General features: G+C 60.9%; 44 protein-coding genes and 1 pseudogene (2 of these 45 cut by a window edge). 17 read left to right on the top strand and 28 right to left on the bottom strand.

Features of this window, described 5'->3' with window-relative positions; all coding sequences use genetic code 11:
* The 3 genes from LRS56_14935 to LRS56_14925 form a co-directional block, all read left to right on the top strand.
* On the top strand, positions 1–465 hold the end of the coding sequence (locus LRS56_14935; GenBank protein ID WDU65622.1) for a citrate transporter. 507 nt of this gene lie to the left of the window's left edge; only the last 465 of its 972 coding nucleotides appear in the window; the start codon falls outside the window, past its left edge; its stop codon occupies positions 463–465.
* 179 nt (positions 466–644) lie between these two features.
* Positions 645–2,471 carry a DUF1302 domain-containing protein gene (locus LRS56_14930; GenBank protein WDU65621.1) on the top strand — a complete coding sequence of 609 codons (1,827 nt, stop codon included), beginning with the start codon at positions 645–647 and terminating at the stop codon, positions 2,469–2,471.
* A 12-nt stretch (positions 2,472–2,483) separates the two neighbouring features.
* Positions 2,484–3,839 carry a DUF1329 domain-containing protein gene (locus tag LRS56_14925; GenBank protein WDU65620.1) on the top strand — a complete coding sequence of 452 codons (1,356 nt, stop codon included), beginning with the start codon at positions 2,484–2,486 and terminating at the stop codon, positions 3,837–3,839.
* A gap of 43 nt (positions 3,840–3,882) precedes the next feature.
* Here the strand turns inward: LRS56_14925 and LRS56_14920 are convergent, their stop codons facing one another.
* From LRS56_14920 to LRS56_14875, 10 genes are all read right to left on the bottom strand, one after another.
* Entirely contained in the window at positions 3,883–4,863 is a 981-nt protein-coding gene (locus LRS56_14920; GenBank protein ID WDU65619.1) for a helix-turn-helix domain-containing protein, read from the bottom strand.
* 56 nt (positions 4,864–4,919) lie between these two features.
* Positions 4,920–6,398 (bottom strand): aldehyde dehydrogenase family protein, encoded by a 1,479-nt coding sequence (locus tag LRS56_14915; protein ID WDU65618.1) that lies wholly within the window; start codon positions 6,396–6,398, stop codon positions 4,920–4,922.
* 61 nt (positions 6,399–6,459) lie between these two features.
* Entirely contained in the window at positions 6,460–7,308 is an 849-nt protein-coding gene (locus LRS56_14910; GenBank protein ID WDU65617.1) for a VOC family protein, read from the bottom strand.
* Positions 7,305–8,966: a bifunctional 3-(3-hydroxy-phenyl)propionate/3-hydroxycinnamic acid hydroxylase gene (locus LRS56_14905; protein WDU65616.1), complete on the bottom strand. Its 1,662-nt coding sequence runs from the start codon at positions 8,964–8,966 to the stop codon at positions 7,305–7,307. Before LRS56_14905 ends, LRS56_14910 begins: the two co-directional genes overlap by 4 nt.
* Positions 8,967–8,987: 21 nt before the next feature.
* Positions 8,988–9,821 carry a helix-turn-helix domain-containing protein gene (locus LRS56_14900; GenBank protein ID WDU65615.1) on the bottom strand — a complete coding sequence of 278 codons (834 nt, stop codon included), beginning with the start codon at positions 9,819–9,821 and terminating at the stop codon, positions 8,988–8,990.
* Positions 9,822–9,824: 3 nt separating this feature from the next.
* On the bottom strand, positions 9,825–10,676 hold the full coding sequence (locus LRS56_14895) for a fumarylacetoacetate hydrolase family protein (GenBank protein WDU65614.1): 852 nt from the start codon (positions 10,674–10,676) through the stop codon (positions 9,825–9,827).
* A gap of 199 nt (positions 10,677–10,875) precedes the next feature.
* Complete coding sequence (locus LRS56_14890; protein WDU65613.1) at positions 10,876–12,321, bottom strand: carotenoid oxygenase family protein; 1,446 nt, start codon at positions 12,319–12,321, stop codon at positions 10,876–10,878.
* 25 nt (positions 12,322–12,346) lie between these two features.
* Positions 12,347–13,543, bottom strand: coding sequence for an MFS transporter (locus LRS56_14885; GenBank protein ID WDU65612.1), 1,197 nt, complete (start codon positions 13,541–13,543; stop codon positions 12,347–12,349).
* 39 nt (positions 13,544–13,582) lie between these two features.
* Positions 13,583–14,575, bottom strand: a complete 993-nt coding sequence (locus LRS56_14880; protein WDU65611.1) for a transporter — start codon at positions 14,573–14,575, stop codon at positions 13,583–13,585.
* 141 nt (positions 14,576–14,716) lie between these two features.
* Positions 14,717–15,655: a LysR family transcriptional regulator gene (locus LRS56_14875; protein WDU65610.1), complete on the bottom strand. Its 939-nt coding sequence runs from the start codon at positions 15,653–15,655 to the stop codon at positions 14,717–14,719.
* Between the two features lie 108 nt (positions 15,656–15,763).
* Here LRS56_14875 and LRS56_14870 point away from each other — a divergent pair, with 108 nt between their 5' ends.
* On the top strand, positions 15,764–17,263 hold the full coding sequence (locus tag LRS56_14870; protein WDU65609.1) for a CoA-acylating methylmalonate-semialdehyde dehydrogenase: 1,500 nt from the start codon (positions 15,764–15,766) through the stop codon (positions 17,261–17,263).
* A gap of 124 nt (positions 17,264–17,387) precedes the next feature.
* Here the strand turns inward: LRS56_14870 and LRS56_14865 are convergent, their stop codons facing one another.
* Positions 17,388–17,690 carry a hypothetical protein gene (locus tag LRS56_14865; protein WDU65608.1) on the bottom strand — a complete coding sequence of 101 codons (303 nt, stop codon included), beginning with the start codon at positions 17,688–17,690 and terminating at the stop codon, positions 17,388–17,390.
* A 518-nt stretch (positions 17,691–18,208) separates the two neighbouring features.
* On the opposite strand from LRS56_14865, the gene LRS56_14860 reads away from it, so the two are divergent.
* Both LRS56_14860 and LRS56_14855 read left to right on the top strand, forming a co-directional pair.
* Entirely contained in the window at positions 18,209–19,147 is a 939-nt protein-coding gene (locus LRS56_14860; GenBank protein ID WDU65607.1) for a pectate lyase, read from the top strand.
* A 252-nt stretch (positions 19,148–19,399) separates the two neighbouring features.
* A complete protein-coding gene (locus LRS56_14855; protein ID WDU65606.1) occupies positions 19,400–20,650 on the top strand; it encodes a glycoside hydrolase family 68 protein in 1,251 nt (416 codons plus the stop codon).
* 66 nt (positions 20,651–20,716) lie between these two features.
* Here LRS56_14855 and LRS56_14850 read toward each other — a convergent pair whose 3' ends face one another.
* The gene (locus tag LRS56_14850) at positions 20,717–22,219 is read right to left on the bottom strand and encodes a hypothetical protein (protein WDU65605.1); all 1,503 of its coding nucleotides are present in this window, start codon (positions 22,217–22,219) and stop codon (positions 20,717–20,719) included.
* Positions 22,220–22,463: 244 nt separating this feature from the next.
* On the opposite strand from LRS56_14850, the gene LRS56_14845 reads away from it, so the two are divergent.
* From LRS56_14845 to LRS56_14835, 3 genes are all read left to right on the top strand, one after another.
* Complete coding sequence (locus LRS56_14845) at positions 22,464–24,542, top strand: hypothetical protein (protein WDU65604.1); 2,079 nt, start codon at positions 22,464–22,466, stop codon at positions 24,540–24,542.
* Positions 24,543–24,885: 343 nt separating this feature from the next.
* Positions 24,886–26,871 (top strand): methyl-accepting chemotaxis protein, encoded by a 1,986-nt coding sequence (locus LRS56_14840; GenBank protein ID WDU65603.1) that lies wholly within the window; start codon positions 24,886–24,888, stop codon positions 26,869–26,871.
* A 17-nt stretch (positions 26,872–26,888) separates the two neighbouring features.
* Positions 26,889–27,809, top strand: a complete 921-nt coding sequence (locus LRS56_14835; GenBank protein WDU65602.1) for a substrate-binding domain-containing protein — start codon at positions 26,889–26,891, stop codon at positions 27,807–27,809.
* A 54-nt stretch (positions 27,810–27,863) separates the two neighbouring features.
* Here the strand turns inward: LRS56_14835 and gguB are convergent, their stop codons facing one another.
* From gguB to xylA, 4 genes are all read right to left on the bottom strand, one after another.
* Entirely contained in the window at positions 27,864–29,000 is a 1,137-nt protein-coding gene (gene gguB / locus LRS56_14830) for a sugar ABC transporter permease (protein ID WDU65601.1), read from the bottom strand.
* Positions 29,001–30,545, bottom strand: coding sequence for a D-xylose ABC transporter ATP-binding protein (xylG, locus tag LRS56_14825; GenBank protein WDU65600.1), 1,545 nt, complete (start codon positions 30,543–30,545; stop codon positions 29,001–29,003).
* A gap of 5 nt (positions 30,546–30,550) precedes the next feature.
* Positions 30,551–31,552: a D-xylose ABC transporter substrate-binding protein gene (xylF, locus tag LRS56_14820; GenBank protein ID WDU65599.1), complete on the bottom strand. Its 1,002-nt coding sequence runs from the start codon at positions 31,550–31,552 to the stop codon at positions 30,551–30,553.
* Positions 31,553–31,860: 308 nt separating this feature from the next.
* Positions 31,861–33,177 (bottom strand): xylose isomerase, encoded by a 1,317-nt coding sequence (gene xylA, locus LRS56_14815; GenBank protein ID WDU65598.1) that lies wholly within the window; start codon positions 33,175–33,177, stop codon positions 31,861–31,863.
* Positions 33,178–33,317: 140 nt separating this feature from the next.
* Between xylA and LRS56_14810 the strand changes: the two genes are divergently transcribed.
* Positions 33,318–34,490 (top strand): XylR family transcriptional regulator, encoded by a 1,173-nt coding sequence (locus tag LRS56_14810; protein WDU65597.1) that lies wholly within the window; start codon positions 33,318–33,320, stop codon positions 34,488–34,490.
* Positions 34,491–34,623: 133 nt separating this feature from the next.
* Here the strand turns inward: LRS56_14810 and LRS56_14805 are convergent, their stop codons facing one another.
* The 3 genes from LRS56_14805 to LRS56_14795 all read right to left on the bottom strand — a co-directional run bounded on the left by LRS56_14805 (position 34,624) and on the right by LRS56_14795 (position 39,763).
* Positions 34,624–35,889, bottom strand: a complete 1,266-nt coding sequence (locus LRS56_14805) for a carbohydrate porin (protein WDU65596.1) — start codon at positions 35,887–35,889, stop codon at positions 34,624–34,626.
* A gap of 55 nt (positions 35,890–35,944) precedes the next feature.
* A complete protein-coding gene (locus tag LRS56_14800) occupies positions 35,945–38,353 on the bottom strand; it encodes a glucose/quinate/shikimate family membrane-bound PQQ-dependent dehydrogenase (protein WDU65595.1) in 2,409 nt (802 codons plus the stop codon).
* A gap of 366 nt (positions 38,354–38,719) precedes the next feature.
* The gene (locus tag LRS56_14795) at positions 38,720–39,763 is read right to left on the bottom strand and encodes an LLM class flavin-dependent oxidoreductase (protein ID WDU65594.1); all 1,044 of its coding nucleotides are present in this window, start codon (positions 39,761–39,763) and stop codon (positions 38,720–38,722) included.
* A 188-nt stretch (positions 39,764–39,951) separates the two neighbouring features.
* Here LRS56_14795 and LRS56_14790 point away from each other — a divergent pair, with 188 nt between their 5' ends.
* Positions 39,952–41,898, top strand: coding sequence for a methyl-accepting chemotaxis protein (locus tag LRS56_14790; GenBank protein WDU65593.1), 1,947 nt, complete (start codon positions 39,952–39,954; stop codon positions 41,896–41,898).
* A gap of 100 nt (positions 41,899–41,998) precedes the next feature.
* On the opposite strand, the gene LRS56_14785 is transcribed toward LRS56_14790, so the two are convergent.
* Positions 41,999–42,484: a flavin reductase family protein gene (locus LRS56_14785; GenBank protein ID WDU65592.1), complete on the bottom strand. Its 486-nt coding sequence runs from the start codon at positions 42,482–42,484 to the stop codon at positions 41,999–42,001.
* A 322-nt stretch (positions 42,485–42,806) separates the two neighbouring features.
* Here LRS56_14785 and LRS56_14780 point away from each other — a divergent pair, with 322 nt between their 5' ends.
* Entirely contained in the window at positions 42,807–44,213 is a 1,407-nt protein-coding gene (locus tag LRS56_14780; protein ID WDU65591.1) for a cytosine permease, read from the top strand.
* A 128-nt stretch (positions 44,214–44,341) separates the two neighbouring features.
* Here LRS56_14780 and LRS56_14775 read toward each other — a convergent pair whose 3' ends face one another.
* The 8 genes and pseudogenes from LRS56_14775 to LRS56_14740 all read right to left on the bottom strand — a co-directional run bounded on the left by LRS56_14775 (position 44,342) and on the right by LRS56_14740 (position 52,755).
* A complete protein-coding gene (locus LRS56_14775) occupies positions 44,342–44,899 on the bottom strand; it encodes a sarcosine oxidase (protein ID WDU65590.1) in 558 nt (185 codons plus the stop codon).
* Between the two features lie 3 nt (positions 44,900–44,902).
* Complete coding sequence (locus LRS56_14770; GenBank protein WDU65753.1) at positions 44,903–45,253, bottom strand: hypothetical protein; 351 nt, start codon at positions 45,251–45,253, stop codon at positions 44,903–44,905.
* A 48-nt stretch (positions 45,254–45,301) separates the two neighbouring features.
* Positions 45,302–47,778 (bottom strand): annotated as a pseudogene (locus LRS56_14765) (2Fe-2S iron-sulfur cluster-binding protein).
* Positions 47,779–47,795: 17 nt separating this feature from the next.
* Positions 47,796–48,095 (bottom strand): sarcosine oxidase subunit delta, encoded by a 300-nt coding sequence (locus LRS56_14760; protein ID WDU65589.1) that lies wholly within the window; start codon positions 48,093–48,095, stop codon positions 47,796–47,798.
* A gap of 13 nt (positions 48,096–48,108) precedes the next feature.
* Positions 48,109–49,350: an FAD-dependent oxidoreductase gene (locus tag LRS56_14755; GenBank protein ID WDU65588.1), complete on the bottom strand. Its 1,242-nt coding sequence runs from the start codon at positions 49,348–49,350 to the stop codon at positions 48,109–48,111.
* Positions 49,332–50,237: a bifunctional methylenetetrahydrofolate dehydrogenase/methenyltetrahydrofolate cyclohydrolase FolD gene (gene folD / locus LRS56_14750; GenBank protein ID WDU65587.1), complete on the bottom strand. Its 906-nt coding sequence runs from the start codon at positions 50,235–50,237 to the stop codon at positions 49,332–49,334. The genes LRS56_14755 and folD overlap by 19 nt, the downstream gene beginning before the upstream one ends.
* Positions 50,234–51,100, bottom strand: coding sequence for a formyltetrahydrofolate deformylase (gene purU / locus LRS56_14745; GenBank protein WDU65586.1), 867 nt, complete (start codon positions 51,098–51,100; stop codon positions 50,234–50,236). The genes folD and purU overlap by 4 nt, the downstream gene beginning before the upstream one ends.
* A 1,055-nt stretch (positions 51,101–52,155) precedes the next feature.
* Positions 52,156–52,755 carry a helix-turn-helix domain-containing protein gene (locus tag LRS56_14740; protein WDU65585.1) on the bottom strand — a complete coding sequence of 200 codons (600 nt, stop codon included), beginning with the start codon at positions 52,753–52,755 and terminating at the stop codon, positions 52,156–52,158.
* A 282-nt stretch (positions 52,756–53,037) separates the two neighbouring features.
* Here LRS56_14740 and glnT point away from each other — a divergent pair, with 282 nt between their 5' ends.
* From glnT to LRS56_14715, 5 genes are all read left to right on the top strand, one after another.
* Entirely contained in the window at positions 53,038–54,372 is a 1,335-nt protein-coding gene (gene glnT, locus LRS56_14735) for a type III glutamate--ammonia ligase (protein WDU65584.1), read from the top strand.
* 22 nt (positions 54,373–54,394) lie between these two features.
* Positions 54,395–55,303, top strand: coding sequence for a glutamine amidotransferase family protein (locus LRS56_14730; protein WDU65583.1), 909 nt, complete (start codon positions 54,395–54,397; stop codon positions 55,301–55,303).
* Between the two features lie 11 nt (positions 55,304–55,314).
* Positions 55,315–55,989, top strand: a complete 675-nt coding sequence (locus tag LRS56_14725; GenBank protein WDU65582.1) for a protein glxC — start codon at positions 55,315–55,317, stop codon at positions 55,987–55,989.
* Positions 55,990–56,004: 15 nt separating this feature from the next.
* A complete protein-coding gene (locus tag LRS56_14720; protein WDU65581.1) occupies positions 56,005–57,333 on the top strand; it encodes an FMN-binding glutamate synthase family protein in 1,329 nt (442 codons plus the stop codon).
* 194 nt (positions 57,334–57,527) lie between these two features.
* Positions 57,528–57,671, top strand: partial view of an ammonium transporter gene (locus tag LRS56_14715; protein ID WDU65580.1) — the 5' portion only. It continues 1,182 nt past the right edge of the window; the window shows 144 of its 1,326 coding nt (coding positions 1–144); its start codon is at positions 57,528–57,530; its stop codon lies beyond the right edge, outside the window.

The raw sequence follows: 57,671 nt of genomic DNA, 5'->3' as shown, positions 1-57,671 counted from the left end.
ACCGAAGGCGTGCATGTGACGCCGCTGATTTTTGTCGCAGGCTTTTTGGGCCTTGGCGCGGTAGTCGCGGACAGCGGTATTGGACTCATGTTGGGCCGCACCTTGCTGGGTTGGGCCCACCTGAGCCCTGAACATCCGGCCGTGGCGGTGGGTGTTATCACCGCCATCAGCACGGTAATCGGCCTGGTGACGACCTTGCCCAGCCTGCCGGCGGTATTGACCCCTCTGGCTGGGGAGTTTGCTGGCGCAAGCGGGCTGAGCCTGCCCTCGACGCTGATGCTGCAAGTGCCGGTCTTTGGGCTGTTGATCTTTCCCTATCAGTGCCCGCCGATTGTGCTGGCCATGACGATGGGGCACGTCAGCCTGAAGCAGGCCACCGGGCTGTTTTTACGGGTGTCACTGATGACCGTGCTGGTTTTGTTTCCACTGGATTATGTGTGGTGGAAAACCCTCGGCCTGCTCTGAACAACACGCCGCTCTGTTGCACCGAATGCTGTCGATACACCCACCCCGTCATGCCCTCGAAAGCTGACGAGCAGGAACGGCTGTACCCGCAAAACCCGACACACGCGTAACGAACCAAAACAACAACAAGAGGTAGTCAACGCAATGAACACTAAAACTCCCCCTGGCATCGAGCGGCCTTGCCGCTGACCATCAGCTTCGCTGCAGGCCTGCAGAGCCTTCCGGCGTTGGCCGTGTCGTTCAATATGGGCGAGATCGAAGGGCAGTTCGACTCAAGCTTGTCGGTGGGCGCCGGCTGGTCTACCAGTGACCGAGACGCCAAGCTGCTCAATAGCGCCAGCGCCGACGATGGCCGCCGCAACTTCAAAAAAGGCGAGACCTTCTCCAAGGTGTTCAAGGGCGTGCACGACCTGGAACTCAAGTACGGCGATTCGGGTGTGTTCGTACGTGGCAAGTACTGGTACGACTTTGAACTCAAGGACGAACATCGTCTGTTCAAGGACATCGACGACACCAACCGCAAGGAAGGCGCGAAGTCTGCCGGCGCAGAAATTCTCGATGCGTTTGTCTATCACAACTACATGATTCGCGATCTGCCGGGCACCGTTCGCCTCGGCAAACAAGTGGTGAGCTGGGGCGAAAGCACATTCATCTCGGGCGGCATCAACAGCATCAACCCGGTAGATGTCGCCTCTTTTCGACGGCCCGGCGCCGAGATCAAGGAAGGGCTGATCCCGGTCAATATGTTTTACCTGTCGCAGAACCTGACCGAGAACGTCTCTGCCGAGGCGTTTTACCAACTGGAATGGGACCAGACAGTGCTCGATAACTGCGGGACGTTTTTCTCGCAGATCGACGTGATGGCCGACGGTTGTGGCGGCTTGTTTGCCGGGCCAGACCTTACAGGCAGTGCCGCGGCCAAAGCCGCGTTGAAACCCTTTGGGATCAATATGACATCCGAGGGCATTGAGATGCCGCGTTCCGGTGATCGCGATGCCCGCGACGGCGGTCAGTGGGGCGCGGCGTTGCACTGGTTCGCGCCTGAGCTGGACAGCGAGTTCGGTGCCTATTTCATGAACTACCACAGCCGCCAGGCGTATTTCAGCGTGGCAGGCGGCGCGCACATGGCTGACACGGGGTTCGCTCAAAGCCTGTGCGGCAATCTGGGGATCGGGGCGGGCGGCTGTGGGGCGTTTCTCTCGAGTGACAGTGGGCAGAGCCTTGCCCAGGGCTACCGGCTGGGCAGTTCCCACTACTATGCCGAATACCCCGAAGACATCCGCCTGTATGGCTTGAGCTTCAGCACCAGTTTGTCCACGGGCACCACGCTGTCCGGCGAGATCAGCTACCGCCCGAACATGCCGATTCAAATCAACGCAGTGGACCTTGTAACGGCGGTGGTTGGCGAGTCAAGCCTGACCCCGGTGCTGTCCTCGGGCGCCGTTTCGTTGACCAATAATGCAGTGATCACCGGCTACCGGCGTAAAGAAGTGACCCAAGCCCAGGTCACCGCCACGCACTTTTTCGACCAGGTATTGGGCGCCGAGCGCCTGACACTGGTCGGCGAAGTCGGGGTTACGCATATCGCCGGCCTGGAGGGCAAAGGGGGCCTGCGTTATGGCCGCAGCACGTCGTACGGGCAGGGCGCGCTTGCCGATAACAGCCTGTGCACCGGGACCACCAACACCGAAGCCCCGCAAAACTGTGACAACAATGGTTTCGCCACACCGACCTCCTGGGGTTACCGGGTGCGCGCGGCGCTGGACTACAACGATGTGATCCCCGGCGTGGCCTTGCGGCCCAACCTTGCCTGGTCCCATGACGTCTCCGGCTACGGCCCCGAACCCGGTTTCAACGAAGGCTCGAAGGCGATCAGCCTGGGCCTGGATGCCACCTACCTCAACACCTATAACGCCAGCCTGTCGTACACCAACTATTTCGGTGGCGCCTACAACGTAAACGTGGACCGCGACTTCCTGGCGCTGAGCTTTGGCGTTTCTTTCTGAGTGGAGATAACAATGAAAACATCCCATGTGTTATTCGGCGCGTTCAGCCTGATGGCCGCTGCCGCACACGGCGCCGTACCCGCCAGCGAAGCCGCCAAACTCAACAGCAGTCTCACGCCGGTCGGCGCCCAGCGTGCCGGCAATGCAGACGGCAGTATCCCGGCCTGGACCGGTGGCCTTCCCCAGGGCGCCGGCACAGTCGACAAGTCCGGCGCGCTGTCTGATCCATTTGCCACCGACAAACCGTTGTTCACCATCACGGCACAGAACGTCGCCCAGTACCAAGGCAAGCTGAGCGACGGTGAAATGGCCATGCTCAAGCGTTATCCGGACAGCTACCACATCACGGTTTACCCCACTCACCGTAGCGTCAACCTGCCCGAAAAAGTGACCGCGGCGATTGCGCGCAATGCGCTGCATACCCAGTTGATTTCCGAGGGTAATGGCCTGGAAAACTACGAGATGGGCACGCCTTTCCCGATTCCGCAAAATGGCCTCGAAGTGCTGTGGAACCATATCGGCCGTTATCGTGGCGGCAGTGCCCATCGCAGCCATGTGCAGGCCACACCGTTGGCCGACGGGACCTTTGTGCCGGTGTACTTCAACCAGCAGTTTGTCTACCGCGAACAGATGAAGGATTTCGACCCGAAGAACCCCGGCAATGTGCTGTTCTATTACAAGCAATTGGTCACGGCGCCCGCACGCCTGGCAGGGGATGTAGTGCTGGTGCACGAACCGCTCGACCAGGTTAAAACGCCGCGCATGGCCTGGATCTACAGCGCGGGCCAACGCCGCGTGCGCCGTGCCCCGCAGATCGCCTACGACGGGCCTTACCCGGCCTCCGATGGCCAGCGCGTTGCGGACAACCTGGACATGTTCAACGGCGCCCCTGACCGCTATGACTGGAAGCTTGTGGGCAAGAAAGAACTCTACATTCCCTACAACAGTTACAAGCTTGAATCGCCCCAGTACACCTATGCCGACGTGGTCAAGCCCGGGCATGTCAATTCAGACCTGACCCGCTATGAACTGCACCGCGTGTGGGTAGTGGAAGCCACCTTGAAAGCCGGCCAGCGGCATATATATGCCAAGCGAGTGCTGTATTTCGACGAAGACTCCTGGCAGATCGCACTCGCCGACCACTACGACGCGCACAACACGTTGTGGCGAGTGTCCGAAGGCTATGTGACCCCGCGCTATGACAGGCAACTGCCGTGGCTTGGTGTGGAGGCGGTGTATGACCTGATCAACGGGCGCTACATCGTTTCAGGCATGCGTAACGAAGAAAAAGAGCCGATTGAATTCGGTTTCTCGGCAGTGTCCGCCGAGTTCACCCCCACCGCGTTGCGCAACACCGGGGTGCGCTGACAGGGGCCTGGGCCGCCATTACCGGCGGCTCGACCGGCGTGGGTCATTGCGCTGCGCTGGCCGTTTCACGGTATAGCCTGGGAGGCATGCCGAACGCTGCCTTGAAGTGCCGACTGAAGTGCGCGCTGCTGCCATAGCCCCAGGCATAGGCAATGTCGGTAAGCGAGCGATGGTGCAAATCACGGTTGCGCAGGTCTTGCGCGCAGCGCGCCACGCGGCGCTGCCAGATGTACTCGCTGACACTGCAACCGAACGCGTCCTGGAACGCTCGATGCAGGCTGCGCACCGAGCATTGCTCGGCAAAGGCGATGCGTTCGATGCTCAGGTCGCGGTCGGCCAGGTGCAGTTCGATATAGCGCTTGAGGCGGTTTTGCTTGTAGTGACGGAAGTCGTGTTCGAGCTTTTTCTCTTCCTGTTTGTTGCCCAGTGCATTGTTCAGCAGCCCGACAATACTCTCGCCGACCAGCGCCGCCGACTGGCTGTTCAGCAGCGGGTATTGGCTGTAGGCGTCAACGATCAGGTGCATCAACATCCGACCAAGCCCGTTGCGCGCGCTGATATGCAGGTCGTCGGCGTCCAGTGCCTGCCCGGCGCCTTCATTGAACAACAGGATGAAGTGCTCACAGCCTTGTGGGCTGCTGACATTGAAGGGTTGAGCGCAGTCGACCACCAGCAACTCGTCGGGCGCCAAGGCGTTGCTGTGCTTGCCTTGCTGGAAATGACTGACGCCGGCGGTTTGCAGGATCAGCATGCGCGATGTGTCGGGCGCCTCGACTGCTTTGCTCAGGTGACGGGAGTAGCGATGCGCGCTGGCGGTCATGCGGCAAAAGCGTAGTTTACCGAGGTCGCCGTACTCCAGGCGGCCCCGGAAATCGGCATCGTGCAGGGGTTCTATGTGGGTGGACTCGAGGCGCTTGATGTACTCCGGCGTGCGCCCAAGGTTGTCACTCATAAACTCTTTCCACCTCATCAGGCGGTCGGAACGCATCACTTGATCGGTAGAAACGCAGGCTAGATTGCTCATGGATCGCCTCTTTTTATTGTTATGGGCCGGGCCACCTGGGTGGCCCGGCCGGTTTCCTAGAACGGGTAGTTGTGGCTCCCAGGTTGCCAGGTCACCCAGTGCGCACGGGTAAACTCATCCAGGGCATAGTGACCGTTGAAACGTCCCAGGCCCGAGTTCTTTTCACCCCCGAACGGGGCGTTGGGTTGGTCATCTACGGTGATGTCGTTAATGTGCGTCATCCCCGCCACAATGCCACGTGAAAAATTCAGCGCGCGCGCCATATCTTTGCTGAATACGGCGCTGGACAGCCCATATTCGCTGGCGTTGGCCAAGGTCAGCGCATGCGCTTCGTTCTCGGCGATCAACAACGGCAGCAAGGGGCCGAAAGTCTCATCGTGCGCCAGTTCGTGGTCAAAGGGCACTTCCCCATACACGTGGGGCGGCAGCACCAGCCCGGATGGCGAGCCGCCGTGGAGTCGTTTCAGGCCCGCACTGTCGGCGGCGTCGATCTTGCGCAGTAAACCCTCCAGCTGGCTGCGGTTGATGACTGGGCCAATCACCGTATCAGGGTGGTCCGGATCACCGGTTTTCAGCTTGCGCACGCGTTCCACCACCAATGCCGTGAAGTCTGCATAGCGCGCGCGGTCGACAATCACCCGGTTCACACTCATGCAAATCTGGCCCTGGTGCAGGAAGCGTCCAACCACCGCAGCGTGCGCGGCAATCTCGATATCCGCATCGTCCAGCACCACCAGCGGCGCGTTGCCGCCAAGCTCCAGAGCCACGCGCTTGATGTGCTGGCCGCCGGTGGCAATACGCCCGACATTGCGCCCCACATCGGTAGATCCGGTAAATGAAATCAGGCTGGGCACCGGGTGCCCGACAAACGCGTCGCCAATTTCCGCACCGGCGCCGACCACCACATTCAGCGTGCCCTCGGGAAAACCGGCCTCTTCGAACAGGTGCGCAATCAGCAAGCCTCCGGTCACGGCCGTGTCGCTGGCGGGTTTGAGCACCACTGTATTACCCAGCGCCAGCGCCGGAACCACCGAACGCATGCTCAGGTAGAGCGGAAAATTCCAGGGGCTGATAACCCCGATCACACCCAGCGGCTCGCGAAACACGAAGCTCTGTTCGCCGGGCTTGTAACTGCTCAGGATACGCCCCTCCACCTGCATGGGCAGCCCGATGCACTCACGCACCAGATTCAGGGTGAATTGCCATTCCATGGTTGCCTTGATACGGGTACTGCCGGATTCGCGAATCAGCCAGTCAATCATTTCCTCGCTGCGCTGTTGGATCACCTGAGCGAGTTTTTCCAATTGCGCACCGCGTGCGGTCGGGTGCAATGTCGCCCACGGCGTCTGCGCACGGTGTGCCGCTGCGTAGGCCGCGTCAAGGTCGGCGACGCTGGCCAACGGCATCTCCAGCAAGGTTTCGCCGTTAAAGGGGTTGCGATCATTCAGCTTGGCCGAGGAGCGGCCGGTACGCCAAATGCCGTCGATGAACTGGTCGCCGCTGATGGCGTAAGGGGTTGGACGTTGGGCAGTCATGGTTTTACCTTCGGGTCGATGGAGCGCGCGGTTTTAGCGAAAGACGGCGAACCGTCCGATCTCAGGTTCTGATCCACGCGCGCCCCCAGGAATTGAGCGTGTGTTCTTCCTGCGGCCAGGTGCCTGGAGGGTCGGTCGCTTCGGTAATTTGCAACTCCGCCGAGAACTCAAGCCGGTTGCGGTCGGCGTCCACCACCATGAAGAACAGATTGTTGCCTGGCCCATGGCGGCCAGGGCCAAAGAAGATGCTGATGCGCTCCTTGGCAAAGCGGTCGCCCCAGTCGCGAATGTCGTTCCATTCGTTGGTTTCGTAACAGTGGTGGTCCCACTCGTTTTTCGAGCCCCGGAAGAACGCCAGCGAATGGTGTTCATCGTCCGAACGCAGGAAACACACCATTAACTGGCCGCTCTGTTGGTCGACCACGCTGTCGGAGACCGTGAAGCCAACGGTGTTGACGTAGAACTCAATCATCGCTTCCAGCTCAGTGGTCTGGAACACCACATGCTGCAAGCGGCCGGGCATGCCGGCCTGGGCGCTATTCATGTGCGCCTGGCAGACGCCGAAAATCGTCTGGCGACCTTGCGGGTCGCGAATCGCGAAGGCCCCTTGCGCGAGCAGCGGCGAACGTAGGTCTTCGATGATGCAGTTGCGTTTGCGCAGGCGGTGGCGCAGCGCGGCGAGTTTTTCCGGGGTCGCCAGGTCATAGGCCGCTGCCAGCAGGCCGCAGTGGTCGGCCGGGGAGAGCAGCATGGCCCGGTTTGGCCCTCTGAGAACCCAACTGCCGTCTGCCTGAGGTTGGCAGTTCATGTCCATCATGCGCTGGTAGAAGTCGATCTGCCGTTGCGGTTCTTTGCTTGCCAGGTGCAAATAGCACAGGCGGGCGGGGGTCGACGTTTGCAGTGTATTCATACGCACCTCGTGAGCGTGACGGATGTTGGAAACGACGGTTGTGCTACCGGCTCACCGGTTGGCACGGCACCGAACAGTGATTGCAAAGCCTCGGCACTGGCGGTCTCGGTTGCACCTTGGAAAATCGCGGCCACATAGCGATCAGGCCGCAACAGGAAAAAGCCGCCCCGCGTACCCAGCAAATCCTTCAGCACGCCCTGGCGGTCCTGCAATACCGTGCAGCCGGGCAGGGTTGGCGCTTCAGTGCCGGAACCCGGCAGGATCAGAATCCGCCGAGCCTCCAAGTGCGCCCACAAGGGGTGCTGCAGTTTATCTACGCGTTGCTCGCGAGGGTCGCCATATTGAATCAGGGCGAAACCCGCACCGATGTAATCGTCGAGCAGGCGTTCAACGCCATGGCTGTCGGTGAGGCTTGGCTGAGGGAACATCTGCCCACTGGACAAGTTGCCCAGCGCACCTTCACTGAGTACCAGCCCTTGGCGCAGGCGCGGTTTTGGTTTGAAACGCATTTGTAAGAAGTAGTCGCGCAGCGGCGGTACCAGCCCAATCAGTGCGAAGGCGCCACTGATCAAGCGCGCCCTCAGCACGCTGGCGGGCGCCATCACCACCCCCAGGTTCAGCGCGAGCTTGATCAATGCCCAGGCGTGATCGCGCCGTTCGCTTTCATAGGTTTGCAAAATCGCCGGGGCCATTTTCCCGCTTACCACGCCGATCAGCTTCCAGGCCAGGTTATGCGCATCGCGCACGCCGCTGTTCATGCCTTGGCCAGCGTAGGGTGGGGTGAGGTGGGCTGCATCGCCGGCGAGCAACACGCGGTTGACTTGCCAGCGTTCGGCAATGCGCGCGTGAAAGGTGTACACGGTTTTACGCACGATAGAGACCGCTGCATCGCCTTTGAACGGGCGCAGCAGGGTCTGCAAGCGCTCGGGGCTGAGCATCTGTGCGTCGCTTTCGTCGTTCTTCAGCATGAACTCGAAGCGCCGCGTGCGGTGCGGGCCGGGGACCTCGACGATGGGACGGCGCGCATCGCAGTACACGCGGGTTTGCCAGAACGCGTCATCGTCCTGATCGGTATCCACCACCAGCCAGCGGGAGGCGAAACTGGAGCCGACCATATTGATCCCCAGCTGTTTGCGTACCGGGCTGCGCCCACCATCACAGGCGATCAGGTAGTCGGCTTGCACCTCGAGCAGTTGTTTGTTGCCGTCCACGATCAGCGCACGCACACCGAACTCGTCTTGGGTGAACTCCAGCAGTTCGTGGTTGAAGCGTGCGGTCAGGCAAGTAAAACGCTCCAGGCCGGCCCTCAAGGTGCTTTCGAACAACGGCTGGCGGAACGCGTTGCGCTTTGGAAAACCATACAGCTTGCCGCTGGGTTCGACTTTGCCGAAGCAACGGCCGCCAGGGCGCGTGAAGTAATGCACGCCATAGCCCGCCACCACGTCCGCCAGTACCTCCTGGCTCAAGCCCAGCGCTTGCATGGTGCGCAACGATTCATCATCAATCGAAACTGCTCGGGGTTCGGTGACAGTGCCGGGTTTGCTGTCGATCACCCAGGCGTCCACGCCCGCCTGTCCAAGCAGGTTAGCCAGGGTCAGCCCGGTGGGGCCGGCGCCGACGATCAGGACACGCGTGTTGATACTGTTCAGGGTTGTCATTGTTGTTCCCCTACGAGTGCATCAGTCCAATGGCTTGGCAGATGGGTTGGCGCTGTGGGTCAGCGCGAGCATGTGCCGCGAAAGCGTGTGCGCCAGCGCGACCATCTGTTCACCCTGTTGTTGCTCCAGCGCCTTCTGTCGCTCGACGGCGGGGCGCACACAGCTAAGGCTGCCGAGCACCTTGCCGTCGCCGTCGAATATCGGCGCCGCGAGGCCGTATACGCCGGGGTCGACTTCGCCTGCGCTGGCCACATAACCCTGGCGCCGCAAGCGCTGCAGCGAACGGCGAAAGTCTTCCCAGGTCGGCCCCAGGTTGCTGGCGCGTACTTCGTCCGGGTGTTCCAGAAACAGCTGGCTGTGCTGGCGTGCGTTCATGTGGGCCAGAATCGCTTTGGAGGTCGCGCCCATAAACAACGGTCGCGGTGAACCCCGGGAATAACTGACGGTGCTGGCTAATTCACCACACTGGTGCACACACACCACTTGGTTCTTGAACAGCCGGCAGATCAGCCAGACCTGCTCGCTGCACCACTGCGGCAAGCTGGTTTCCAGTAACTGCGCGGCGCGGACCAACGGGTCGCTGAGCCTCAGTTGACGGTCCCAGGTGATGATCCGCGCGCCCAGCGCATAGCGCCCGGCTTCGACCTGGAACAACAGGTTCGCCTCGGCCAGCTCGCGTACGTAGCGGTAGGCGGTGGAACGGGTAAACCCGAGCGCACTGACCATGTCTTCGACGGCCCAGATCGGCTGCGCCTCGGTGAAGATGTCCAGCACGCGCAGCATGCGCTCGAGGCTGGAACCCTTGGTGTCGGCATCGCACTCGGGCGGTTGCGGTGATTGATCAATCAAGGTCATGGTTTATCGCTCGTCGACGATGGTGTTTCGCAGGGTGCCTATTTGCGATATTTCGACTTCCACTACATCCCCTGGCTGCATCCACACCGGCGGCTCGCGGAATGCACCGACCCCGCCGGTGGTGCCGCTGACAATCACGTCTCCGGGGGCCAGTTCGGTGAAGGTGGAGCAGTACTCGATCAGTGCGCCGACGTTGAAGATCATGTCGCTGGTGGCGGTGTGTTGCATCACCTCGCCGTTAAGCCGGGTGGTCAGTTCAAGGTTTTGCGGGTCGCTGATTTCGTCACGGGTGACCAGCCACGGGCCAAAGCCGCCGGTGTTCGGGAAGTTTTTGCCGGGTACAAATTGAATCGTGTGCTTTTGCCAATCGCGCACGCTGCCATCGTTGTAACAGGCGTAGCCGGCAACATATTCAAGGGCATCGGCTTTGCGGATGTGGCGCGCGGTTTTGCCGATAACGATGGCGAGTTCGCCCTCGAAATCCAGCTTGTGCGAAACCTTTGGCCGCACGATGGGTTGCAGGTGGGCGGTCTGGCTGTCGGCGAATCGCGTGAAGATCATTGGAAACACAGGCATGTCACGCCCGGTTTCGCGCACGTGGGTCGCGTAGTTGATGCCGATGCACAGCACCTTGCCTGGGTTTGGAATCACCGGCAGCAGAGTTACGTCGGCCAATGCAAAGCGCGGCAGGTTTGCCACCTGGCTGTCGCTCAATGATTGCAGTTGCCCTACGGCGAGTGCTTGTTTGAGGTCTGCACCGAGGGTCGGTTTCAGCGATTGCAGATCGACCACCTGGTCGCCTTCGACGATGCCGTAGGTATCACGGCCTTCAACAGTGAAGCTTGCAAGTTTCATTGGGGAGTCCTTTTGACGAGGGGGCGTGGACAGAACTTGACTCTATTCGCGCATTAAAATCCTGTAAAGCGAGATTTTATATAAATCCCAAACTGCAGGAAAAATGTATTTTTTGTGGCGTCAGGCAATCGAATTCCTGCCCTCAGGAACAGGCAATTCGGTGCGCTAACGGTTGATTTACTAGTGGTCTAGCCCGGGCTCATCCTTGAGCCCAGTAGCCGTGCAGCGACATGCGCATCCGAAATGGCACTTTGACCCGTGCGATGGGCCCGCTGGCCATCGCGCTGGTGTCGAGGATCACCAATTCGCTGCGTGCCTCGTTCAGCACATTCAGCAGTGCGACTACGTAGCCATCGCCTTCTGCGGCATCGCCGGCGCGGGGGATGAATATCGGTTCCTGGAAACAGCCGTTGTCTCCCGGGTACCACGCGTCGGTGCTGCCATCCTTGAGGTTCAGATGCGCCAACTGGTTGAAGAACTGGAACGGCATGGGGCCGTTTTCAGGGTTGTAGGGCAGCGTCGGATCAAACGCGAGCATAAAACCGTGTTCGTACGGGCGACCGAGGTAGCGCTGATCGCAGCGCGGAAACTCGCACATATAGTCAGTGAGTGGCTGTGGCGTCACGTCATCGCGGGCGTCGTTCAGGTCAAACGTCCAGCGCATCAGGTTCGACGGCAGGTCTTCGGGCGCTGGCACAAAACCGTCGGCCTGCGGGAAGAAATAAAACACGTTGCCGCCGGTGACCGGCATGTCCACATACACCTTGCCGTGTCTATCGAAGGCATTCAGGGTATGGCCCTGGAAGCTGTCCTTGGGGCCCTTGAACCAACGAATGGCCTGCGCATCGCCTTGGCGTGGCAGCACCGCAAACAACTGCGGCAGATCAGGCTGCCACTGAAAATGCTGGCCGCCGTTTTTCATGCGTTCCACATCGACAGTCAGCGGAATGAGCGGAAACACCACGTAGTGCTCGGTCACCGCAAAGTCATGCACCATCGCCGCATAAGGCGCCTGGAACCAGATCTCCTTGAGCAACTTGCCGTCTGGCGACAGTTCGAAATAGGCCATGTCCGGCGTACCGTCGCCCTTGGCTTCATAGCTGAAGGCGAGGAGGTTACCGGTGCCCGGGTCAATCTTGGGGTGGGCGGTAAAGGTTGCCGATTTGATTTGCCCGGCGAAGTCCCACTCGCCGAGGGTCTCCAGGGTCATCGGGTCCAAGGCCCACGGCAGTGCATCTTCCTTGAGCGCCAGCAGTACGCCGTTATGCGGGATCACCGCAGTATTGGCGGTGGTGTTGTTTTTCGCCGCCAGTGGGTCATTGGTGTAGACGTTCCTGTAGACGCCATTCAGTGAGCGACCTTCACGACGCTGCGCAATCAAGCGATCGGTCTGCACATAGCGCCGCCGCAGTGACACCTTGCCGTTGGCAAAGTAGAAGCCGCTGACCATGCCGTCACCGTTGAAAAACATATCGCTGCCGAGCATGGGCGGGTATTGCGGGTCCGGTGCTACCTGATAGAAAACCCCACGGATTGAATCGGGCAGGTTGCCCTCGACCTCAAGGTCCAGCACGTCGGCTTCGATACGACTGGGGCTGTACAGCGGCCCGGAAAATTCCGCGGTGGGCGGGAATCGATTATTCATTGATACGACCTCATGCACGCATTCATTATTTTTCGAGCAGGCCGGCGGGTAGGGCCGGCGTTTCAAGTGTTGAAGGGCCGGCCGCGTGACGAAAGCGTGCGACCACCCAGCAGGAGATGACCAACGCGACGATATACGCCGAGGCTGCCAGCCAGCCGACCGCACGGAAGTGCCCGTCACCGACGACCAGCGCTGCGCCAAACGGGCCGAGGCCCTGGCCAACAAAGATCGCGGCATTGCCGAGGCCGGCGAGTCGGCCGCTGATGTCCAGCTCGGCGGCCATCGACAACAGGTACGGAAGGCTGAAAAACCACACCATATGGATCAGGCACGCCGTCGCGGCAAACGCCACCGGGCTGTCGCCGTAGACCATGATCAGCGTCGCCATCAACGCGGTACCGAACCCCAGCAACTGCGGAAACAGCAGCCCCAGGCGCCGTCCGATAAGCCCGGCCAGCGCGGCGCCAAGTGCACCGGCCAGAATGCTGCCACCGAGGATTGCGCCGATTTGCTGTGGCGCCAGGCCGATACTTTTACCGATGCGTTCCTGATACACCCACAGCGCCGAATGGCCAAAAAACAACAGCGCAAACAGCACGATCAACAAGATTGCGGTCAGGCCGAACGGTTGGGTCAGGCGCGTCGGGGCACCCACGGCAGTTGCATAGTGTTCAGGCACGCGCCCGCAGCCGAGCAGCGCTAAGGCACTGGCAAGCGCCAGCAGATAAAACCCGCCGTTGACGCCAAAGGCCATGAGCACCATCGGCATTGAGGTCACCAGCAACATGCCCCAGAACAGATTGCCGATATTAATCACCGCAAACGTCGCGTCCTTGGACCTGCGCAGTGCCGCCGAGGCATACACCACGGCCATCACCGCGCCGCCGCTGGCACCACACACAACCCGGCACAGCAGCAGTGATGTCTCGCTGTGGAAGCGCGTACTGGTTAAATTGGCGCACACCAGGATCAGCAGCGCGACCTGTGCCACTTGCCGGCGATTGACGTGCGTCATCAGCAGCGCAAATGCGCCACAGGTGATGGCCATGGCAATCAGCTCGCCCGCGAAAATGCTGCCGATTGCGTTAAGTGGGATGCCCAGTTGATCGATAAAGGCGCCGCCCAGAATCGGTTGGATCTGCAAGGTTCCAAGGGACGTGACCATCATCAGGCAAATAGCCGCGAGTGATTTTTTACTGTCGATGCCAGCGAGCGCATTCATCAATGCAGTACCTCATTAGGGTGAGCGAGTACAGGTCGGTCAGAAGCTGTGGGCGTAACGCACTTGCACCGCATAGTCCTGTTTCGAGCGATTTTCCACGCCCGTTTCTTTGTAGGTGTTGAGCCAGAAGCCCTGACCTTCGCTGATTTTCCAGAACATGCCGGGGCCTATGCCCAGTACTTTTTCCCGCGAGTCGCTTAACCGGTCACCGTTGATCTGGTCGTCGGTGATCTGCCGGAAGTAATAGCCGTTGATCCCCACCGACACGTTGGGGATGACTTCGTAGGATGCCGTGAAGTTGGCCCAGGCCGACTGCCCGGCGCGGCTATCGCTCACCGGTTTACCTTCGAAGGAATCCTGCGAGCTGCTGGCAGGGTCGCGGTTCTTGAAGTTGTAGAGGTAATGCAGGCGCCAACTCACCTCCCAACGCGGTGCTGGCATCCAGGTTGCGGCCCAGTAGGGGTTCAGGGAGTAGAAGTTCGAGCCGGGGTTGAGGTCTTTGTGTTTGTCGTATTTACCGGTGGGCAGGATCGTGTCAAACGCCACCCGTTGCACAAATACCGGACGTCCGTGGGCATCGACGATGGGGTCGAATTGAATCTGAGGCCCGACGGTGACGTCGCCCAGCCCGGTGGCGTTGTCTTGCAGCGCCGGTCCGTTGCTGCCAAAGGTGGCATCCAGTGACACCACCGGTACCAGCAGGCTCCATCCCAGATGCGCGCCCCCGCCAATGGTGTCGGGCGAGTAATAGCTGAGCTGGTTGATCAACGTCACGACGTTGATTTTTGGGTTGTCGAACGCGCTGTTTTCCTTGCCGCTATTGGTGCGGATGCTGCTGGCGGTACTGAACTTCAAGTAAGTCAGATGGGACAAGCCTGGAGGCCCGGCAAAACCATCGTAGAAGCTGGTGCCGCCGAGGTTGATGCCACTGGGTTCGGTCACCGAGGGTGCTGGCGGCCCATCGGCTGCGGTCACAACTGAGGATGCGAAGCTGAGCACCAGGCACGCTGGCATGTATTTGAGTGGGCTCATTGGCGTGGCTCTATTATTGGAATTGTGAGCAGAGGGAACTCCCTCGCACCTTTACCCTAAGCCAAACAACCTCGCCGTACTTGAGCGGTACGGCCAGAGTTGACTGATAGCGCCATAGAGCCAGTGTTAACGACTGCGCAGTCAGCCCACGAAGCGAAACCCACCCGACAATTTGCTTTTCAAATAACCCACCAACGCACTCACTGACTTCGGCACATGCGGCGAATATGGCCGAATCAAGTAGATCTCATCGGCAAATGCGCCCTTGAGCGTCCAGCCCTTGAGCACCTGCACCAGCTTGCCGTCGGCCAGCGCGGCGTGGGCGCTGAAGTCCGGGAGCAGGGCGATGCCCAGGTGGTTGAGGGCCGAATCGCGTAGCGCTTCACTGTTATTGGTTGAAAAGCTACCGGCGATAGGCACGGTGACGCGCTCGGCGTGTTTGCCGCCACGTTCGAAGGTCCATGCTGGCTGATCGGTGCCGCGTGGGTAGTAAAGGCAGTTATGCGCGCTGAGATCGCCGGGTTCGCGGGGCTCGCCGTGGCGTTGCAGGTAGTCGCGGGTGGCGACCAGCACCGAGCCGGTGTCACAGAGCTTCCAGGCCACATGGGTTTCCGGCACCTGGAAGCCATGGCGCACCGCCAGGTCGTAGCCCTCGGCCGCCAGTGAACTCAAGGCATCCGACACGTCCAGTTGAATGCGGACCTGCGGGTACTGCTGCAAAAACTCCGACAGGTGCGGCACCAGCTGCTGGCGGGCGAACGCCACCGGGGCGGTGAGGCGTACCAGGCCGCGAATCTCGCCGGCCGAGTCGCGTACCGACGAGAAGCTGCGGGCGATCTGTTCGTAGGCGCTGCGCACTTCACGGGTCAACGACAGCCCCGCATCGGTCAGCCGCACACTGCGCGTTGTTCGCGTGACCAGGCGTGTGCCGGTGGCCTTTTCCAGGTCGGAAATGCGTTGACTCACGGCTGATTTGCTCACGCCGAGGCGTGCGGCAGCGGCGGTGTAGGTGCCTTGTTCTTCCAGCACCGACAACCAGTGGATATGGGTCCACAGCCCCTCGATCTCAGCCTTTTCCATGGGAGTATTGTTCACCTAGAAGGACAATAAGTTCAGGATTCTGCTCTGGTTTGGAACAAAGCGAAAGCCTAAGGTGGGTCCCAACGCTACCCACCTGGATCGACTGCCATGACAACTACAATCGAGCACTACATCAACGACCAGCGCGTGAGCCGCGATGATCGCTATCAGGACGTCTACAACCCGGCCACCGGCGAAGTGACTGGTCGCGTCGCTCTGGCCAGCCGCCAGACCGTCGGTGAAGCCGTCGCCGCCGCCCAGGCCGCGTTCGCCGGTTGGGCCGACACGCCACCGATCCGCCGCGCCCGCGTGCTGTTCGAATACCTGCACCTGCTGCGTGAGCGCAAGGACGACCTGGCGCGCATCATCGTTGCCGAACACGGCAAAGTCTTCACCGATGCCCAGGGCGAAGTCGACCGTGGCATCGACATTCTCGAATTTGCCTGCGGCATCCCCAACCTGCTCAAGGGCGAGCATTCCGACCAGGTGTCCCGTGGCATGGACAACTGGACAATGCGCCAGCCGCTGGGCGTGGTGGCCGGCGTTACGCCGTTCAACTTCCCGGTGATGGTGCCTATGTGGATGTACCCGATCGCCATCGCGGCGGGTAACACCTTCATCCTCAAGCCAAGCCCAACCGACCCGAGCGCCTCGCTGTTCATGGCCGAACTGCTGCGTGAAGCCGGCCTGCCCAAAGGCGTGTTCAACGTGGTGCAGGGCGACAAGGAAGCGGTCGACGCGCTGCTTGATCACCCGGACGTCAAGGCCCTGAGCTTCGTTGGCTCCACGCCGATTGCCCAATACATCTACGAAACCGGCGCCCGTAACGGCAAGCGCGTGCAAGGTTTGGGCGGCGCAAAAAACCATATGGTGGTGATGCCGGATGCCGACATCGAAAAAACCGTCGACGCGCTGATGGGCGCCGCCTACGGCAGTGCTGGCGAGCGCTGCATGGCGATTTCGGTGGCGGTGCTGGTGGGCGATGTGGGCGACAAAGTCATTGCCGCCCTGACCGAGCGCGCAAAGCTTCTGCGCATCACCGATGGCCGCGACCTCAAAGCCGAGATGGGCCCGATTGTGTCCCGCGCCGCGTTGGAGCGCATCAGCGGCTACATCGAGCAAGGCGTGCAAGCCGGTGCGCAATTGCTGCTCGACGGCCGCGATTACGTGCCCACCGAAGCGGGCCTGGAAAACGGCTTCTGGCTCGGCGCAACCTTGTTCGACCACGTGACCCAAGAGATGAGCATCTACCGCGAAGAGATCTTCGGCCCGGTGCTGGCCTGCGTACGCGTGAATGATTTTGCAGAGGCGATCAAGCTGGTCAACGACCATGAGTTCGGCAACGGCGTGAGCTGCTTCACCCGCGACGGCAACATTGCCCGCGAGTTTGCGCGGCGAATCGAAGTGGGCATGGTCGGCATCAACGTACCGATCCCGGTGCCGATGGCCTGGCACGGCTTTGGCGGCTGGAAGAAGAGCCTGTTTGGCGACATGCATGCCTACGGCACCGAGGGCGTGCGCTTCTACACCAAACAGAAGTCGATCATGCAAAGGTGGTCAGAGAGCATCGAGCAGGGTGCGGAGTTTGCGATGCCGGTGTCCAAATAGCCCAAGAGCCCAGTAGGTCCAATGTGGGAGCGGGCTTGCTCGCGAAGGCGGTGTATCAGTACCAGATTGTCTGGCTGACCGAACGCCTTCGCGAGCAAGCCCGCTCCCACATTTTTTACTGCATTCAGGCAGTGGTTTTTGCAGGTTTCAAGCATTCGATGGAGCGATCCACGGTGGTCCTGGCAATCTCCAGTAAATGCCACACCGCCATAACCTTGGCCCGCTCAGGGCCTGGCAGAAGGTCACCGCAATTGAGCGCAGTAGCGCAAGCACTGTCGAGCAAACTGGCGGTGTAGAGCAGGGCGTCTTCAAAGCTCAACTCTTCGATTTGAACACCGTGGGAGGGCAGGTAATGGTCGATGGCGCGGTTGAACGCGGCGCGGTCTTTGGCTGAATTGCGGGGTGGGTCGGGGACGGCTTTATTCATGGTGTAACTCCGTGATGATTAGGAGTCGACACCCTTCGCGACTAAACAAATGGGTGGCGGCTGTACGCAGGTTAGTCGACCGGCCATCACGCGAATCCGGCGCACCCGAAGGTGCCCTACGCACAGCCACCATAAAAGCTGATGGAAGACCGTGCGCGTGATGGTTAGCAGGCGACTAAACCCGATCACTGATTTGGCAGTGACGGATCGCAGACTAGCCCCCGATTCCAACAGGCACAAGGCGCCGGGGATTGTCTAGGAAACGTCCTGCAATTAAAAGCGACACGCCTTGCTGGCCTTTTACAAACCATGACAAAAGGCCAGCGCCTACAGATTTTTTCGATCAAGTGTTGACGGCAAAACAGATGGCGAGTACTGTACATAAACACAGTGTTTAAGCGCTGATCGACCATTACCCGGCAACCTCAGCCATGCCAAACACTGTGTGCAAGTTAACGGATTAACTTGATGCACAGGCTCGTCAACCCGAGCCGTTTTTATTTATAGAGAGGGAACTCATGTCTTATCCAGAAAGCAAACTCACCGGCCTGACCGGTTTCGCCCTTGCGGCAAAAGTCACCGGCGGCTGGTCTGGCCAGGTGGTCAGTATCACCACGCTCGATCAACTCAAGGCCAATATTGGTGACACCACCCCTCGGGTGCTGGTGATCAACAGTAATATCTCGGCCTCGAGCCTGACCAAAGTGAACCTGGGCGCCAACAAGACCCTGATTGGTTCCTTCCAGAACCGTACCCTGGAGAATATTCACCTGCGTGCAACCGCGCAGTCGCAGAACATTATTCTGCAGAATATTATCTTCAAGCATTCGGCAAGTATTAAGGCCAATGACGATATTCAGGTCTACCTGAACTACGGCAGCAAATACTGGATTGACCATTGCTCTTTTGTCGGCCACACCTGGTCTACCACCGATGGCAGTGAAGACAAACTGGTGTATATCGGTGAAAAGGCCGACTACGCCACCATCAGCAACTGCTTCTTCGGCAACCACAAATACGGCCTGATTTTCGGTCACCCGGCCGATGACAATAAGGCGGAGTTCAATGGTTACCCGCGCCTCACGCTGTGCCATAACCGCTTCGACAATATGGAAGTGCGTGCGCCCGGCTTGATGCGCTACGGTTATTTCCATGTGTACAACAACTACATCAATAACTTTCACCTCGGTTTTACCCTGGCACAGAACGCCAATATCCTGTCTGAGAGCAACTATTTTGGCGAAGGCAGCCAAAACAAAGGCATGTTGGATGACAAAGGCACCGGCACATTCACTGATACAAACAGTGTGCCGGCGATCACCAACCAGAAGTCGCCAAAAGCACAATGGACAGCAACTTCCAACTACGCCTATACCTTGAAGACGGCGGCGCAAGCCAAGGACTTTACGCAGAAGAATGCCGGGGCCCAAGCCGCGGCGCTGGTGTTCGGTAGTTGATTAGCTAGCTTTCTACCGAGCAGTCATTTATTACAGGTGCCACTGTATTTATATCAAGGATATAAATACAGTGATGGCCTTTGTAATCTAAATAATTCTTCATGTTGCGATAAGCCGGCTTGCATGTTAAACCTTGTTTTGCACTTGCAGAGCCAACTATCTCTTGCTCTTTCAGTCAGCCATTAAATGGCTGGCTGTCAGGTGCTATTTAATCTTCGCTTGTCACTAAAGCGTCAGTAAAAGGACATCATCATGAAACATGCGAATCACACACCCACTCGCTGGACACGGGCCGATGCGCTGAAAGTTAATGAGAATGACCCGACGACCACACAGCCGTTAGTGAGTCCTGACTTTCCTGTCATGAGTGACACGGTGTTTATTTGGGACACCATGCCCTTGCGTGAGCTGGACGGCACGGTGGTATCGGTCAATGGCTGGTCGGTGATCTTCACCCTGACCGCCGACCGTCGTCCCCATGATCCACAATTCATCAATGCCGATGGCCGTTACGACATCAAGCGCGACTGGGAAGACCGCCATGGCCATGCGCGTATCTGCTACTGGTATTCGCGCACCGGCAAGGACTGGATCTTCGGCGGCCGCGTGATGGCCGAAGGGGTTTCACCGACTACGCGGGAATGGGCGGGTACGCCGATCCTGTTGAATAACAACGGCGATATCGACCTGTACTACACCTGTGTCACACCGGGCGCCACGATTGCCAAAGTCACGGGCCAGGTTGTCACTTCGGACACCGGTGTGACCCTGCAGGGTTTTGATCAGGTCAAATCGTTGTTCGACGCCGACGGCACTTATTACCAAACCGAAGCGCAGAATGCGACCTGGAACTTTCGCGATCCGAGCCCCTTTATCGACCCTAAAGATGGCAAGTTGTACATGGTGTTCGAAGGCAATGTGGCCGGCGAGCGCGGCACTCACGAAGTGGGTCCGAACGAAATCGGCCTGGTGCCACCGGGGCATGAGGACGTGGGCGGTGCTCGCTACCAAGTGGGTTGCATTGGCATCGCCGTGGCCAAGGACCTCAACGGTGACGAATGGGAAATCCTGCCGCCGCTGGTGACCGCGGTTGGCGTGAACGACCAGACCGAACGGCCGCACTATGTGTTCCAGGACGACAAGTATTACCTGTTCACCATCAGCCACAAGTTCACCTATGCAGACGGCGTAACTGGCCCGGATGGCGTCTATGGGTTCGTCAGCGATCAGCTGTTCGGCCCCTACACGCTGATGAATGCGTCGGGGCTGGTACTCGGCAACCCGCCTTCGCAGCCGTTCCAGACTTACTCCCACTGCGTAATGCCAAACGGCCTGGTGACGTCGTTTATCGACAGCGTACCCACCACCGGAGACGACTATCGCATCGGCGGCACCGAAGCGCCGACGGTACGGATCGTGTTGAAGGGCGCTCGTTCGTTTGTACAGGAGGCTTATGACTACGGTTACATCCCGGCAATGCGTGATGTGGTATTGAGCCAGTGAAATCCTACCCAGGACGAAACAGTCCTCTATAAAAAAAAGCCACTCGGAGGAGTGGCTTTTTTACGCCTATTTTTTGATTTCGTAGCGGATCGTCTGATTCAGCACTTTCGTTCCCACCTTGTACCTCGCGAGCATGTCATAAGTGCCCGCCACGCGTGCTGCGGCCCCAATGTCAAAACAGGTATTGTTGGGCGTCGCTGTACTGGTGTTTTTGGTGACGGTGTTAGCCGGCACTTGCTGCGGCACCTCCTTGTCATCCAGTCGGTAAACACTGGCGCTCACTTCGGTAACGGTACGCGAGTGATATACGCAGTACTCGCCGTCGGTAGTGGTGGGGGCAAAGTCACCGGTAGCGTTCAAGGGAGAAACGAAGGCAACGCCGGAACTGTTCAGTACTTCGGCCTCCCGTGCCGCTTCCAGGGCTTGCCTTGCCGTTTGATAATTCTGGCTGAAGGCAAGTGGGCCGCCGCGAACCTTGATCATGTTCTGCACAGCGAGTTCTGCCTGGGTCAGCGCTTTGCGTTTTTGCCAGAGTGAAGCATCGCCGCCCTTGACGATGGACAGGGCCAGCCAGGTCTTGTCAACGAAGGGTGCAGGCTCGGCACCCTTTGGATGCTGGGTGAGTTGGTGATTGGAGTAATTCAGGTTTTCCGTGTTGACGTCCGCCAATGCCGCACCATCGGGCGTATCCGCCAAGCCACGGCGCACGGCCGCAGGCACCAGCATGACAATATCGCCGATCCAGGCGAAGGGGTTGTACGGGCTGTCTGCCGCTACCATCCGTCCATAGCAATTGGCCGGCACGCAGTGTTCCTTGTTGATCAGCACATAGTCGCCGATGTTCAAGGGGATGTAGGAACCGTTGTTTTTAATATTGGCCAGTTGCCCGGTATTGCCGGTGAAGTTGATGTCGATCTCCATGACCACATCATCTTTGTTCAAACTCAGCAGGCTTTTGGCAATTTCCTTGGCGAACACCTGTTCGGCCGCGGTGACCGGGTTGGCCAGGGACAAGGTCTGGGTGACGGACTGGATAAAGTCGAGGAACGCCGCAGAGTTTTGATTCTCGCCCTGATCGTATTCCAGCACGGTCAGTTTCATGTTGAGGTGGTCGGATTCGAGGGTTTTTGGGCCGTAGAGCAGTTTGTTGAGGAAGGGGGTTCCGGCTTTGTCGGATACGCCGAAGTAGGGGCCGAGTACGCGAGTAACGGTATCGGACGCGGTACCGTCGTTGACCTCGGTGAACTCGGCCACCACGATTACTTCGTTCACGCCCCCCGTATCCTTCAGGTACTTGAAATAGCCATCGCTCAAGTAGATGGCAAACACATCGTCGCTGGCTTTGTCGCCGCCGGCTTTGTGCACGGTCAACAGTGGGTCGATATTATTGGTGAACAGGGTCGTTTCGAAGCCTTGCCTGCCCTCGGCATTGGGTGCGGAAGCGGGGTTGTCGGCTTTGCGATAGACCTGCGTGGTGCCCGTGGGCACCGAGATGCAACTGGCCAACAGCGCACAGGCCAGAATGACAAAGAGGGCGCGCCAGTCGCGGCCATGATCGCAAAGATTCATTCCCCACTCCTCCTTGAATCAGCATGGCATCAAAATGATGGCGCCTGTCAGTTTTGGCAAGTGTAGGACGCGTTGTGAAAAGTGCAAATTTGGCTGTTTGTATATGTCGGAGCACTTGCAGAGTTGCGATCTGTGAGCTTTTCTGATCGCTAGGGTAGCGCGCAGTTGCCCGGTTGCGTTACGCATGAGCGTAGTGGATAGCCCTTCCAGCTCATAAGCCCGAGTCCCAGGAAGGTGGTCGATCATGCGCAAACTCCCTCTGTCCATCCTTGGTCTGGCTATGTTGGCAGTGGTGCTGACCACGGCGGTTACTGGCTGTTCCGGTATTTTTAATGGCATCGCTGACACGCTGCTGGCCAACGAAGTGCGCTTTGACGACCGAGAAACACCCCGTACCGCCTACGCGCTTTCGGCCTCTGCCGATCAAGTGCAGTTGGTAGGGGGGCAAGGCAGCGGCCTGAGTTGCAGCCTGCCGACCGGCCTGCAGACGTTGGCATTTACCCGTGGCAGCCACCAGGCGCCTATTGCCTTACAGATGCGCCAAGCCTGTGCCTTTCATGACTACTGCTACCGCCATGGCAATGCCACCTACGGTTACAGCCAGGCAGACTGCGATTTCATGTTGCAGCAGCAAGCCTTCCGGTTGTGCAAGTACATCAACCCCAACGCGACCATCAGCGACTGCGAAACCAATGCGCGCAAGGTCACCCTGGGTGTGCGCTTGGGCGGCTTCGGCAGCTTTAAAAGCGCGCGTGCAACGGAAGACGAAAAAGCCTCCACCTTCCTGGAATTCGATCCCTATCCGGTGCGCGCCAATGCCCACCGAGTACTGCGCATCGCCGATGCCCCGCGCCAGTGGGTTAACGAGGGCCTGCTGCCGAAAGCGGCCTACTACTTCGACATCCGGCCCTCGGGCAGCCTGGTTCATGTGCTGGGGTGGAAACCCGAGGGTGGCCAGGTTTGTTCCAGCTTCGAATTGCCCGCCGCGTATGACGCCATCAACGGTCCACCCATGGTGGTGCGTGATGAGCCTGGCGGCAAAGACTGGTTTGTGTGGTGGAAGCGTAGCCAGTTGAGTGGTACTGCGGGCGGCTTCGCACTGCTGCCTCCCGGTTGGGCCAGCCGCAACGATTGGGCGCAAGCGGCCGGGGGCATCCAACTGCGCACACCTGCCGGGCACTGCGAGAACACAGCGATGTGGGGCAGGGGGGACACCGCGCCCGCTGCCGCACCGCTGGCATTCGCCATCCATAACCAGGACCTCAAGTTTTCCGAGGTGCATCCGGTCAACGGCGCAAGCACACCGGGGTTTGTACGGCTGATGGGCCTGAGTACACATTCCTGCGGCCCGAGTGAAGGCATCAAGGACCGCTCGCCGTGCGTGGTGGATATAGTGTTTGACACAACCCAGCGCCAAATTCGCGAAGCACCTGCAGGCCGGCATCTGTACAGCATTGCTGAGCGCAACTGTATAAGCGACCCGGACGATCACACGTCAAAAGATCACTGCGATCGCTATCGCAATTATGTCGGCGCACCTTTTGTGGTCGGCCAGGCTTCCCCACCGTTCTTGCTCTGGATGCGCCGAGGTACCGGCAATGGCGAGGGCTATGAAGACGGCGCGATGGTGCGACGTTACACGGTGGCAAAGCCCGGCACAGAGGTGGCCACTAACCTTGGCGAGCAAACCCTCAAGGCATTCCCCGAGGCCATGGAGCCGGCTTTTGTTACCCAGGCAACCGCGACCAACCCCACATTTGTGAGCGTGATGGCGGGCGGCAGCGGGGTCCAATTGCAGATGCAAAAAGCCGTGCTCAACGGTGAGCAGTTAAAGGCCGCCACGTTGGAGTGCTTGCGTGGTGCGCCCCTTTCCTGGTTGCAGCGCCCGGTTCATCTGGTACCGGATCTTTCCGACGCAAGCAGGAGCTACCTGGTGTTGTCGCGCGTGCGAGTGAGCGACACACACAGCAATCCGCTGGCCCAGGGCGCCGAGTTGGAAATCGCGGTGGCCACACTGACGGCTGATTCATGCCTCGATTCTGGCGTGCAAATGTCTGCCTATCCTGAATTTTTCAAAGGGTTTTCGACAAAACAGGAGCGGCTCGACGCCGGCAAGGCCTCCGGCGCTGCGAAGGTGGAAGCCGTCGGCCGCTACGCCGAACGCGTTCGCGGCGGTCAGATGGTGCTGGCGGATATCACTGGCGACCGAATCCCCGATCTGGTTCAGGTTGCCGAGATAAACAGCGACGGCGAACACCGCTTCCAGGCCGGTTTGCTGAAGGGCAGCCTGGAAAAGACCGGGCTGCGTTTCAGCGAATTCTAAGGGCATAGCTCACCGGAGGCGGCGGTGCTGCCGGGTCACCGCCCGGTTACATCCCGGCGATGCGTGATGTGGTGTTGAACCAGTAAACGCAGTGCAAAACCCAGCCTGATCTCATCAGGTATGTGGGAGGAGCTTGCCCCCGATGGCGGAGTGTCAGTCTGACCCACCGCTATCGGGAGCAAGCCCTCTTTCACATTCTTTGGCCGCGTTTCGGCCTGCCTTCAACGCTCAAGTCCCCGCCCACCTGGCCGATACAGGCATTAGCACCACGAGTGATCCCGAGCTCGTAGGTACACGCCTGGTCGTCGCTCAGGTCAACGAATAAAAATCAAAAGGGGTGGCCATGACCATATTGCAGCGTGTGATCGGCGGGTTTGCGGTGTTGGTGCTGTTACTGCTAGTCATGGCGGGGATCAGCTATCAGAACACGCAGTCCATCAGCAGTCGCTTGACCATTATCACCGGCGAGTCGGCACCCTTGAGCCGGGCCGCCAGTGAGCTGTACGTGCACATCCTGCGCGCCAACCAGGCGTTGCTGGCCATTCAGATCAGCACCGACCCCAAGCAGATCGAGGACGGCAAGCGACCGTTCACCGAGAGCATCGCTCAGTTCAATCAATTGCTCGACAGCACCGTTGCCTATACCGGCGAGCATGAGGCGCTGCGGGCGAACCTGGCGCAGCAGCGCCAACAGGTAGCGGCCTACGCCGAACAGGCGCAGGCGTTGATGGCGTCCCACTCGCAACATGTGCAGCAGTTGGCGCTCACGCGCACACTTCAAGGCTACAGCAGTGCGCAGGCGATGCAGCTGACCAGCTATTTGCGCGATTACATCGCGCATGCGCGCAGTGTCGGCGAGCCGCAACAGGTGGCCGCAGCGGAAAAGCTGCTGTTGGAAGTCAACAAATCCTACGATGGCTTCGCGGCCCACACCGTCACGCCCGCCATTGATAAATTACAACGTGTGCTCAATCTGCAGGACGAAGTGATCAGCACCCGGGCCCAGGCCCTGGCGGCGATTGAACCCAGGGGCGGGCGGATTGCTGACGTCATGGTCAATCGCCTGCTGACTGACCTGACCGCCCCTGACGGCCTGTTCCAGGCTTATCAGGTGGAAGCAAAACTGGCCGCGCAGGTGCAGCAGCAACGCAATGCGGTTGAGGCGGCGCTGAAAGCCACCCTGGACAGGATTGGCGAGTTCGGCAGCCAGTCCCTTGAAGTCGCCAACCAGGCCAGTCAGTCGGCCAATGCCACTATCGGCACCAGTCGCAGCTTGCTGTTGATCGCGTGTGTGCTTGCGGTGCTGGCGGCGGTGTTGATTGGTACATGGGTCGCCTTCAGCCTGCGGCGTCCGCTGGCGGCGTTTCGCGAAGTCCTCAAGACGCTTACTGCGGGGGACATGCGGGTCAGTTTCGATGTCAGCCGTAAAGATGAGTTCGGTGAGTTGGGCGGCTACCTGAACGAACTGACCAAGGCCCTGCAGAAAACCTTCCGTGAATTGATCAGCTCTGCCGATGCGCTGGCCGTTACCGCGGGCAGCAACGCCTTGAACAGCGAGCAGACCACCCGTGTGGTGGATGAGCAGAAGGACCGATTGCAATCGGCCGCCTCGGCCATGACGCAGATGGAAAGCACGGTCGAAGAGGTGGCCCGGCGCGCACAGGACACCCGCCAGGCCGTGGACGACACGAGTGAACTCACGCACAAGGTGCAGGCGCGCGTGGCCGAGACCATCGTCAACATCCGCCAGCAGGCCGACCAGGTGAACAAGGCCACGCAGGTAACCGATGAGTTGCAGAAGTACGGGCAGAATATCGAGGGCATTGTTGTCGCCATTCGCACCATTGCCGAACAGACCAACCTGCTTGCCTTGAATGCGGCGATCGAAGCGGCCCGTGCCGGCGAGCAGGGACGCGGTTTTGCGGTAGTGGCCGATGAAGTGCGCTCCCTGGCCAGCCGTACCCAGACCTCGACCAGCGAAATCCAGGACATGATCGGGCTCATGCAGGAGAAGATTCACTCGGTGGTGCATGTGATGAACGAGAGCCAGGCGCAGTCCACCCAGTGCGTGTCCCTGGCCTCGGGCGCGGGTGACTTGCTGCTGTCGATGAGCGACTCGGTCGACAGTATCCGCGACATGAATATTCAGATCGCCGCCGCCACCGAGCAGCAGAGCGCCACGGTGCAGGAAACCAGTCGGATGGTCATCCAGATCAACGATTCGGCCCAGCAGACGGCAAATGGCGCCGAGCAGTCCGCCATCAGCAGCCACGAGCTGTCGGACATGGCCAAGGTGCAGCGCGAGCTGCTCCATCATTTCAGCGTTTGAGCCGCAGGAGTCAGAACATGAAAGTATGGTTAATCCTCGCCTTGGGGGCGACGCTGCTCATTCCGGGCCCAGCCCAGGCCGCTACGCCCTTGCTGGGCGTTGGCATGGCAAAGTACGACGATAACTTCCAGACCCTGCTGCGCAACGGGGTACAGCAACAGGCCAGCGTCATGAACGCCGACATCTTTATGGAGAACGGGCAGGACAGCGTCGATTTGCAGATGCGCCAATTCCGCAACCTGGTCAATTCCAAGGTGGATGCGATCATCGTCGCGATGGTGGACGGCAAAAGTGCGGCGCAGATGATGCAACTGGCCTCGGACGCCAAAATCCCGCTGGTCTTCGTCAACCGCAATCCGAACCCGCAACAGTGGCCGGCGCAGACCGCGTTTGTCGGCTCCAACGAGCTGGAGTCGGGTACTTTGCAGATGGAAGAGCTGGCGCGCCGCGCCGGTTACAAGGGCAACGTGGTGATTCTGGTGGGCGACCCGGCCAACGCGTCCTCCTTGATGCGCACCGAGGACGTGGAGAAAGTCGTCGCCAAATACCCCGATATGAAAGTCGTACAGAAAAAAGTCGGTAACTGGGAGCGTAGCCAGGCCGCCACGATTGTCATTGACTGGGTCAAGCAGGGCGTCGATTTTTCGATCATCGCGGCCAATAACGATGAAATGGCGATCGGCGCGATCATGGGGCTGGAAAAAGCCGGCAAGCAAGCCAAGGACTATTGGGTCGGCGGCATCGACGGCACCCCGGACGGTTTGAAATTGATGGCTGAGGGCAAGATGGCGGTCAGCGTGTTTCAGGATGCCGCCGGCCAGGCCGGTGGCGCAGTGGACACCGCGCTACGGCTGGTACGCGGGGAGGTGCTGGAGTCGACGGTGGTCTGGGTGCCGTTCAAGTTGATCACGCCTGAGAATCGCCAGGCGTTTGAATAGCACTGACCCCCTCGATCCAACCTTGGAATGCAGTCAAATGTGGGAGGGGCGGCTTCAGCGCCGCCCGGCCCGCGTACTCACATCCACCCACACCGCCAGCACCAGAATGCTGCCCTTCACAATCATCTGCCAGTAGCTGTCCACATCCAGCATCGACATGCCGTTATCCAGGCTGGTAATCACCAACGCGCCCAACAACGCGCCATACACGGTGCCCGAGCCACCGCGCATGGAGGTGCCGCCGATAAAACATGCGGCGATGGCATCCAGTTCGCCCATATTGCCCGCCGAGGGTGAACCGGCGGCGAGGCGGGCGGTGTTGACCAGGCCGGCGAATGCGCACATCACACCCATGATGCCGAAGATCCACAGTTTCACCGCCTGCACATTGATGCCCGACAGGCGTGTGGCTTCCATATTGCTGCCCACCGCATACACCCGGCGGCCGAACACGGTCTGGCTGGTGACGTAGCTGAAGACGCCGAGCAACACCAGCAACAGCAGCACCGGCACCGGGATGCCGTCGTAGCTGTTAAGGGTGGTGACAAACCCGGCCAGCACCGCGCCGATCAGCGCTACGCGCAGCACATCGCGTACTAAGGAGTGTGCTGTCAGCCCATGCAGGGCGCGATTGCGCCGTTGTTTCCAGGTTAAAAACAGCGTCAGAGCAAACAGTAAAATCCCGAGGCCAATACCCACCGAATGCGGCAAATAGCCTTGGCCCACATACACCAGCGACGGCGACACCGGCGCGATGGTGGTGCCGCCGGTAATCCCCAGCAGAATCCCGCGAAACGCCAGCATGCCGCCCAGGCCGACGATAAATGACGGGATGCGCAGGTAGGCGGTCATGTAGCCGTTGGCCAGGCCGATCATCAGGCCGCACAGCGCCACCAGGCTGATGTTGGCCAGCAGCGGCACGTGATAGACCACATCCAGAATCGCCGCGAGCCCGCCCAGCAACCCGAGCAATGAGCCCACCGACAAATCGATCTCACCGCTGATGATCACCAGCACCATGCCGCAGGCCAGAATCCCGGTGATCGACATCTGCCGCAGCAGGTTGGACAGGTTGCGCGGCGTCACGAAGCCGCCTTCGGTTTGCCAGCTGAAAAACAGCCAGATAAACGCCACGGCAATCACCAGCGCGAGCATTTTGTAGCGGGTAAACAGCTGTTTGACCTGGTTCATCTACGCGGTCTTCCGATTGTTATTGTTTTGGCTGAGCGCGGCAGCGAGCACCTGTTCCTGGGTGAGCCCCTGGTTGATGAAGTCACCGCGCAACTGGCCGTCGCCGATCACCAGCACACGGTTGGACACCCCCAGCACCTCGGCCAACTCCGAGGAGACCATGATGATCGCCACGCCTTCGGCCGCCAGCGCGCCCATCAGTTTGTAGATCTCATATTTGGCGCCCACATCCACCCCCCGCGTGGGTTCATCGAGGATCAGCACCTTGGGCTTGGCCATCAGCATTTTTGCCAGCACCGCCTTTTGCTGATTGCCGCCGGACAGGCTGGTGATCGGCAAAAACGGGCTGGCGGTCTTGAGGTGCATGCGTGCGATCTGTTGGTCGATGCTGCCCAGCTCGGCTTCGGCGTCGATGCGGGTCATGTGCGCGTAGGTGTCGAGCACCGCCAGGGTAATGTTCTGGCCCACCCCCAGGTCGGGGATGATGCCCTGGCGCTTGCGGTCCTCGGGCACCATGCACAGCCCGGCGCGGATCGATTTGAGCGGCGTGCGCGTGTCGATCACCTGGCCATCGAGCCACACCTCGCCGCTGTAGCGGCCGGGGTAGGCGCCGAACAATGCCGACACCAACTCCGTACGCCCGGCGCCCACCAGCCCGGCAATCCCGAGGATTTCCCCGCGCCGGAGCACAAACGAAATATCATCCACGCGTTTGCGCTTGGGGTTGTCCACGTCATAGCAGGTGACGTTGCGCGCCTCGAAAATCACCTCGCCGACTTCATGCGGTTCGGTGGGGTAGAGGTTGCTCATTTCGCGTCCGACCATCTGCGTGATGATCCGGGGGATATCCATGTCGGCCATGGCGGTGGTCGCGATGTGCTTGCCATCGCGGATCACCGCAATGGTGTCGCACACCGCCGCCACCTCATCGAGCTTGTGCGAGATATACACGCAGGCCACGCCCTTGGCCTTGAGGTCGCGGATGATGTCGAGCAGCACCTCGATTTCCGAGCGGGTGAGGGCCGAGGAGGGCTCGTCGAGAATCAACAGGCGTGCCTGTTTGTTCAGGGCCTTGGCGATTTCCACCAGTTGCTGGTAGCCGCCGCCGTACTGCGACACCGGCAGCGCCACGTTCATGTCCGGCACCTTGAGTTCGCGCATCAATGCCTCGGCGCGGTGCAGCATCGCCGGGTAGTTCATGCGCCCGCCGGGCAGGGTCAGTTCGTGGCCCATGAAAATGTTCTCGGCCACCGACAAGTCGGGCACCAGGGTCAGTTCCTGGTGGATGATGACGATGCCCGCGGCCTCGGTTTCGCTGATCGACTGAGCCCTGAGCGGTTGCCCATCCCAGAGGATTTCCCCCTCCCAGGTGCCGTACGGGTAGACCGCCGACAGCACCTTCATCAAGGTGGATTTACCGGCACCGTTTTCACCGCACAGGCCCACGCACTCACCGGGCCGCACCTTGATATCGATGCCGTTCAGCGCGTTGACACCGCCAAAACTTTTGACGATGCCATTCATTTGCAACAGGTAATCGGCCATGGCGGTCACTGCCCGGCAATCTGCTCTTTGGTATAGAACCCGTCTTTCTCCAACAGGTCGATATTGGCCTTGGTCAGCGGGGTAGGGGTGAGCAGGATGGTATCGACCTTTTTGCTACCATTGTCGTATTGCGAGCTGTACGTGGGTTTCTCGTTACGTGCGAGCTGCACCGAGAGCTTGGCCGCTTCAGAGGCGATCAGCTTGAGCGGCTTGTACACGGTCATGGTCTGGGTGCCGTCGATCACGCGTTTTACCGCAGCCAGGTCGGCGTCCTGCCCGGAGATCGGCACCTTGCCGGCCAGCTTCTGCGCGGCCAGGGCCTGGATCGCACCGCCGGCGGTGGCGTCGTTGGAGGCGACGATGGCGTCGATCTTGTTGTTGTTTCGGGTCAGGGCATTTTCGACGATGCTCAGGGCTTCGGTCGGGTTCCATTCCTTGACCCACTGCTGGCCGACAATCTTGATATCGCCCTTGTCGATGGCCGGTTGCAGCACTTTCATCTGGCCTTCGCGCAGCACCTTGGCGTTGTTGTCGGTGGGCGCGCCGCCGAGCAGGAAGTAGTTGCCCTTGGGCGCCGCTTGCAGCACACCATTGGCCTGCATCTCGCCGACTTTTTCATTATCGAAGGAGATGTAGGCGTCGATGTCCGCGTTGAGAATCAGGCGGTCATAGGACACCACCTTGATCCCGGCCTTCTTGGCTTCGGCCACGGCGTTGGTCAGTACGGTGGCGTTGAACGGCACGATAACGATCACATCCACGCCCCGGGAGATGAGGTTTTCGATCTGCGAAATCTGCTTCTGCTCGTTGGCATCGGCGGACTGCACGAAGACCTTGGCGTCGAGTTTTTCCGCCGCTGCGACGAAGTAATCGCGGTCGCGGGACCAGCGTTCCAGGCGCAGGTCGTCGATGGAGAAACCGATTTTCGGGTGGGCGGAATCGGCCATCACCGGCAGAGCGAGCAAGGCCAGGGCAGTGGTGAGCAGGATACGTTTGAATGACTTCATGGTGGTGCGTCCTTTTATTGTTGTTGGAAAGACACAGCGTGATGCGGGTAGAACTGTAGAGCGTCCTTCGACGTTCGGTGGATAGATTTGTCGCGCAAATGTCACAGCTTTTGTGGCGTGCGCAGTGTGCTGACTCAGTTTTTGTGGCGAGCGGGCTTGCCCGCGTTGGGCTGCGGAGCAGCCCCAAAACCAGGCGGCGCGGTGTTTCAGATAAAAGCGCGTTGCCGGTTACAGGGGCCGCTTCGCGGCCCAACGCGAGCAAGCTCGCTCGCCACATAAGAGCGCCCTGGCCACAGGTGATGTCGCTTTCAGGTATAGATAAACCGATTGACCACACCCTCAAGCATCTCCTGCCGACCACTCACGGCCTGCGGGTTCAGCTCATGGGCGAAGGCGTGTTCGGCCAGCGACGCCAGGCTGAACTCACCGGCCAGCACGGCCTTGCCCAGCGGTTGCTGCCAACCGGCGTAACGCTGGTCCTTGAACTGCTGCAACTGGTCGTTCTGCACCATGGCGGCTGCACGTTCCAGTGCCAGGGCCAGTACATCCATGGCGGCGACATGGCCATGGAACAGGTCGACCTCGTCCAGGCTCTGGCGGCGCACCTTGGAGTCAAAGTTATAGCCGCCATTCTTGAAGCCGCCAGCCTTGAGGATTTCATAGGTGGCCAGGGTCATTTCCTCGACGCTGTTGGGGAACTGGTCGGTGTCCCAGCCGTTCTGCGGGTCGCCCCGGTTGGCGTCGATGCTGCCGAAGATCCCCAGGGACACGGCGGTAGCGATCTCGTGATGGAAACTGTGCCCGGCCAGGGTCGCGTGGTTGGCCTCGATGTTCACCTTGATCTCGTGTTCCAGGCCGTACTCATGCAGGAAGCCGAACACCGTGGCGCTGTCGTAATCGTACTGGTGCTTGGTGGGTTCCTGGGGCTTGGGCTCGATCAGCAGGTCGCCTTTGAAGCCGATCTTGTGCTTGTGCTCCACCACCATGCGCATAAACCGCCCGAGTTGCTCGCGCTCGCGCTTGAGGTCGGTATTGAGCAGGGTTTCATAGCCTTCGCGGCCGCCCCACAGCACATAGTTGGCGCCCTTGAGCCGCAGCGTGGCGTTCATCGCGCTGAACACCTGGGCGGCGGCGTAGGCGAACACCTCCGGGTCCGGGTTGCTCGCGGCGCCGGCGGCAAAGCGCGGGTTGCTGAAGCAGTTGGCGGTGCCCCACAGCAGCTGGATACCGGTCTGTTCCTGGTGGCGTTCCAGGTGATCGACCATCTGCGCGAAGTGGTTGCGATAGTCCTTGAGCGAGCTGCCTTCGGGGGCCACGTCGGTGTCGTGAAAACTGTAGTAGTCGATGCCCAGCTTGGAGAAAAACTCAAAGGCTGCGTCCGCCTTGCCGATGGCCAGTTCCAGCGGGTCGCCGCTGCGCTGCCAGGGGCGCTTGAAGGTGCCCACGCCGAACATGTCCGCGCCGGGCCAGACGAAGGTGTGCCAATAACAGGCGGCCATGCGCAGGTGTTCGCGCATGGGTTTGCCGAGGATCAGTTTGTTGGCGTCGTAATGGCGAAAGGCGAGAGGGGAGTCGCTGCTGGGGCCTTCGAAGCGGACCTTCTCGACACCGGGGAAATACAGCATGGCGGTTTTCCTTATTGTTCTTGGCGGTGTCTGGATACTAGCAACGGCACCTGGCCTGCCGATTATGAAAATCACCAAGCAATGGTGCGATTTTGAGTGGCGAGGGCTAGTCTGTAGCGACCGGCCTCAGGACAAAAACAATGAAAACCCTACCGCCCGTGCACCGCATCGCCCTGTTGTTCAACGGCAGCAAGATCTACGACCGGGGCATCATCACCGGCATCGGCAATTACCTGAGCAGTACCCGCGCCTCCTGGGACCTGTTTCTGGAGGAGGATTTTTTGTGCCGCCTCAAAGGCATCGAGCGCTGGCAGGGCGACGGTATCATTGCCGACTTCGACGACCCGTTGATCGGCGAGGCGCTGGCCGATATCAAGCTGCCGGTGGTGGCGGTGGGCGGCTCCTATCAGGATGTGCGCGCCTACCCCAGGGGTATTCCCTATGTGGCCACCGATAACCATGCGTTGATGAAGCTCGCGTATGAGCACTTGATCGAGGCCGGCGTGACGCGTTTTGCCTGCTTCAGCCTGCCCGAAGCCCAGGCCAACCGCTGGGCCCAGGAGCGCGAAAAAGCCTTCAAGCGCCTGCTGCAACGCGATGGTCTGCACGCAGAGGTCTATCGCGGCTTGGGCACCAGCGCGCCGCTGTGGGACAGCGCCGTGGAACAGCAGATTGCCTGGCTGCAAGCCTTGCCCAAACCCATCGGCATCATCGCCGTCACCGACGCCCGTGCCAGACAATTGCTGCAAGCCTGCCTCACCGCCGGTATCGCGGTGCCGGAAGAGGTGGCGCTGATCGGCATCGATAACGACCCGCTGACCCGTACCCTGACGCGGGTGCCGCTGAGTTCGGTGATCCAGGGCACGGAGACCATGGGCCGCACCGCCGCCGCGCTGCTGCACCAGATGCTGCACGGCAAGCCCTGCACCGGCACGCAGATTCTGGTGCCGCCGGATGCGATCAATGTGCAAGCCTCCAGCCTGCATCAACCCTTGGGCAACCCGTACGTGATGCAGGCGCTGCTGTTTATCCGGCAGTACGCCTGCCAGGGGATCAAGACCGCGCAGGTGGCGGCTTATGTCGGCGTGTCGCGTTCATCCCTGGAAGCGCACTTTCGCAAGGAACGCGGGTGCAGCGTGCATGACGAGATACTGCGCTTCAAACTCGCCGCCGCCGCCAAGGGCCTGCAAAGCCAGGGCCTGGCGATTGCCGATATTGCGCAGCAATGCGGCTTCAAGTCGGCGCAGTACCTGCACACCGTTTTTCGCCGGGAGTTTGGGTGTACGCCGCGGGAGTATCAGCAGGGCACATGACTCAAGAGTAAGGTGAAACCCGATGTGGGAGGGGCTTGCCCCCGATAGCGGTGTATCAGCTAACTTAAAAGTGACTGACATTCCGCCATCGGGGGCAAGTCCCCTCCCACATTTGTTGGCCGCGTTCAGGCGTTTAGAACACTGCCTTGACCTGCAAGCCCAACACCAGCGCGTTGTCGATGTTGTCACCGGAAAACGCCCCCGGCTCGATGATGTATTGCACATCCGGGCGCAGGGTCAGCCATGGCGTGGCCTGGTAGCCGTAGCTGAGTTCGATCAACTGCTCGGCGTTGTTCAGGTTGGGGTAGTCCGTCCCCGCGTTGAAGGCTGCCTGCTCTTGCACATCACGGCTGCGCGTATTCGGCACTGCTCGGCCATAACCCAGGGCCACGGTGTCCCGTGGTCGACCTTCGAACGGCTTGTACAGCACCACGCCCGCGCCATACCACTTGCTGAACGGCGAAGCGGCTTCGCTGGCCGCAGAGTATTGGCCGAAGGCATGCAGCACGCGGCCCGGCGAAGAAGGGGAGGCCCACACCGCCTGGTCGATCAGCAGGTAATGACCGCCGCGCCCGCTGACTTCTTTGTCGCTGCCGATGCGTTTTACGTCGGAGCTGTCGTAGTAATAGCCCAGCTTGTATTCACCCGGCAGCGTGCCGGCGTGTTTGTAGATCAACTCGATGGGCACCACGGTGCCGGTGGTGTGCTTGGGGCTCAGTTTCCAGGCGCGGCTGGAGTCGCCGTTGCTCTCAGGGTCGACATTGAACGCCGCGACACGCAGCTGCCAGTTGGGTGAGAAGTCGTATTTCACCCGGGCGCCCAAGCGCGCATTCGGGTAGTTGGTCCAGCCGCTGCCGCCGGACATGTTCAGCGGGTGCCCGCAGAAACCGGCATTCATGAAGTTGCACAGGATGCCGCTGTCCAGGCCGCCGAGGTCATTGCCCATGGCCATGTAACCCAGCTTGAGGTTCAGCGCCGGGCTGAACAGCGTGCGCTCGTAGCTCAGCTCGGTGAGGCGGGTGTAGAGGCCGCCGTAGTTTTCCTGGATCGGCAGGCGGTTGCCTACCAGGTCCTCCGAGGCGCTGTTGCCGCGTCGGTCGTTGAGGGTCAGCTGGATGCGGTCGCCATTGTTGAAGCCATAGAGCTTGCCCAGGTCGAACTGCACGCCGAGTTTTACGTTTTGCGAGTAACGCGCCGAACGGTGCTGGCCGCCGTGGGCGTTGTAGGCGGTTTCGCCGCTGTAGTCGCCGCTAAAGCGGATGCCTTGCGCGTCGAGTTCACGGCGCAGGCCGCCCCAGTCGCCGGTCAGGGTGGTGTCGTCGGCTTGAGCGGGCAGGGCGGCGCCCAGGGCCAGGCCCAGCAACAGGCGCCCAAGGGAAAGATGAGAAGAGGGGGGCATGCGGGTTTTTCCAAAGCAGAAGGCGCGGTGCCGGGGGGCACCGCGCCTGGAAGGGTTATGGCAGGGCGTAGGCGATCACGTAGTCGCCACGGTCGGTGGACTGGCGCGCACCGCCGGCGGTGATCACGATGTACTGCTTGCCGGTTTTCGGCGACACGTAGGTCATCGGGCCACCCTGGCTGCCGACGGGCAGGCGGGCTTTCCAGATTTCATCACCGTTGCCGCTGTTGAAGGCGCGCAGGTAGAAGTCCTGGGTGCCGGCGATAAAGATCAGGCCGCCCTGGGTCGACAGGGTGCCGCCGAGGGTCGGCAGGCCGATTTTGATCGGCAGGTGCATGCGGATGCCCAGCGGGCCGGTGTCTTCAACGGTGCCGACCGGCACTTGCCACGCGACTTTCTGGGTTTTCATGTCGATGGCGGTCAGGGTGCCGAATGGCGGCGCCTGGCACGGAATGCCGGCCACCGACAGGAAGCGGTTTTTGTTCACCGCATACGGCGTGCCCTTGAGCGGTACCGCGCCCATACCGGTGTTCAGCGCTTCGCCGCCGGACGAGGCCTGGGCATTTTTCTGCGCCGGCACCATCTGGATCCACAGGCCCAGGCGCATGTCGTTGACGAAGATAAAACCATGCACCGGGTCGGTGGAGATGCTGCCCCAGTTCATGCCGCCCAGGGAGCCCGGGAAGCTCAGCGATTTATCGGTGCCGGGCGCGGTGTACAGGCCGTCGTAGCGCATGCCCTTGAAGTCGATGCGGCACAGCAACTGGTCGTACGGCGTGGCGCCCCACATGTCCGATTCGGTCAGGGTCTGCGCGCCGATCTGCGGCATGCCCACCGATTTAGGCTGGGTTGGCGAGTAGGGTTCGTTAGGGATGTTCGCCGCCTTGACCGGTACGTCCTTGACCTCGGTCAGCGGCTTGCCGGTGGCACGGTCGAGCACGTAGATCTGCCCGGCCTTGGTGCCGATCACCACCGCCGGTACCGCCTTATCGCTGCCCGGTGGGGTGAAGTCGATGAGGCTCGGTTGCATCGGCAGGTCGAAGTCCCAGAGGTCGTTGTGGACGGTCTGGTACACCCATTTTTCCGCACCGGTGGAGGCATCCAGCGCCAGTACCGAAGCGCCGTATTTATGGTTGAGCGCGGTGCGTTCCACGCCATAGATATCGGTGGATGAGCTGCCCATCGGAAGGAAGACCGTATTCATCAGCGGGTCATAGGACATTGGCGCCCAGCTGTTGGGCGTGCTGCGCACATAGGTGCTGCCGTCGGCCGGGGCTTTTTTGTCCTCGGGGTTGCCCGGGTCGAAGGCCCAGCGCATTTGGCCGGTGATCACGTCGAAACCACGGATCACGCCGCCGGGCATGTCGGTCTGCACGTTGTCGGCCACACGGCCGCCGACCACCACGGTGGTGCCGGCGATCAGCGGCGCCGAGGACAGTTGGTAGTAGCTGTCCGGCACATTGCCCAGGCCGGCTTTCAAATCCACCTGGCCATGGGTGCCGAAGTCTTCGCAGAATTTGCCGGTGTCGGCATCCACGGCGATCAGGCGGGCATCAATGGTGTTGGTCAGCAAGCGGCGCTGGCACTGTGCACCGGCCGGTACGCTGGCGGCGATGATCGGCGAGCTGTTCGGCTGAGTCGGCTGGGCGATTGGCGCGCTGGCGTCGAAATACGCCATGCCGCGGCAACGCTGCCATACCGCCGACTTGGCGTTGACTTCGTTCTTCCACAGCTCTTTGCCGGTGTCGGCGTCGAGGGCGATCAGGTTGTTGTGCGGCGTGCAGATAAACACTTTGTTGCCGATCTGCAGCGGGGTGAGCTGGTCTTCGGCGCCGTTGCCGTCGCTGATGGCCACGTCACCGGTGTGGTAGGTCCATGCCACTTTGAGCTTGTCGATATTGTCGCGATTGATCTGGTCCAGTGCGGCGAAGCGGCTGCCGCCTTCGGTATTGCCGTAGTGGGCCCAGTCTTTCTGTGCATCGGCGGCGGCCACGGGCGTGATGCCTGGGCCGGCGCCGGTCGGTGCGACGCTCGGGTGGGCGACAAACATATTGCCCGCCGCGACCGCCACGCCCACCGCCAATACGGCGGCAACGCCATAGGCGCCGCGTGCAGGTCTGTTGACCAGCAGCGGGTAGACCAGCGCCACGACCATGCCGATGGCGGCGAACATGAACACCCGCGAAAACAGCGGCCAGAACACCAGGCCCACATCGGCCACGGCCCAGATCGCGGTGCCCACCAGGAACGCGGCGAACAACCACGCGCCGGCCGGCTTGCGCAGGGCAATCAGCAAGCCGGAAACGGCCATGACCGCACCGCCGATGAGGAAGTACCAGGAACCTCCCAGGCTGACCAGTTTGACGCCGCCGACGGCGAGCGCAAGGCCGAGCAGGGCGATGATAACGCCCAGGCCCAAGAGTAAGAATCTAGAGACGCCAGTGGCGCGCGATGCTCGTTTCATATCGAAAAGACTCGAGTGAGAGAGGGCAAAGACGCGATTTTAGCAAGATAAGTAACTAGTTAGTACATTAGAGTCCTGCAATAGACTATTACAGGTGCTGCGATGATGGGCTGAGGCTAAATGTCGCGTGTGTGAAGTGAGTGTAGGCAAGCTTGGGTCAAAATGTGGGAGAGCCTCGCCCCGATAGCGGCATCTTCTATGGCAAACGCGCAGTCGTGGCGAGCACGCTGTTGTGGCGAGCGGGCTTGCCCGCGTTGGGGCGCGTAGTGGCCCCCAAATTTACTGGGGCTGCTGCGCAGCCCAACGCGGGCAAGCCCGCTCGCCACAGGGGAGGGTGTTGGACTTTAGTCCGTCAGCAGGGCTCACTCAACGAAACGCCGGTACCACCTGCTCGATAAACAGTGCCAGGGATTTTTTCTTCTCGGCATGCGGCAGGCTGTTGTCGCACCAGAAGCTGAACTCATCGACCCCCAGTTCCCGGTAGTACTGGATACGCGGGATGATTTCTTCAGCGGTGCCGATCATGGCGGTCTTGTGCAGGCTTTCCAGCTCGAACTCAGGGCGGGCGGCGAACTTCTCTTCCGGGCTCGGCTCCAGGAAACCATTGACCGGCACGCTCTTGTTGCCGAACCAGGCATCAAAGGTGCGATAGAACCTGGAGATCGCCTTGGCCCCGACTTTCCAGCCTTGCGGGTCATCGGCAGCATGCACGTGGGTGTGGCGCAGCACCATTAATTGCGGGCGCGGCACGCCAGGATTGTTGTCGAGGGCGGCCTGGAATTTGTTTTTCAGGTCCAGCACTTCCTCGTCGCCCTTCATCAGTGGCGTGACCATTACGTTGCAGCCGTTGGCCACCGCAAAGTTGTGGGAGTCCGGGTCGCGGGCAGCGATCCACATCGGCGGGTTGGGTTGCTGGATCGGCTTGGGCACGCTGGTGGAGGTGGGGAATTTCCAGATGTCGCCGTCGTGGGCGTAGTCGCCTTTCCACAAGGCGCGTACCACCGGCACCATTTCGCGCAGCGCCTGGCCGCCGCTGGAGGCGGGCATGCCGCCGGCCATGCGGTCGAACTCCACCTGGTAGGCACCTCGGGCCAGGCCGACTTCCATGCGCCCATTGCTGATCACATCAAGCAACGCGCATTCGCCCGCCACCCGCAATGGGTGCCAGAACGGCGCGATGATGGTGCCGGCGCCCAGGTGAATGGTGGTGGTCTTGGCCGCGAGGTAAGCCAGGAGCGGCATCGGGCTGGGCGAGATGGTGTATTCCATGGCGTGGTGTTCGCCAATCCATACGGTGCTGAAGCCACCGGCCTCGGCCATCAGGGTCAGTTCGGTCAAGTCTTCGAACAACTGACGATGGCTGACGCTTTCATCCCAACGTTCCATGTGTACGAACAGGGAAAACTTCATGACGCTTACCTCGGATCTATTGTGATCGGCCTGTCGACTGCGGGCCCTTAAGTGCTCTCGCCAATGTCACGCGTGCCAGTGATGACAGCTGTTCGGCGGATTGATTGTTGGTATACCATAATACGGAATATCCGCAAAACTTTTCTCTCCAACGGTTGCACCCTCACCTCACAAGGAAGGCGAGCTCGATGAACATAAAACAAAAACTGATACTGGCCTTTGCGGTGATTGCCAGCCTACCGGTGATTCTGGTGGCGGTGCTGATCATCCTCAACGTGCGCCATGAGGCACGCGATGGGTTTGTCGACAGCAGCGGGCGCGAGATTCGCCAGGTCGACAATGCGATGCAGCTGTTTTTCGAAGGCATCAGCCAGAACGTGGCCTACCTGGCCGCGCACCCGCAGTTGCAGCGTATCAATGGCGACGTGAAACGCTACCTGGCCAGCGATGCCGCGCAAATCGCCCCCGGCGAGCGTGACCAGCAACTGTTCAGCTTGTTCGAGGGCCTGGCCAAGAGTCATTCGGCCTACACCTACCTGTCCCTGGGCACCGAAGACGGCGGCTATGTGTTCTGGCCCGGCGACCCCAAGCTTGCCGGCTACGACCCGCGCACGCGGCCCTGGTACAAGACGGCCATGGCGCAGCCGGGCAAGACCCTGCGCACCGAGGCCTATTACTGGGCCGCCGATGATGTGGTGCTGGTCAGCACCGTGCAGAGCTTCAACGACCGCCAGGGCCAGGCGAGCGGGGTGGTGAACATCGACGTTTCGCTCAAGCAACTGACCGACCTGGTCAAGCAGATCAAGCTTGGCGAAAGCGGTTACCTGATGCTGATGGAAGCCAACAACACGGTGCTGGTGGACCCGAACGACCCGTCGCACAATTTCAAAGCGCTCGGCGAACTGGGTGAGGGCTATCGGCAACTGAGCGAGGCCGGCCAGGGCCTGGTGCAGGTCGAGTTGGCCGGTGAGCGCTACATGGCGCTGGTGTGGCCGTCCAAGGCGCTGGGTTGGCGTTTTGTGGGGCTGGTGCGTGAGAGTGAAGTGATGGCCGGCGCGGCACGCCTGACCTGGCTGATCGCAGCGATTGCGCTGGTGTGCGGGGTGTTGTTCGCGGTGGCGGGTGCGTGGTTTGCAGGGCTGATCGTCAAGCCGATTCGCGGCGTGGCCAGCGGCCTGGAAGGCATCGCCCAGGGTGAAGGCGACCTGACCGCACGTCTGACGGTAAAGGGCCGCGACGAGACGGCGCAGCTGGCCGGCTGGTTCAACCAGTTCCTCGAAGCGATCCGCACGTTGATCCAGCGCATCGGCCAGGCTGCCGGGCAGATCCACAGCAGCTCCGGGAGTGCCACCGAAGTCTCGGTGGAAATGGCCGAAGTCGCCGAGCGCCAGCGCGAAGCGGTGGACATGGTCTCCACGGCGTTTCATGAAATGGTTGCCACCTCCAACGAAGTCGCACGCTCTTGCAGCCAGGCCGCCGACTCGGCTGACAACGGCCAGCGCCAGGCGCACACCGGGCAGCAGCAGATCGACGCGGCGGTGAGCAGTGTCGGGCGCTTGAGCCAGGAAATCGGCCACTCCGCCCAGGCCATGGAGCAGCTGGAAAAAGACAGCAACGATATCCAGTCGATCCTCGGCACCATCCGCTCCATTGCCGAGCAGACCAACCTGCTGGCGCTGAACGCCGCCATCGAAGCCGCGCGTGCGGGCGAGCAGGGCCGGGGCTTTGCAGTGGTGGCGGACGAAGTGCGTGCCTTGGCCAAACGCACCTCGGACTCCACCGGTGAAATCGACGGGCTGCTCGGCAACCTGGCGCGCCGCACCCACCAGATGGGCAAGCAGATGCACGCCAGCCTGGAGGTGTCCCAGGAAACGGTGGTGTCGATCAACGATGCGCGGGCCAGCTTTGGCTTGATCCGCGAGTCGGTGGACGTGATCCGCGACATGAACACGCAAATCGCTACCGCCGCTGAAGAGCAGCACCAGGTGGCCGAAGATATCAATCGGCACATCAGCCAGATTCACGGGGATGCGCAGTTGGTGGCGAGCCTGGCCGATTCCACGCGCCAGGATGCGCAGCAGTTGACGGCGTTGTCGCAGACGTTGAATCAGTTGGTCAGCCGTTTCCGTACCTGACCACCGCTATCGCAGGCAAGCCAGCTCCCGCAGGGGAATGCATTTCAAATGTGCGAGCTGGCTTGCCTGCGATGCAGGCACTGCGGTGTATCAGAAATAATCAGGCCACGACGGGCAACGCACCCATCTTGCCATTGCAATACACCAGTGGCCCGGCGTTCTGCCGGGGCACGATCAGGTTCTTCACCGCGCCGACCATGATAGCGTGGTCACCGCCTTCATATTCGCGCCACAACTCGCACTCGATCACCGCCGTGGCATTGGCCAGGATCGGGTTGCCCAGTTCACTCAGCGTCCATTCAATGCCCTGGGCCTTGTCTTTGCCCTTGCGCGCAAAGGCATAGGCTTCGGTTTGCTGGTCGCCGGAGAGCACGTGGATGGCAAAACGTTTGTTCTTGATCAGCACCGGGTACGAGTCGGAGCTGTAGTTGGGGCAGAACAGCACCAGGGCCGGGTCCATCGACAATGAGCTGAAGGCACTGGCTGTCAGGCCGACGATTTGCCCTTCATCATCGAGCGTGGTGATCACGGTGACTCCGGACGGAAACGAACCCATCACTTGTTTGTAGATAGCGGCATCGATCATGGGGCGGTCCTCTGGCGGTGGAGCGGATTTTTATGGGTTTGTAGGTCTGATGGTATACCGTAATACAGTCGATGCAACCGCTTTTTCCGCCATCCGATGAGCGTCAATCTTTGGCCTTTTAACCAATAAATACGCAGGCTTCGGTAAGAAATGCGCTGTTGGCGTGTGGCACACTTACGGATCAGATGCGTGCCAGGACTGCGGATCAGTCTTGTGAAAATGTTGGAATACCATAATATGGTGTTCATATGAGGGGCTGCCTGGAGCGCCCCCGGTTTGGCGTCAAACAACTATAAGATCAGACCAACGCGAGTTCATTTCCATGCCCCAGATGTCCCGGCAAGACCCCTTGATCGAGAATCACACGGTCGATTACGTCCCCCTCGCAGAGCGCCATGGAAAGGCCCGCGACCTGTTCACCTTATGGTTCAGCACCAATATCGCGCCGCTGCCGATCGTCACCGGCGCCATGGTGGCCCAGGTGTTTCATCTGAACCTGATATGGGGGCTGCTGGCGATTGCCCTCGGGCATATGCTCGGCGGCATCGTGATTGCCCTCGCGTCGGCCCAAGGCCCGCGCATGGGCATCCCACAGATGGTGCAAAGCCGTGGCCAGTTCGGGCGCTACGGCGCGCTGCTGATCGTGTTCTTCGCCGCGCTGATCTACATCGGCTTCTTCATTTCCAACATCGTACTGGCCGGCAAATCCATCGTCGGCATCGCGCCCTCGGTGCCGGTGCCGGCGAGCATCCTGATCGGCGCCCTCAGCGCCACCGCCATCGGCGTGATCGGCTACCGCTTTATCCATAGCCTCAATCGCATCGGCACCTGGGTGATGGGCGGCGCGTTGCTCGCAGGTTTCATCTACATCTTTGCGCATGATCTGCCGGCGGACTTCCTCACCCGTGGCGGTTTCAACGCGGCCGGCTGGCTGGCCACTGTGTCGCTCGGTGTGATCTGGCAGATCAGCTTTTCGCCCTACACCAGCGATTATTCGCGCTACCTGCCGGCGGATATCGGCATTACCCGGCCGTTTATCGCGACCTACCTGGGCGCCACCCTCGGCACTATCCTGTCGTTCGCGTTCGGCCTGGTGGCGGCGCTCGCAACGCCGGAAGGCACCGAAGCGATGGTTGCGGTCAAGCAGGCCACCGGTTGGCTGGGGCCGATTCTGATGGTGCTGTTCCTGCTCAATATCATCAGCCACAACGCCCTGAATCTGTACGGCGCGGTGCTCTCGATCATCACCTCGATCCAGACCTTTGCCAGCCAGTGGACGCCCAGCATCAAGGTGCGCGTGGTGCTGTCAGGCGTGGTGCTTGGCGGTTGCAGCGTGGTGGCGCTGGGCGCATCGGCGGACTTTATCGCGCAATTTATCGGGCTGATTCTTGCGCTATTGCTGGTGCTGGTGCCGTGGGCGTCGATCAACCTGATCGACTTCTATGTGATCAAGCGCGGGGTGTACGACATTGCCTCGATTTTTCGGGCGGATGGCGGGGTTTACGGGCGCTTTAACCTGCATGCGATCGTCGCGTATTTCATCGGCATCATCGTGCAGCTGCCGTTCGCCAATACGTCGCTGTATGTGGGGCCTTGGGCCAACCTGGTCGAAGGCGCGGATTTGTCTTGGCTGGTGGGGTTGGTGGTGACGTGCCCGTTGTACTACTGCCTGGCGACACGTCAACACACCCGCAAGGTCGGGGCGGCACGGTTGGGCTACACCGACTGATTCTGGTCGTGCGCTGTTCAACTGTGGGAGCTGGCTTGCCTGCGATAGCGGTGTGTCAGCCAGTGCTGATGGTGGCGGTACCGCCCTCATCGCAGGCAAGCCAGCTCCCACATGTTTGACCGAGATCCTCAACTGACCCCGCCAAACTCCTCCAACGCATCGCGCAACGCGCCGTCGAAGTACACCCTTGAAGCGCGATCCCACAGAATATGAAACGCCGGTGCTTCTGCGCTGCCCGAGTTAATGACGATCGCGTTGACCCGCGCCACCGACGTCTGCGCCACCATCCCCGGTTTGAACGCGCAATGGCTTAAATCAACCCCGCACAGCTTCGCCATTACCTGCGCAATCACGCCACCGCTGAGCAACACACAGGCATGACTGTCCTGGCGCGGCAACAGGTAGTTGGCGCGGTGGTCCAGCTCCCAGCGCGCTTCTTCATCGGCGATGCGCTGGCCTTGATCCTGCACGCTACCCAGCAACAAATATTCCGTCTGTGACAACCGTGCCACCCAGCTGCCATCCGCTTGCGCGGTGGCGTGGTTGGGTGCACCCGGTAGGGTGAACCCGCGTGCGCTGAGGTATTCGGCGCTTTGCGTGCCGCGAAAGCCGACCCGGGGCAGGTCGGTCTGGTCGTCCAGGTGGCAGGGTTGCGTGAGCAATGCGTGGGCTTTCAGACTGGTCATGGCTTAACCCTCCTGGCGTTGGTTGGCGGGGTCGAAAAACGGCAATTGCACCACGTCGGCCTGGACAACGATGCCGCCCTCGACGCGAATCGGAATGCGTTGCCCCGGTGTGCTCTGGTCGATCCCGGCGTAGGCCAGGCCGATGATCCGGCCCAGGCTGGTGGAGTACTCGCAGGAGGTGACGTTGCCGCTGATGTCCGGGCCATTGAGTACCAGGTGGCCCTCCAGCGGTTGCACGCTGCCCTTGGGCAAGGTGAACCCCACGAGTTTGCGTTTGAGTGGCTGGGCTTCGAGGATGTCCACCGAGCGCCGGCCGACGAAGAACGGCTTGTTGCGGCTCACCGCCCAGCCCATGTCGATTTCGGCCGGGTGGGTCATGCCGTCGGTGTCCTGGCTGATGATCACATGGCCTTTTTCCAGACGCAGCAGGCGCTGGGTTTCGACCCCGAAAGGGCGAATATCGAAGGCTTTGCCGGCTGCCATCAAGGCATCCCACAGCGCCAGGCCGTGGCGCGCAGGCACGTGGATTTCATAGCCCAGTTCGCCGACAAAACCGACCCGTAGCAAACGCGCCTTGATCCCGGCCACCGTGCCCTGGCGTACGCCCAGGTAGGGAAGCCTTCGGCGCTGAGGTCGAGGTCGCTGCACAGCTGCTCCAGCACTTTGCGCGAGTCGGGCCCGGCGACGTTCACCGCGCAGATCGCGGCGGTGACGTTGGCCACATCCACGTCCAGGCGCCACTGCGCGTTCCACTTGAGCATCTGCTGGTAGATACGGTCGACGCCGCTGGTGGTGGCGGTGACGTAGAAGTGGTTGTCGGCCAGCCGTGCACACACGCCATCGTCGATCACCACCCCGTGCTCATTGGTCATCAGCGCATAACGCGAACGGCCCACTGGCTGCTTGAGGAAGGCAAAGGTGTACATGCGGTTGAGCAATTCGGCGGCATCCGGGCCGCGCACATCCAGGCCACCGAGGGTCGACACATCGATCAGCCCGACCTTGCTGCGCACATGCAGCGCTTCGGCCTGCATGCAGGCTTCGCGGTCCGAAGGCTTGCCGTAATACGCCGGGCGCTGCCAGATACCGGCAGGCATCATCTTCGCGCCGGCTTGCACATGCCGTGCGTGCATCGGCGTTTGCCGGTAGGGGTCAAAGGCCCGTCCGGCGACGTGGGCGAGTTTTTCCGCGACAAACGGCGGCCGTGCGGTGGTGACCCCGGTTTCACTGATATTGCGCTGCGTCGCCCAGGCCACCAGCCGCGCCGTCGGCAGTGCCGAGTGGCGGCCTTGTGACGGACCCATGCCCACGGTGGAGTAGCGTTTCACCAGCTGCACATCGCGATAGCCGATGCGGGTGGCGTTGACGATATCCGCCACTTGCAGGTCTTCGTCGAAGTCGACGAAATCCTTGCCCTTGGGGTGCGGGAAGATCGGCCAGTTGAAATTGACCTGGGCTTCGCTGCGCAACGGCACCTGTGCGACGCTTGCGCTCAAGCCGAGGGCCTGCGCGATGGCGGCGGCGGCGTTGTTGGCATCCGCCAGCACATTGTCCAGCTGGTGCTGACCGTGGACCGAGCCTGCGACATTCAGGTTGCGCGGCAAGCCGCTGAGGCTGAACGCCGAACGCTGGTCGTCATAGGCCAGCTTGCCCCCGGCCTGGCACAGCAGTTGATACACCGGCATGTAGCCGCCGGACATGCACAGCAGGTCGCAGTCGATCACCTGGGCGCTGTGGCTGACCTGGCCCTGGCCGGTGATCTGGCGCACATCGACGCCTTTCACATGGCGCATGCCTTTTTCATGCAGGGCTTCGAATACTGTGCTGTTGCTCAGGCAAGGGATCTTGCGCTGCGCCAGAGCACCCGGCAGGGCTTTGTCGGCGGGGGCCTGGCGCAGGTCGATCACGGCGGCCACTGCCACGCCCTGGTCATGCAGGTCGAGGGCGGCGAGGTAGCCGTCATCATTACCGGTCAGCACCACCGCACGGTGGCCGGGCTTGACCGCGTAGAGCTTCATCAGGCGTTGTGCGGCGCTGGTCAGCATCACACCCGGCAGGTCGTTATTGCGGAAGATCACTGGCTGGTCGAACGCGCCGCTGCACACCAGGCACTGCTGCGCACGTACTTTGTACATGCGTTTGCCCTGGATCACCGGCAGGTAGTTGTCGGTAAACCAGGCGTTGCACGTGGCGTCGGTGAGCACTTGGATATTTGCGTGTTGCTGCACCGCGCCAAGCAGCTCGCGGCGCAGGGTGTCGGCGCGGGTGCCGGCGATGTCGAAGCGCGCATACGTCAGCGAGCCACCGAGGATCGGTTGCTGCTCGATCAGCAGCACCCGTGCCCCGGCATTCGCAGCGGTCAGGGCCGCCTGCAAACCCGCAGGGCCGGCGCCGATCACCGCCAGGTCGGTAAACAGGTAGGCCTTGTCGTAATACTCGGGCTGGAATTTCAGGTCGAGCACGCCCAGGCCGGCCTTTTTGCGGATGATCGGCTCCCAGACCTTCCACATGCCCTTGGGCTTGTAGAACGAGCGGTAGTAGAAGCCCACCGGCATGAATTTGGAGAACTTGCCCAGGTAGGCATCCTTGTCGTTGTCCAGCGAGCCGTTGACGTTCTGTGCGCTCACCGCCAACCCGGCGCTCAGCGCATAGGCGTCCGCCAGCACGTTGGGCTCCCGCGGCAGTTGCACCAGGCTGTTGGCGTCCTGGCCGGCCATGCTCAACGGGCCACGCGGGCGGTGGTATTTGAATGAACGGGACATCAGGAAACGCCCGTTGGCGAGCAGGGCGCTGGCAATGCTGTCGCCTTGCAGGCCCTGGTACGCCTGGCCATCGAAACTGAAATCGAGCGGTTGATCACGCTGGATCAGCAAGCCCATGGGGGTGGGGAGGCGGTTCATCCGGCGATCTCCTTGGCGGTGTTGAAGTCGACGCGGCAGCTGAACAGTTCCTTGGGGTCGAAGGTGCGCTGGATTTCGTCGGTGACGGTGTGGCGTTCGGCAAGGAACCAGTAACTGGACGGCGTGTGCATCCACCATTCGCGCACCACACCGGCGAGGTTGTCGGTGTTGAACACGTAGTCGGCCCATTCGGCATCGCTGCAGTTGACCGGGTCGGGCATCGGCTTGAACTCGCCGCCGTAGGTGAACTCGCTGATATTGCGCGGCCCGTTGAGCGGGCAAATCATGATTTTCATAGTCCGCTCTCCATCAGTGGCTGGCCGCCGTGGCGCCCATTTCGTTGACTTGCTGGAAGGTCGAGAAGCGTTCGAGGCCGAACGGCTTGATCAGCTCCGGCACCTTGCCGCCGCTGGCCACCAACTCAGCCATGGTCTTGCCGCAGATCGGCGTGGCCTTGAAGCCCCAGGTGCCCCAGCCCGCATCAAGGTAGTAATTTTTCACCGGCGACAGGCCCATGATCGGGCTGTAGTCGGGGGTCATGTCGGTGATGCCGGCCCACTGGCGCATCAACTTGGCGTTGGCCAGGAACGGGAACATTTCGATGGCATGGGCCAGCAGGCTTTCCTTGAGGTCCAGGGTAGAGCGCGTGTTGAACAGCGGGTAAGGGTCGGAACCGCCACCGAACACCACTTCGCCCCGGCTGGTTTGCTGCACGTAGCAATGCAGGGCCGAGGAACTCACCAACGGGTCGAGAAACGGCTTGAACGGCTGGGTGACCATGGCCTGCAACGGGAAGGTCTGGATCGGCGAGCGGATGCCGGCCTTGGCCATCAACAGCGAACTGTGCCCGGCAATCGCCTGTACCGCGCAGCCACACTGGATGGTGCCACGATTGGTTTTTACGGCAGTGATGGTGCCGTTTTCGATAATCAGGTCCTGCACCTCGGTCAGCTGGTGGATTTCCACACCACGCTTGGCGGCCTGCTTGGCGTAGCCCCAGGCCACGGCGTCATGGCGTGCGGTGGCGCCGTCGATGTGCCAGAGCCCGGCGATCACCGGCAGGTGGCCAGGGTCGAGGTTGAGGCTGGGCACCAGTTCGCGGATCTGCTGGCGGTCGATCATCTCGGTGCGCCCGCCGAAGTGCTTGTTGACCTCGGCCCGCTGGCGGAACGAACGCACCGTGGCGTCGGTGTGCGCCAGGGTCAGTTGGCCGCGCTCGGAGTACATGATGTTGAAGTCGAATTCGTTGGACAGCGACTGGAACATCTTCACCGACTCGGCGTAGAAACGGACGCCCTCGCTGGTGAGGTAGTTGGAGCGGATCACTGCGGTGTTACGCGCTGTGTTGCCGCCGCCCAGATACGCCTTTTCCAGCACCGCAATATTGGTGATGCCGTGGTACTTGGCCAGGTAGTAGGCGGTCGCCAGGCCGTGGCCACCGGCGCCGATGATCACGACGTCATAGCGGGCCTTGAGGTCCTTGGGCGGTGGCAGGTCGACCTCCACCGGGTACTCCGAACTCAGCCCGTATTTCAATAGATTGAATGGCATACGGCCTCCGATTGGCTGCGTAGGGCGTGGTGCTGCGCAAGGGCGGCGGTCACGGTGTTTTTCATCAGGAAGGCAATGGTCATCGGGCCGACACCGCCGGGTACCGGGGTGATGGCGGCAACGTGGGGCAGGGCGCCGTCGAAGTCGACATCGCCCACCAGACGGCTGCGGCCATCGTCGTCGATGCGGTTGATACCGACGTCGATCACCACCGCGCCGGGCTTCAACCAACTGGCGTCGATCAAGCGCGCACGGCCCACAGCGGCGATTACGATATCGGCCTGCCTGCACAGCGCTTGGGCGTTATGGCTGCGCGAATGCAGCACGGTGACCGAGCAATCTGCCTTGAGCAGCAGCGCGGCCATGGGTTTGCCGACGATGTTCGAGCGGCCGATCACCACCGCATGTTTACCGCGCAGGTCGCCGCAGGTCTGTTCCAACAAATACAGGCAACCGCTGGGCGTGCACGGCGTCAGCACCGTACGGCCCTGGCTGAGGCCGCCGACGTTCTGGCTGTGAAAACCGTCCACGTCCTTGTGCGGCGCGATGGCCTCCAGGGCCCGCAGTTCGTCCATCTGCGCCGGCAGCGGCAATTGCAGGAGGATGCCGTTAATCGCCGGGTCGGCATTGAGTTGGCCGATCAGGATCAACAGCTGTTCGGTGCTGGTGTCGCTGGGCAGCCGGTGCTCCAGCGAGCGGATGCCCACTTCTTCAGCGCGCAGGATCTTGTTGCACACATACACCTGGCTGGCCGCGTCGCTGCCCACCAGGATCACCGCCAGTGCCGGCTCAATGTCTTGCTCGCGCAGGCGCATTACGTCGTCGCGCACTTGCAGCAGCACGCGGGCGGCAGCGGCTTTGCCGTCGATCAATTTATGTGTGTTCACCGGAACACCACCGTTCTGTCCTGGTTGAGAAACACCCGGTGTTCCAGGTGGTACTTGACCGCCTTGGACAGGGCCACGGTTTCGGTGTCACGGCCGATGGCGACCAGGTCGTCGGGCTTGTACACGTGGTCCACGCGTTGTACTTCCTGTTCGATGATCGGGCCCTCATCCAGGTCGCTGGTGACGTAGTGCGCGGTGGCGCCGATCAGCTTCACCCCTCGTTGATACGCCTGGTGGTAGGGCTTGGCGCCTTTGAAGCCGGGCAGGAACGAGTGATGAATGTTGATCGCACGTCCTGACAATTGCCGGCACAGGTCGTCGGAGAGGATCTGCATGTAGCGCGCCAACACCACCAGCTCGGTGCGGGTGTCGTCGACGATCTTCATCAGCTCGGCCTCCTGTGCGGCTTTGTTGTCCTTGTTCACTGGCAGGTAGATGAAACGGATGCCCTCGCGCTCGGCCATGGGCCGCAGGTCGAGGTGGTTGGAGACGATGGCGGTGATGGTCATGTCCATCTCACCCTTGTGGTAGCGGTAGAGCAGGTCGGTGAGGCAGTGGTCGAACTTGCTGACCATCAGCATTACGCGCATCGGTTCGCGGGTGTCGTATAGCGCCCACTGCATGTCGAAGGCTTGGGCGACGTCGGCGAAACCGTCTTTGATCTGTTGCAGGTTGCCTTCGTGGCCGTCGTTGAAGCGGAATACGGCGCGCATGAAGAAGCGGCCGCTGAAGTCATCGTCGAACTGGGCCATCTCCCCGATGTAGCATGCGTTGTTTGCCAGGTAGGTGGTCACGGCGGCGACGATGCCGGATACCGCGGGGCAGGTGACCTTGATGATGAAATGGTTTTTTTCGTGTTGCATGACACGTCCTCGGGGGTGATGGCGGCAGCTCATCGCATAGCGAAAAAATGTCTGAGGACAGCTGGCTCGTTCCTTGAGCGCGTTTTCTTGTGGGGAATAAAATATTCCTGAGGTGGCTTTATAGGGGATATGGGTGGGGGGCGTCTAGGGGTTTTGGGAAAGATTTTTAACTGGGGGGAAATTTTTGCCGGGGGTGGGTGGGTGTATATCCATTACTTGGGTAACGGCCGCCTATGGTTTCGCTCTTACAGCGACTCACTTTTGGAAAGGCCCAAAAGTAAGCAAAGGCCTTCGCCCCATCACTCGGCACCTCGCCTAGGCTCGGTGTGCCCTCACTCCGGCTTGAATCCGTGGGCCGCCGCGATGGGCCATCCATGGCCCAGCGCGGCTAACCCGGCGTCCTGCCGGGTTGCCCACGGATTCAAGCCTGCGTTCGGCCAGCGTGATTGACGGGGCGTCTTAGATCAGAATCAAGATCAAAAGCAGAGCACGGCGGCCTGGTAGCCGACCTGAGTGGGGTAGATCAAAAGCGGGTCGGCAGTAGATCGGCTTTTCTGTGGGAGCTGGCTTGCGATGCATGCACCTCGGTACATCAGGCACACCGAGTTGATGCTTTCGCAGGCAAGCCAGCTCCCACATTTGACCGAGTATGGCTTTAATGATCAGGTCGGCTGTCAGGCCGCCTCGCTTTGCTTTGTTTTTGATCTGGCCCTTACATCCTTTGCGCTGACGAAGTCAGCGATCTTTTGATCTGCGCTTGTGATCGTGATCTTGATCTCAGGCGCCCCGTAAAACACGCTGGCCGCACGCAGGCTTGAATCCGTGGGCAACCCGGCAGGACGCCGGGTTAGCCGCGCTGGGCCAAGGATGGCCCATCGCGGCGGCCCACGGATTCAAGTCTGCGTGCGGGCACACCGAGCCGGAGGCGAGGTGCCGAGTGTTGGGGCAAGAGCCCTTTTGGTTACTTTTGGGGCTCTTTTCCAAAAGTGACCCGCCGTAAGGGCGGAACCAATATCAGCCATTACCCAAATAACGGATATGCCCCCCCATCCAGGTCACTCCTTATCCCCCCCATAATTCATAATCGACAACAACCGAATCGGCACCTGCACCAACGCCTCCGGCCCATGCGGAATCTCCCCCTCAAACGTCAAGCTGTCCCCAGCCTCCATCCGATACAGCTGATTCCCATGCCGGTAAATCAACTCCCCCTCCAGCAAATGCAAAAACTCCGTCCCCGGGTGCGCAAAGGTCGGAAACTCCTCACTGGCATCGTCCATGCTCACCATATAAGCCTCGAAGCTCTTCTTGGGCCCCCGCGTATGGTTGAGCAGGTGATAGGTATGCCCCTTCTCAGTCCCCCGACGCACCACCTCCATGCCTTGGTCAGCCTTGACCAGCAACGCGCTGCCATCTTGCTGATCATATTCGCTGAACAATTTCGACAAAGGCAGCCCCAGCACATCGCACAAACGGCTCAGGGTATCGAGGCTGGTAGACACCTGGGCGTTTTCGATCTTGCTCAACATGCCCTGGCTGATATCGGCAATTTTCGCTACGTCGGACAGCTTCAGGTCCTGGGCCTGGCGCTGGCGTTTGATCTGCAGCCCCAGGTATTGCTCGAGCTTGAGGCGCGGGGCGGTTTCGGTGGACATGATCATCGGCTCCTGCACGGTTTCCGTTCAGTAATATATTTTTCGCACTGGGAAAGTGCAAAGTCCGGCTCTTAAAGGCCACCCCGCTGTGCGTATTCCTGCGGGGAAAAGAATTTTCCCATATATACAGCACAAAAGCGCTGCTCCACCGACTTCAATGCGTCGATCGCGAATCTGGCAAGGCTATTGCATTCCTGCAAGGAAACTAACTTTCTTTTTAGGAATAAAAAGACAGCCTAGGCCCACCCACACGGTTTTGCCTTTCGCGAGGAGTGACACGCAATGTTGCCAGCAGAAACCCAGCGCATCATCGACAAGCACGGGATCAAGTACGTGCTTGCGCAGTTTGTGGATATACACGGTGCGGCCAAGACCAAGTCGGTGCCGATCTGTGGGCTGAAAACAGTGGCCGAAGAGGGCGCGGGGTTTGCCGGGTTTGCCATCAGCGGCATGGGCATGGAACCCCACGGGCCGGACTTCATGGCGCGCGGCGACCTGGCCACGCTGACCCCGGTGCCCTGGCAGCCGGGTTACGGGCGGGTGGTGTGCGTCGGCCATGTCGACGGCAAGCCCCATCCCTACGACAGCCGCTATGTGCTGCAGCAGCAGGTGCAGCGCCTGCAAGACAAGGGCTGGACGCTGAACACCGGGCTGGAACCCGAGTTCAACCTGATGCGCCGCGACGAGCAGGGCAAGCTGCAGTTGGTGGACCCCAGCGATAACCTCGACAAACCCTGCTACGACTACAAGGGCCTGTCGCGCTCGCGGGTGTTTCTGGAACGCCTGACCGAAGCCTTGCAGGCGGTGGATTTCGAGGTCTATCAAATCGACCACGAAGACGCCAACGGCCAATTCGAAATCAACTACACCTACAGCGACGCCCTGACCTCGGCCGACCGTTTCACCTTCTTTCGCATGGCCGCCGGCGAGATCGCCAATGACCTGGGCATGATCTGCTCCTTCATGCCCAAGCCCGACCCGAAACGCGCTGGCAACGGCATGCACTTTCACCTGTCGATCAGCAGCGCCGAGAACAAGAACCTGTTCCATGACGCCAGCGACCCGAGCGGCATGGGCCTGTCGACACTGGCTTATCACTTCGCTGCCGGGTTGCTCGCCCATGGCCCGGCGCTGTGCGCGTTCGCCGCGCCCACCGTCAACTCCTACAAGCGCCTGGTGGTGGGCAACTCGTTGTCCGGCGCCACCTGGGCCCCGGCCTTTATCGCGTTTGGTGCCAACAACCGCTCGGCGATGGTGCGCGTGCCCTACGGTCGTCTGGAATTCCGCCTGCCGGATGCCGGCTGCAACCCTTACCTGGTCAGCGCCGCGATCATCGCGGCGGGCCTGGACGGCATCGACCGCCAGCTGGAAATCGACCACGTCTGCAACGAAAACCTCTACAGCCTGAGCCTTGAGCAGATCGCCGAGCGCGGCATCAAGACCCTACCGCAATCCCTCAAGGAAGCCTGCGACGCGCTGGAAGCCGACCCGCTGTTCTCCGAGGTGCTGGGCCCGCAGATCGTCGGCGAGTTCATCAAGCTCAAGCGCATGGAGTGGGTGGAGTACAGCCGCCATGTGAGCGACTGGGAAATCCAGCGCTATACCGAATTTTTCTGACACCGTGTGACGGAGACTTGATATGTGTGGAATCGTAGGTCTTTACCTGAAAAATCCCCGACTGGAACCTCAGCTCGGCAAGCTGTTTGAACCCATGCTGCAAGCCATGACCGACCGTGGCCCGGACAGCGCGGGCTTCGCCATCTACGGCGATGAAGTCGCCGATGGCTGGGTCAAATTGACCCTGCAAGCCACCACCGAAGCCTTCGACTGGAAAGGCCTGATGGGCGAACTGGAAGGGCGCCTGGGCTGTTCGCTGGACTGGTTCCAGAACGCCAGCGCCGCGGTGTTGAAGATCCACGCCGACGAAGCCCCGGTGCGCCTGGCCCTGGCAGAGCTGGCGCCGAGCGTGCGCATCATGAGCGCAGGGCAGAGCATCGAGATCCTCAAGGGCATGGGCTTGCCCCAGGAAATTTCCCAGCGCTTCGGCCTGGCAAGCATGCAGGGCAGCCATATTATCGGCCACACCCGCATGGCCACCGAAAGCGCGGTGACCATGGAAGGCAGCCACCCGTTTTCCACCGGCGCCGACCTGTGCCTGGTGCACAACGGCTCGCTCTCCAACCACTTCCGTCTGCGCCAGGAACTCAAGCGCGAAGGCATTCATTTTGAAACCGACAACGACACCGAAGTCGCTGCCGGCTACCTGACTTGGCGCTTGCAACAGGGCGACTCGCTCAAAGAGGCGCTGGATCATTCCCTGGAAGACCTCGACGGCTTCTTCACCTTCGCCATCGGTACGCGCAACGGGTTTGCGGTGATCCGCGATCCGATTGCCTGCAAGCCGGCAATCCTGGCAGAGACCGACGACTACGTGGCCATGGCCTCCGAGTACCAGGCGTTGTCGAGCCTGCCGGGCATCGAGCATGCGCGGATCTGGGAGCCGGCACCGGCCACTTTGTACATCTGGGAACGCGAGTCGGCAGCTTAAGGAGCGCACACATGAAAACCATCGATCTTTCCACCGCCACTGTGCGTGACCTCAACCAGGCACTTCACGCGCAGGCTATCGACAGCGAGTGGCGCGTCACCCATTCCAACGGCAAGCACAACCTCGCCGTGGGCGTGAACCAGCCGGTGTCCATCGATATCGAGGGCCACGCCGGCTACTACTGCGCGGGCATGAACCAACAGGCGTCGATCACCGTGCACGGCAATGTCGGCGTGGGCTGCGCCGAGAACATGATGTCTGGCTCGGTGCGGGTCAAAGGCAGCGCGTCCCAGGCGGCCGGGGCCACGGCCCATGGCGGCCTGCTGGTAATTGAAGGCGACGCGGGTGCGCGTTGCGGGATTTCCATGAAGGGCATCGACATCGTGGTCGGCGGCAGCATCGGCCATATGAGCTGCTTCATGGGCCAGGCCGGGCGCCTGGTGGTGTGCGGCGATGCTGGCGATGCGCTGGGAGATTCGCTGTACGAAACGCATATCTACGTCAAAGGCACGGTCGAGTCGCTGGGCTCCGATTGCGTCGAAAAAGAGATGCGCAGCGAGCACCTGCAAGAGCTGCAAGAGCTGCTCGATCGTGCCGGTTTCGCCCATCAGGCGGCGGACTTCAAGCGCTACGGTTCGGCCCGCCAGCTGTACAACTTCAAAGTCGATAACGCCTCCGCGTACTGATCCAGGAGCTATGCCATGACAGAACAAACCCCTCCGGTACTGCGCGAGTCGGCCACCTTCGATCGCCTGACCATCCAGGAAATCCAGCGCGCCGCCGAAACCGGCATCTATGACATTCGTGGCGGCGGCACCAAGCGCAAGTTGCCGCATTTCGATGACTTACTGCTGCTGGGCGCCAGCGTGTCGCGCTACCCCCTGGAAGGCTATCGCGAGAAATGCGGCACCGATGTGATCCTCGGCAACCGCTTCGCCAAAAAACCGATCCACCTGAAGATTCCGGTGACCATCGCCGGCATGAGTTTCGGTGCGTTGTCGGCCAACGCCAAGGAAGCCCTGGGCCGTGGCGCGACCATCGCCGGCACCAGCACCACCACCGGTGACGGCGGCATGACCCCGGAAGAGCGCGGCCAGTCGCAGCACCTGGTGTATCAATACCTGCCATCGCGCTACGGCATGAACCCCGACGACCTGCGCAAGGCCGACGCCATCGAGATCGTGCTCGGCCAGGGCGCCAAGCCTGGCGGTGGCGGCATGCTGCTGGGCATGAAAGTCACCGAGCGGGTGGCCGGCATGCGCACCCTGCCGATCGGCGTGGACCAGCGCAGCGCCTGCCGCCATCCGGACTGGACCGGCCCGGATGACCTGGCGATCAAGATTGCCGAGCTGCGCGAGATCACCGATTGGGAGAAGCCGATCTACGTGAAAATCGGTGCCAGCCGGCCGTATTACGACGTGAAGCTGGCGGTCAAGGCCGGGGCCGATGTGATTGTGCTCGACGGCATGCAAGGCGGCACGGCGGCCACCCAGGAAGTGTTTATCGAGCACGTCGGCATTCCGATTTTGTCGGCTATCCCGCAAGCGGTACAGGCTTTGCAAGAGATGGGCATGCATCGCAAGGTCCAGTTGATTGTGTCGGGCGGGATTCGCAATGGCGCCGATGTGGCCAAGGCGATGGCGATGGGCGCGGATGCGGTCGCCATCGGTACGGCGGCGCTGATTGCCCTGGGCGATAACCACCCACGGCTGGACGCGGAACTGAAAAAGGTCGGCTCGGCCGCCGGCTTCTATGACGACTGGCAGAACGGTCGTGACCCGGCCGGCATCACCACCCAGGACCCGGAGCTGTCCAAGCGCCTCGACCCGGTGGAAGGCGGGCGCCGCTTGGCCAACTACCTGCGGGTGATGGTCCTGGAGGCGCAGACCATGGCCCGTGCGTGCGGCAAGTCGCACCTGCACAACCTCGACCCCGAGGACCTGGTGGCGCTGACGGTGGAGTCGGCCGCCATGGCCCGGGTGCCGCTGGCGGGAACCAGTTGGGTGCCGGGTTCGGGTAGCGGTTACTGAGACTGGATGAAAACCTGTGGCGAGGGAGCTTGCTCCCGTTCGAGTGCGCAGCGCTCGCAATGTTTTTGGGGCCGCTTTGCAGCCCAGCGCGAGCAAGCTCGCTCGCCACAGATCAACGGGCCCACCAAGAGGCTCACCTAATAACAATTGCTCACTGCCAGACACATCCCCTTTCTTTCGCAGGAGCTTTGAACATGGTCAATCGTCTTCTCGGCAAATCCCTCTTCGGCTTGTTGGCGGCCGGTGCCTTTGCACCTTTGGCACATGCCGCCGATGCGCCTACCTTGAACACCGGCAGCACCGCCTGGATGGTCACCGCCGCCGTGCTGGTGCTGTTC

Origin of the sequence: Pseudomonas poae (assembly GCA_028869255.1) — a bacterium.
Lineage (GTDB): Bacteria > Pseudomonadota > Gammaproteobacteria > Pseudomonadales > Pseudomonadaceae > Aquipseudomonas > Aquipseudomonas poae_C.
The sequence above is the reverse complement of the archived record's forward strand: the minus strand, read 5'-3'. Positions and strand labels throughout refer to the sequence as shown.

Coding starts and splice junctions, on each gene's coding strand:
- xylG (WDU65600.1), bottom strand. CDS start 30,545: ATGGCCGATTACCTGTTGCAAATGAATGGCATCGTCAAAAGTTTTGGC.
- glnT (WDU65584.1), top strand. CDS start 53,038: ATGTTGCCAGCAGAAACCCAGCGCATCATCGACAAGCACGGGATCAAG.
- LRS56_14835 (WDU65602.1), top strand. CDS start 26,889: ATGAAAGTATGGTTAATCCTCGCCTTGGGGGCGACGCTGCTCATTCCG.
- LRS56_14890 (WDU65613.1), bottom strand. CDS start 12,321: ATGAATAATCGATTCCCGCCCACCGCGGAATTTTCCGGGCCGCTGTAC.
- LRS56_14775 (WDU65590.1), bottom strand. CDS start 44,899: ATGACCAGTCTGAAAGCCCACGCATTGCTCACGCAACCCTGCCACCTG.
- LRS56_14795 (WDU65594.1), bottom strand. CDS start 39,763: ATGAAGTTTTCCCTGTTCGTACACATGGAACGTTGGGATGAAAGCGTC.
- xylF (WDU65599.1), bottom strand. CDS start 31,552: ATGAAGTCATTCAAACGTATCCTGCTCACCACTGCCCTGGCCTTGCTC.
- LRS56_14895 (WDU65614.1), bottom strand. CDS start 10,676: ATGAAACTTGCAAGCTTCACTGTTGAAGGCCGTGATACCTACGGCATC.
- LRS56_14760 (WDU65589.1), bottom strand. CDS start 48,095: ATGAAAATCATGATTTGCCCGCTCAACGGGCCGCGCAATATCAGCGAG.
- LRS56_14905 (WDU65616.1), bottom strand. CDS start 8,966: ATGACAACCCTGAACAGTATCAACACGCGTGTCCTGATCGTCGGCGCC.
- LRS56_14860 (WDU65607.1), top strand. CDS start 18,209: ATGTCTTATCCAGAAAGCAAACTCACCGGCCTGACCGGTTTCGCCCTT.
- LRS56_14725 (WDU65582.1), top strand. CDS start 55,315: ATGAAAACCATCGATCTTTCCACCGCCACTGTGCGTGACCTCAACCAG.
- LRS56_14920 (WDU65619.1), bottom strand. CDS start 4,863: ATGAGCAATCTAGCCTGCGTTTCTACCGATCAAGTGATGCGTTCCGAC.
- LRS56_14925 (WDU65620.1), top strand. CDS start 2,484: ATGAAAACATCCCATGTGTTATTCGGCGCGTTCAGCCTGATGGCCGCT.
- LRS56_14780 (WDU65591.1), top strand. CDS start 42,807: ATGCCCCAGATGTCCCGGCAAGACCCCTTGATCGAGAATCACACGGTC.
- gguB (WDU65601.1), bottom strand. CDS start 29,000: ATGAACCAGGTCAAACAGCTGTTTACCCGCTACAAAATGCTCGCGCTG.
- LRS56_14800 (WDU65595.1), bottom strand. CDS start 38,353: ATGAAACGAGCATCGCGCGCCACTGGCGTCTCTAGATTCTTACTCTTG.
- LRS56_14900 (WDU65615.1), bottom strand. CDS start 9,821: ATGACCTTGATTGATCAATCACCGCAACCGCCCGAGTGCGATGCCGAC.
- LRS56_14850 (WDU65605.1), bottom strand. CDS start 22,219: ATGAATCTTTGCGATCATGGCCGCGACTGGCGCGCCCTCTTTGTCATT.
- LRS56_14805 (WDU65596.1), bottom strand. CDS start 35,889: ATGCCCCCCTCTTCTCATCTTTCCCTTGGGCGCCTGTTGCTGGGCCTG.
- LRS56_14755 (WDU65588.1), bottom strand. CDS start 49,350: ATGCCATTCAATCTATTGAAATACGGGCTGAGTTCGGAGTACCCGGTG.
- LRS56_14840 (WDU65603.1), top strand. CDS start 24,886: ATGACCATATTGCAGCGTGTGATCGGCGGGTTTGCGGTGTTGGTGCTG.
- LRS56_14865 (WDU65608.1), bottom strand. CDS start 17,690: ATGAATAAAGCCGTCCCCGACCCACCCCGCAATTCAGCCAAAGACCGC.
- LRS56_14810 (WDU65597.1), top strand. CDS start 33,318: ATGAAAACCCTACCGCCCGTGCACCGCATCGCCCTGTTGTTCAACGGC.
- LRS56_14880 (WDU65611.1), bottom strand. CDS start 14,575: ATGAGCCCACTCAAATACATGCCAGCGTGCCTGGTGCTCAGCTTCGCA.
- LRS56_14870 (WDU65609.1), top strand. CDS start 15,764: ATGACAACTACAATCGAGCACTACATCAACGACCAGCGCGTGAGCCGC.
- LRS56_14785 (WDU65592.1), bottom strand. CDS start 42,484: ATGATCGATGCCGCTATCTACAAACAAGTGATGGGTTCGTTTCCGTCC.
- LRS56_14770 (WDU65753.1), bottom strand. CDS start 45,253: ATGGGCTGGGCGGTGAGCCGCAACAAGCCGTTCTTCGTCGGCCGGCGC.
- LRS56_14845 (WDU65604.1), top strand. CDS start 22,464: ATGCGCAAACTCCCTCTGTCCATCCTTGGTCTGGCTATGTTGGCAGTG.
- purU (WDU65586.1), bottom strand. CDS start 51,100: ATGCAACACGAAAAAAACCATTTCATCATCAAGGTCACCTGCCCCGCG.
- LRS56_14740 (WDU65585.1), bottom strand. CDS start 52,755: ATGTCCACCGAAACCGCCCCGCGCCTCAAGCTCGAGCAATACCTGGGG.
- LRS56_14875 (WDU65610.1), bottom strand. CDS start 15,655: ATGGAAAAGGCTGAGATCGAGGGGCTGTGGACCCATATCCACTGGTTG.
- LRS56_14855 (WDU65606.1), top strand. CDS start 19,400: ATGAAACATGCGAATCACACACCCACTCGCTGGACACGGGCCGATGCG.
- LRS56_14885 (WDU65612.1), bottom strand. CDS start 13,543: ATGAATGCGCTCGCTGGCATCGACAGTAAAAAATCACTCGCGGCTATT.
- xylA (WDU65598.1), bottom strand. CDS start 33,177: ATGCTGTATTTCCCCGGTGTCGAGAAGGTCCGCTTCGAAGGCCCCAGC.
- LRS56_14910 (WDU65617.1), bottom strand. CDS start 7,308: ATGAATACACTGCAAACGTCGACCCCCGCCCGCCTGTGCTATTTGCAC.
- LRS56_14915 (WDU65618.1), bottom strand. CDS start 6,398: ATGACTGCCCAACGTCCAACCCCTTACGCCATCAGCGGCGACCAGTTC.
- LRS56_14720 (WDU65581.1), top strand. CDS start 56,005: ATGACAGAACAAACCCCTCCGGTACTGCGCGAGTCGGCCACCTTCGAT.
- LRS56_14790 (WDU65593.1), top strand. CDS start 39,952: ATGAACATAAAACAAAAACTGATACTGGCCTTTGCGGTGATTGCCAGC.
- LRS56_14730 (WDU65583.1), top strand. CDS start 54,395: ATGTGTGGAATCGTAGGTCTTTACCTGAAAAATCCCCGACTGGAACCT.